At 72.4% G+C, this 57,671-nt stretch carries 37 protein-coding genes (1 of these 37 running past the window's edge); 13 read left to right on the forward strand and 24 right to left on the reverse strand.

The annotated features are described in order from the left end of the window. Positions 1–138 precede the first annotated feature (138 nt). The 5 genes from ACFZDI_RS16380 to ACFZDI_RS16400 are packed head-to-tail and all read right to left on the reverse strand — an operon-like array spanning position 139 to position 5,746. Positions 139–1,449 (reverse strand): DUF58 domain-containing protein, encoded by a 1,311-nt coding sequence (locus tag ACFZDI_RS16380; RefSeq protein ID WP_234850863.1) that lies wholly within the window; start codon positions 1,447–1,449, stop codon positions 139–141. Continuing rightward, positions 1,449–2,438, reverse strand: a complete 990-nt coding sequence (locus ACFZDI_RS16385; RefSeq protein ID WP_391252250.1) for an AAA family ATPase — start codon at positions 2,436–2,438, stop codon at positions 1,449–1,451. Before ACFZDI_RS16385 ends, ACFZDI_RS16380 begins: the two co-directional genes overlap by 1 nt. Beyond that, complete coding sequence (locus tag ACFZDI_RS16390; protein ID WP_391251177.1) at positions 2,438–3,634, reverse strand: DUF4350 domain-containing protein; 1,197 nt, start codon at positions 3,632–3,634, stop codon at positions 2,438–2,440. Before ACFZDI_RS16390 ends, ACFZDI_RS16385 begins: the two co-directional genes overlap by 1 nt. Beyond that, entirely contained in the window at positions 3,631–4,398 is a 768-nt protein-coding gene (locus ACFZDI_RS16395; protein WP_391251179.1) for a DUF4129 domain-containing protein, read from the reverse strand. The genes ACFZDI_RS16390 and ACFZDI_RS16395 overlap by 4 nt, the downstream gene beginning before the upstream one ends. Positions 4,399–4,402: 4 nt before the next feature. Further along, the gene (locus ACFZDI_RS16400) at positions 4,403–5,746 is read right to left on the reverse strand and encodes a glycerophosphoryl diester phosphodiesterase membrane domain-containing protein (protein ID WP_391251181.1); all 1,344 of its coding nucleotides are present in this window, start codon (positions 5,744–5,746) and stop codon (positions 4,403–4,405) included. A 140-nt stretch (positions 5,747–5,886) separates the two neighbouring features. Here ACFZDI_RS16400 and mtnA point away from each other — a divergent pair, with 140 nt between their 5' ends. The 7 genes from mtnA to ACFZDI_RS16435 all read left to right on the forward strand — a co-directional run bounded on the left by mtnA (position 5,887) and on the right by ACFZDI_RS16435 (position 15,347). Then, positions 5,887–7,035 carry an S-methyl-5-thioribose-1-phosphate isomerase gene (gene mtnA, locus ACFZDI_RS16405; RefSeq protein WP_234850284.1) on the forward strand — a complete coding sequence of 383 codons (1,149 nt, stop codon included), beginning with the start codon at positions 5,887–5,889 and terminating at the stop codon, positions 7,033–7,035. A 212-nt stretch (positions 7,036–7,247) separates the two neighbouring features. After that, a complete protein-coding gene (mtrA, locus tag ACFZDI_RS16410) occupies positions 7,248–7,937 on the forward strand; it encodes a two-component system response regulator MtrA (RefSeq protein WP_009188938.1) in 690 nt (229 codons plus the stop codon). Between the two features lies 1 nt (position 7,938). After that, a complete protein-coding gene (mtrB, locus tag ACFZDI_RS16415; RefSeq protein ID WP_391251184.1) occupies positions 7,939–10,227 on the forward strand; it encodes an MtrAB system histidine kinase MtrB in 2,289 nt (762 codons plus the stop codon). Further along, the gene (locus ACFZDI_RS16420; RefSeq protein WP_234850286.1) at positions 10,217–12,046 is read left to right on the forward strand and encodes an LpqB family beta-propeller domain-containing protein; all 1,830 of its coding nucleotides are present in this window, start codon (positions 10,217–10,219) and stop codon (positions 12,044–12,046) included. The genes mtrB and ACFZDI_RS16420 overlap by 11 nt, the downstream gene beginning before the upstream one ends. A gap of 418 nt (positions 12,047–12,464) precedes the next feature. Then, positions 12,465–13,388 carry a ComF family protein gene (locus ACFZDI_RS16425; RefSeq protein WP_391251186.1) on the forward strand — a complete coding sequence of 308 codons (924 nt, stop codon included), beginning with the start codon at positions 12,465–12,467 and terminating at the stop codon, positions 13,386–13,388. Between the two features lie 311 nt (positions 13,389–13,699). Beyond that, positions 13,700–14,395 (forward strand): ribosome hibernation-promoting factor, HPF/YfiA family, encoded by a 696-nt coding sequence (gene hpf / locus ACFZDI_RS16430; protein ID WP_234850288.1) that lies wholly within the window; start codon positions 13,700–13,702, stop codon positions 14,393–14,395. 205 nt (positions 14,396–14,600) lie between these two features. After that, positions 14,601–15,347 carry a response regulator gene (locus ACFZDI_RS16435; RefSeq protein WP_391251188.1) on the forward strand — a complete coding sequence of 249 codons (747 nt, stop codon included), beginning with the start codon at positions 14,601–14,603 and terminating at the stop codon, positions 15,345–15,347. An 8-nt stretch (positions 15,348–15,355) separates the two neighbouring features. On the opposite strand, the gene ACFZDI_RS16440 is transcribed toward ACFZDI_RS16435, so the two are convergent. After that, positions 15,356–16,528, reverse strand: coding sequence for a winged helix-turn-helix domain-containing protein (locus ACFZDI_RS16440; RefSeq protein ID WP_234850289.1), 1,173 nt, complete (start codon positions 16,526–16,528; stop codon positions 15,356–15,358). 67 nt (positions 16,529–16,595) lie between these two features. Beyond that, complete coding sequence (locus tag ACFZDI_RS16445; RefSeq protein ID WP_391251191.1) at positions 16,596–17,162, reverse strand: GNAT family N-acetyltransferase; 567 nt, start codon at positions 17,160–17,162, stop codon at positions 16,596–16,598. 280 nt (positions 17,163–17,442) lie between these two features. Between ACFZDI_RS16445 and secA the strand changes: the two genes are divergently transcribed. After that, on the forward strand, positions 17,443–20,289 hold the full coding sequence (secA, locus tag ACFZDI_RS16450; protein ID WP_234850291.1) for a preprotein translocase subunit SecA: 2,847 nt from the start codon (positions 17,443–17,445) through the stop codon (positions 20,287–20,289). Positions 20,290–20,484: 195 nt separating this feature from the next. Here secA and ACFZDI_RS16455 read toward each other — a convergent pair whose 3' ends face one another. Further along, entirely contained in the window at positions 20,485–21,039 is a 555-nt protein-coding gene (locus ACFZDI_RS16455; RefSeq protein WP_391251194.1) for an Rv3235 family protein, read from the reverse strand. 751 nt (positions 21,040–21,790) lie between these two features. Here ACFZDI_RS16455 and ACFZDI_RS16460 point away from each other — a divergent pair. From ACFZDI_RS16460 to ACFZDI_RS16470, 3 genes are all read left to right on the forward strand, one after another. Then, entirely contained in the window at positions 21,791–22,294 is a 504-nt protein-coding gene (locus ACFZDI_RS16460; RefSeq protein WP_234848148.1) for a DUF6912 family protein, read from the forward strand. Between the two features lie 268 nt (positions 22,295–22,562). Continuing rightward, entirely contained in the window at positions 22,563–23,228 is a 666-nt protein-coding gene (locus ACFZDI_RS16465) for an HAD family hydrolase (RefSeq protein WP_361111009.1), read from the forward strand. A 467-nt stretch (positions 23,229–23,695) separates the two neighbouring features. Beyond that, positions 23,696–28,648, forward strand: coding sequence for an NAD-glutamate dehydrogenase domain-containing protein (locus ACFZDI_RS16470; RefSeq protein WP_391251197.1), 4,953 nt, complete (start codon positions 23,696–23,698; stop codon positions 28,646–28,648). A 67-nt stretch (positions 28,649–28,715) separates the two neighbouring features. On the opposite strand, the gene ACFZDI_RS16475 is transcribed toward ACFZDI_RS16470, so the two are convergent. The 4 genes from ACFZDI_RS16475 to ACFZDI_RS16490 form a co-directional block, all read right to left on the reverse strand. After that, positions 28,716–30,365 (reverse strand): glycosyltransferase, encoded by a 1,650-nt coding sequence (locus tag ACFZDI_RS16475; protein ID WP_391251199.1) that lies wholly within the window; start codon positions 30,363–30,365, stop codon positions 28,716–28,718. Next, complete coding sequence (locus ACFZDI_RS16480) at positions 30,362–32,557, reverse strand: CDP-glycerol glycerophosphotransferase family protein (RefSeq protein WP_391251201.1); 2,196 nt, start codon at positions 32,555–32,557, stop codon at positions 30,362–30,364. The genes ACFZDI_RS16475 and ACFZDI_RS16480 overlap by 4 nt, the downstream gene beginning before the upstream one ends. Positions 32,558–32,636: 79 nt before the next feature. Continuing rightward, positions 32,637–33,467, reverse strand: a complete 831-nt coding sequence (locus ACFZDI_RS16485; RefSeq protein ID WP_234848143.1) for an ABC transporter ATP-binding protein — start codon at positions 33,465–33,467, stop codon at positions 32,637–32,639. Continuing rightward, on the reverse strand, positions 33,460–34,374 hold the full coding sequence (locus tag ACFZDI_RS16490) for an ABC transporter permease (protein WP_391251203.1): 915 nt from the start codon (positions 34,372–34,374) through the stop codon (positions 33,460–33,462). The genes ACFZDI_RS16485 and ACFZDI_RS16490 overlap by 8 nt, the downstream gene beginning before the upstream one ends. A gap of 183 nt (positions 34,375–34,557) precedes the next feature. Here ACFZDI_RS16490 and ACFZDI_RS16495 point away from each other — a divergent pair, with 183 nt between their 5' ends. Beyond that, entirely contained in the window at positions 34,558–35,184 is a 627-nt protein-coding gene (locus ACFZDI_RS16495) for a TetR/AcrR family transcriptional regulator (RefSeq protein ID WP_361110997.1), read from the forward strand. A gap of 149 nt (positions 35,185–35,333) precedes the next feature. Here ACFZDI_RS16495 and galE read toward each other — a convergent pair whose 3' ends face one another. The 3 genes from galE to ACFZDI_RS16510 form a co-directional block, all read right to left on the reverse strand. Then, positions 35,334–36,314 (reverse strand): UDP-glucose 4-epimerase GalE, encoded by a 981-nt coding sequence (gene galE / locus ACFZDI_RS16500; protein WP_391251205.1) that lies wholly within the window; start codon positions 36,312–36,314, stop codon positions 35,334–35,336. A gap of 83 nt (positions 36,315–36,397) precedes the next feature. Next, entirely contained in the window at positions 36,398–38,080 is a 1,683-nt protein-coding gene (locus ACFZDI_RS16505; RefSeq protein ID WP_391251207.1) for a glycosyltransferase, read from the reverse strand. 1,603 nt (positions 38,081–39,683) lie between these two features. Then, positions 39,684–40,232 (reverse strand): MarR family winged helix-turn-helix transcriptional regulator, encoded by a 549-nt coding sequence (locus tag ACFZDI_RS16510; protein ID WP_372486645.1) that lies wholly within the window; start codon positions 40,230–40,232, stop codon positions 39,684–39,686. A gap of 94 nt (positions 40,233–40,326) precedes the next feature. Here ACFZDI_RS16510 and ACFZDI_RS16515 point away from each other — a divergent pair, with 94 nt between their 5' ends. After that, on the forward strand, positions 40,327–40,740 hold the full coding sequence (locus ACFZDI_RS16515) for an organic hydroperoxide resistance protein (protein WP_234848137.1): 414 nt from the start codon (positions 40,327–40,329) through the stop codon (positions 40,738–40,740). On the opposite strand, the gene ACFZDI_RS16520 is transcribed toward ACFZDI_RS16515, so the two are convergent. The 9 genes from ACFZDI_RS16520 to ACFZDI_RS16560 all read right to left on the reverse strand — a co-directional run. Further along, a complete protein-coding gene (locus tag ACFZDI_RS16520) occupies positions 40,730–42,310 on the reverse strand; it encodes a hypothetical protein (RefSeq protein ID WP_391251210.1) in 1,581 nt (526 codons plus the stop codon). The two genes, ACFZDI_RS16515 and ACFZDI_RS16520, sit on opposite strands and share 11 nt — an antisense overlap. Positions 42,311–42,754: 444 nt before the next feature. Beyond that, on the reverse strand, positions 42,755–44,560 hold the full coding sequence (locus ACFZDI_RS16525; protein WP_391251212.1) for a hypothetical protein: 1,806 nt from the start codon (positions 44,558–44,560) through the stop codon (positions 42,755–42,757). Next, positions 44,557–46,797, reverse strand: coding sequence for a CDP-glycerol glycerophosphotransferase family protein (locus ACFZDI_RS16530; protein WP_391251214.1), 2,241 nt, complete (start codon positions 46,795–46,797; stop codon positions 44,557–44,559). Before ACFZDI_RS16530 ends, ACFZDI_RS16525 begins: the two co-directional genes overlap by 4 nt. 8 nt (positions 46,798–46,805) lie before the next feature. Beyond that, positions 46,806–49,004 (reverse strand): CDP-glycerol glycerophosphotransferase family protein, encoded by a 2,199-nt coding sequence (locus tag ACFZDI_RS16535; RefSeq protein WP_391251216.1) that lies wholly within the window; start codon positions 49,002–49,004, stop codon positions 46,806–46,808. A gap of 158 nt (positions 49,005–49,162) precedes the next feature. Next, entirely contained in the window at positions 49,163–51,424 is a 2,262-nt protein-coding gene (locus tag ACFZDI_RS16540; RefSeq protein WP_391251218.1) for a CDP-glycerol glycerophosphotransferase family protein, read from the reverse strand. Positions 51,425–51,566: 142 nt separating this feature from the next. After that, positions 51,567–52,427, reverse strand: a complete 861-nt coding sequence (locus ACFZDI_RS16545; RefSeq protein WP_391251219.1) for an ABC transporter permease subunit — start codon at positions 52,425–52,427, stop codon at positions 51,567–51,569. Positions 52,428–52,518: 91 nt separating this feature from the next. Further along, positions 52,519–53,865, reverse strand: coding sequence for an ABC transporter permease subunit (locus ACFZDI_RS16550; RefSeq protein WP_391251221.1), 1,347 nt, complete (start codon positions 53,863–53,865; stop codon positions 52,519–52,521). A gap of 4 nt (positions 53,866–53,869) precedes the next feature. Further along, positions 53,870–55,282: an ABC transporter substrate-binding protein gene (locus tag ACFZDI_RS16555; protein WP_234848129.1), complete on the reverse strand. Its 1,413-nt coding sequence runs from the start codon at positions 55,280–55,282 to the stop codon at positions 53,870–53,872. A 175-nt stretch (positions 55,283–55,457) separates the two neighbouring features. Then, positions 55,458–57,671, reverse strand: partial view of an FtsK/SpoIIIE domain-containing protein gene (locus ACFZDI_RS16560; protein WP_391251224.1) — the 3' portion only. The gene runs 1,929 nt beyond the window's last position; the window shows 2,214 of its 4,143 coding nt (coding positions 1,930–4,143); its start codon lies off the right edge, out of view; it ends in the stop codon at positions 55,458–55,460.

Raw genomic sequence — 57,671 nt, forward strand, 5'->3', positions numbered from 1 at the left:
TGGTACTGCAGGGGGGACCCTGTGGGAGAGTAGGACGCCGCCGAACAATTTTTGGGAAAACCCCGCATCTTCGGATGCGGGGTTTTCTGCGTTTATGGCCACCTTTTCAGAGCCCCCTCTCAAGGGGCTCGTTGATTGCTATAGGCGTCCGGCTGCCTTCAAGGCCAAGTAGGCGTCGGCCAATGCCGGCGCCAGATCGTCCGGTGTGGCGTCCACGACCGTGACGCCATGGCGGCGGAGTTGCTCTGCGGTGCGGTGACGTTCCGACTGGGCCTGCGCGGCCGCGGCAGCCTCGTAGACCGCGTCGACGTTTCCGCGGGCTTGGGCCATGTCACCGATGTGCGGGTCCGCCACCGAAGCCAACAGAACCGTGTGGCGTTGCGTGAGCTGAGAGAGGACCGGAAGCAGGCCTTCTTCGATGGGGGCCGCGTCCAGAGTCGTCAGCAGGACGATCAGTGAGCGGCGGGGAGACGTACGCAGGGCGGTGGCCGTGAGGCCCCGGGCGTTCGTTTCGACGAGCTCGGGCTCGAGCGTGGCCATCGCGTTGACCAGAGCGGGAAGGACGTCGCCTGCCGTGCGGCCCTGGACGAGGGCCCGGATTTTCCGGTCGTAGGCGAGGAGATCCACGCGGTCGCCCGCGCGGGAGGCGAGGGCTGCGAGGAGGAGGGCCGCGTCCATGGAGGCGTCGAGGCGGGGCGCGTCGCCCACGCGGCCGGCGGAGGTGCGGCCGGTGTCGAGGACCAGCAGGATGTGGCGGTCGCGCTCGGGGCGCCAGGTGCGCACGGCGACCGTGGTCTGGCGGGCTGTGGCGCGCCAGTCGATGGAGCGGGTGTCGTCGCCGGGGACGTACTCGCGCAGGCTGTCGAACTCCGTGCCCTCGCCTCGGGTGAGGACGCTGGTGCGGCCGTCCAGTTCGCGCAGGCGGGCCAGTTTCGACGGCAGGTGCTTGCGGCTGGTGAAGGGGGGCAGGACACGCACGGTCCAGGGGGCCTTGTGGGTGCCCTGGCGGGAGAAGAGGCCGAGGGGTCCGTACGAGCGGATGGTGACGCGGTCGGCCTTGCGGTCGCCCCGGCGGGTGGGGCGGAGGCGGGTCGTCACGCGGCGGCGTTCACCCGGGGGGACCGTGAGGCGGTGGCGGGAGGCCGCTGTCTCCGTGCCGGGCTGCCAGCTGCTGGGCGGCCAGGCGTCGCGCAGCCGGGCGCGGAGGGGACGGCGGGACGGGTTGGTGACGGTGAGGGTGACGTCCGCCGTGTCGCCGAGGCGGACGGAGGTGTCGCCGGAGCGGGTCAGGCCCAGTCGGCGTACGGGGGCGGCCAGGGCGAAGTCGCAGGCGCAGGCCACGGCCAGGGGGGCGTTGACCGCCAGGATGCCCGTCCAGCTGGGCTCCCAGATGCCGACGGGGAGGGAGCCCAGGGCCGCGAGCAGGGCGGCGCGTCCGGTGAGTGCCATCAGCGGGGGACGGGGACGTGGGCGAGGATCGCGTTGATGACGGAGTCGGCCGTCACGCCTTCCATCTCGGCCTCCGGGCGCAGTTGTACGCGGTGGCGCAGGGTGGGGAGGGCGAGGGCCTTCACGTCGTCGGGGATGACGTAGTCGCGGCCGGTCAGCCAGGCCCAGGCGCGGGCGGTGGCGAGGAGGGCCGTGGCGCCTCGGGGGGAGACGCCGAGGGTGAGGGACGGCGACTCGCGGGTGGCGCGGCAGATGTCGACGACGTAGGCGGTGATCTCGGGGGAGACGGTCGTCTTGGCGACTGCGGCGCGGGCTGCCTCCAGGTCGGCGGGGCCCGCTACGGGGCGTACGCCGGCGGCGTGCAGGTCGCGTGGGTTGAAGCCTTCCGCGTGGCGGGTGAGGACGTCGATCTCGTCCTGGCGGGAGGGGAGGGGGATGGTGAGTTTGAGGAGGAAGCGGTCCAGCTGGGCTTCCGGGAGGGGGTAGGTGCCCTCGTACTCGACGGGGTTCTGGGTCGCTGCGACCAGGAACGGGTCGGGGAGGGGGCGGGGGGTGCCGTCGACGGTGACCTGGCGTTCCTCCATCGCTTCGAGGAGGGACGACTGGGTCTTGGGGGGCGTGCGGTTGATCTCGTCCGCGAGGAGGAGGTTGGTGAAGACGGGGCCGGGCTGGAAGGAGAACTCGGCGCTGCGGGTGTCGTAGACCAGGGAGCCGGTCACGTCGCTCGGCATGAGGTCGGGGGTGAACTGGACGCGTTTGGTGTCGAGTTCGAGGGCGGAGGCGAGGGCGCGGACCAGGAGGGTCTTGGCGACGCCGGGGACGCCTTCGAGGAGGACGTGGCCGCGGCAGAGCAGGGCGACGACGAGACCGGTGACGGCGGGGTCCTGGCCGACCACGGCCTTGGCGATCTCGGCGCGCAGGGCCTCCAGGGCGTCTCGGGCGGTGCCCGGGTCCCCGGTCGGCCCGGCGTTGTCAGTGGTCGGGTCCATCATGGACGGCGTACCTCTCTTTCGAGGGCGTCGAGTCGGTCGGCGAGTGCGATGAGTGCTGCGTCGTCGGTGGGCGGTGGTCCGAAGAGGAGGGCGTGCAGGTCCTGGCCGTCGCCGTGGAGGTGGGCGGACAGGGCGGGGAGCAGGGCCTCGGGCGTGTGCGCCTGGGTAACGGGGACGCCGGTGAGGGGGGCGAGGCGGGTGCGGGTCGTGGAGCGAAGAGCGGTGGCCGCGCGGTCGCGGGCGTCGGTCTTGCGGTAGAGGCGGGCGCGGCCTTCTGCGGTTTCGGAGGCGCGGATCGCGACGGGGAGTTTTTCGGGCACGAGGGGGCCGAGTCGGCGTGCACGCCAGAGGGCGGCCAGGGCTGCGGCGATGAAGAGCTGCAGGGTGCCCCAGAGCCAGCCCGAGGGGAGCAGGTCGAAGAAGCTGCGTTGGTCGTCGGCGCCGGTGGCCGACGTGTCCGAAAGCGAGGGGAGGTACCAGACCAGATGGGGGCGGGAGCCGAGGAGTTGGAGGGCGAGGGAGGCGTTGCCCTGCTCGTCGAGGCGGTCGTTGAGGAGGATGTCGGGGGCGCCGAGGGCGATCGTGTCGCCGTTGCCCCTCGCGTCGGGGATGCGCAGCAGGGTGGCCAGGCGTTCGCTGGGGTAGCACGTGTCGGCGCCGAGGTGGGTGGTGCTGTAGCGGACGCCGCCCGTGTCGGCGGTGCCGGCGCGCCGGGCGGCGGGCAGGGCGCAGTCGGGGGCGAGCGTCGAGTCGAGGCTGGTGGCGGGGTCGGCGGTGACGCCGGGGGCGAGCCGTTCGATGGAGGCGCTGCCGGAGGCGACCAGGACGGTGCGGCCGTGCGACTTGGCGAACGCGGCGCGCAGCCGGGTCTGTTGACCGGGTGTCAGCAGGTCGGGGGCGGCGACCAGAAGGGTCGTGTCCGGGCCGGCCGCGGCGGTTGCTTCGTCGAGGGTGGTGGCCACGCGGGTGTCCACGCCCCGGTCGGCGAGGAGTTCGGCGATGGCGCGGCTGCCGCCCGGGTCGGCGGAGCGCGGGTCGAGTTCGCCGTGGCGGGCGTCGGAGCGGATGACGGCGATGGCGACGGCTCCCACGAGGAGCACCACGAGGGCGAGGGCGATGCCGCGCGCGCGGGTCCACACCTGGCGGGCGGTGGGCGAGGCCGAGGTGGACGTGAGGGTGGCCTCGGTGGTCATTCGGCGGCTCCCTGGCGGGTGTGGGGGGCCGTGGCGGCGCTGCTCGTGGTCAGTTGGGGTTTGGTGCGTTCCAGGTCGCGGTCGAGTTCGGCGATGCGGTGGTACGACTCTTCGGTCGCCGAGCGGCCGCCGTACGTGACGTCGTCGAAGTCGCGGGCGGCGGTGCGCAGTCGGTCGGTGTGGGCGGGCAGGGCGCGGCCGGCTTCGGCTGCGGCCTCGTCGGCGGTGCGGCCGGGGCGGATGTCGAGGAGGGCGCGTTCCTCGAGGGCGCGGACCACGGCACGCATGCGTTCCTGGACGGCTTGGCTCCAGTGGCCCTGGGCGGCGTGTGCCTCGGCGGCGGCGCGGTGGTCGGCGGCGCTGCGGGGGCGGTCGTCGAACAGGGCCGCCGACGAGGTGGGCCGGCGGCGGGGGGTGCCCAGGCGCCACCAGAGGGCGGCCAGGACGGCGACGACGGCCAGGACGACGACGAGCAGGCCGAGTGTGCCGCCGGGGGTGGCGTCCGAGGCGGCGTTGAGGAGTTTGCCGAGCCACTCCCAGAAGGCGTCGAGGGCGCGCTGGAAGAGGCTGGGGTCGTTCTCGTGGTACATCCGCTTGGACAGTTCGCGCCGGGCCGCCTCGCGCGCGGGGTCGCGCGGTGTGGTGAGGGGCGGCTCGTCCGCGGAGCGGGCCGATGACAGGAATGTGCTGTCGTGGGCGCTCAGCAGCGTCCGTATGCCGGCGCGTGGCAGCGCCGTGGTGAGAAGTTCCCCCGCCCTGCTCACCGCATCAGCTCCCCGGGGTGGCGCCGGTGGCGGTGGAGCCGTAGCCCTGGACGCCGGCGGCGCGGGCCAGTTCGAGGTCGAGGGCCTCGCGGCGGATGCGCTGGTCGATGTAGAGGAGCACGGTGACGCCCGCCGTGATGGGGAACGTGATCATGGAGCCGATCACCGATCCGATGCCGCTGACGATGAGGAACGTCCAGCCGAGGCTGCCGACACCGGTGTTGAGCCAGCCGGTGAGGCCGTCGCCGCTGAGGGCGGCGGCGAGGAGGGTGAAGGGGATGACGATGATCGAGGCGACGACGTTCGCGATGAGCGTGGCGAGCAGCTGGATGCCGAAGATCCGCCACCAGGTGCCCTGGACGAGCTTCGCGGAGCGGCTCATCGCCTTCTTGATGCCCTGCTTCTCCAGCATGAGGGCGGGAGAGGCGAGGGAGAAGCGGATCGCCAGCCACAGGGCGACGATACCGGCGCCGATGATGCCGAGGACCGTGAGGGCGATGCCGGCGCCGCTGCTCCCGGCGACGGTGACGAGGAGGCCGGGCAGGGCTCCCACGGTGACGACACCGACGGTGATGAGCAGCAACACGCAGATGAGGCCGAACAGTTTGAGGACCTGAGGGCGGGCGTCCCGCCAGGCCTCGCCGATGGTCACGGATTTGCCGAGTACGGCACGGCTGGTGACGGTGGTGAGCAGGGCGGTCGCGATGACGGTGCCGACCAGGGAGATCACGAAGACGACGGTGGAGTTGAGCAGGGCGTCGCCCATGGCGCGGCTCAGCTCGCTGACGCTGGCGCTGGGGTCGTTGAGGGCGTCGGTGCTGGCGTCGTCCAGGACCAGACCCTGGAACAGGACGACGATGACCTCGGTGAGGACGGCGACGGTCAGCGAGATGCCCAGGACCGTGCGCCAATGGGTGCGCATGGTGGAGACCGCACCGTCGAGGATCTCGCCCACGCCGAGCGGGCGGAGCGGGATGACGCCGGGCTTGGCGGCCGGCGGGGGGCCGCCCCAGCCGCTTCCCCAGCCGCCGCGGCCTGCGGGGGCACCGTAGCCGCCGTGGCCGGCAGGCCCGTATCCGCCGGGGGGCTGCTGGCCCCAGCCCGGGCCGGGGGGCGGGGGCGGGGGTGTCTGGCCGGGGGCGGTCGGGCCGCTGGGGGCGGACCACTGGGCCGGGGGCGGCTGTTCCTTGGACCACTGCGGGCCCGGGCTCTGCGGGGGCTGGGCCGGCTGGTCCGTGGGCTGGGCGGGGGCGGGGCGGTCGGTGGGCTCGGCAGGGCCGGACTGGTCCGGCTTCTGTCCGTCGGACGGGGCGGATCCGGGCGAGGCCCAGCCCGGAGTGTCGTTCATCGTCGCTCCTTCACGGTGCCCGTCCGCGGTCGCGGCGGCAGGTTGGCAGCCATCGTGCCATGGGGTGGTCTTGGAGTGACCAGCCGCGGTATGGGCTGCGTACCTTCAATTGTCCGCTCGATTGGGGGCAGACTGACGGCATGGCTGATCAGTACGCGCACAGCGGCGATGACAAGCGGCCGACCGACATCCCGGCGATCCGCTGGGAAGAGCCACCGGAGGGTCCCGTTCTGGTCCTGCTGGACCAGACGAGGCTGCCGGCCGAGGAGGTCGAACGGGTCTGTACGGATGCGTCGGCGCTGGTGGAGGCGATCCGCTCGCTGGCGGTGCGCGGGGCGCCGCTGCTCGGCATCGCGGGGGCGTACGGCGTCGCGCTCGCCGCCGCGCGGGGCTTCGACGTGGAGGAGGCGGCGGCCGCGCTGGCGGGTGCCCGGCCGACCGCGGTGAACCTGGCCGTGGGGGTCCGCCGGGCGCAGTCGGCGCATGAGACGGCGCTCGCCAAGGGGGGTGACGTCCGCCAGGCGGCCGCGGCGGCGCTGGCCGCTGCGCGGCAGCTGCACCGGGAGGACGCCGAGGCCAGTGGCCGGATGGCCGAGCACGGGGTGGCGCTGCTCGACGAGCTGCTGCCCAGTGGCGGGCATCGGATCCTCACCCATTGCAACACCGGTTCGCTGGTGTCGGGAGGGGAGGGGACGGCGTTCGCGGTGGCGCTCGCGGCGCACCGGGCGGGGCGGCTGCGGCGGTTGTGGGTGGACGAGACGCGGCCGCTGCTGCAGGGCGCTCGCCTGACGGCGTACGAGGCGGCCCGCAGCGGGATGGCGTACACGCTGCTCACCGACAACGCGGCGGGGTCGTTGTTCGCCGCGGGGGAGGTGGACGCGGTGCTGATCGGGGCGGACCGCATCACGGCGGACGGCTCGGTGGCCAACAAGGTGGGGAGCTACCCGCTGGCGGTGCTGGCGCGGTACCACCATGTGCCGTTCATCGTGGTGGCGCCGGTGACGACGGTGGACCTGGACACGCCGGACGGAGCGTCCGTCGAGGTCGAACAGCGGCCCGGGCACGAGGTGACCGAGGTGACGGCGCCGCAGGTGCCGGTGGTCGGTTCGGAGGCGGGCGGGGGCATTCCGGTGGCGCCGCTGGGGACGCAGGCGTACAACCCGGCGTTCGACGTGACTCCGCCGGAGCTGGTGACGGCGATCGTCACGGAGGAGGGCGTCGTGTCGCCGGTGACGGCCGAGGCGCTCGCGCAGGTGTGTGCGCGGTCCCGTGGGGTGACGGCGGGCTGAGCGGGGCCGTGCGGGGGTCACGGAGGGTGTGCGGGGCGTGGACGGGCTCCGGGCACCCTCTCCCCGGTTCCGGGAGCGGGAATCGGGCGGGCGGCGCCCTGGGGGTGGATCATCTACGGGCGGGCGAGGGCAGACAGTAGCGCTTGCTGCGACTATGGTCACTGGCCGGTGACCTACCTCACCACTGCCTTCGCCACTGTTATGAGAATGGGATGATGTCGTTTATGAAGGGACGAGTCCTTGTCGTCGACGACGACACCGCACTGGCCGAGATGCTCGGCATTGTGCTGCGTGGTGAGGGTTTCGAGCCGTCGTTCGTGGCTGACGGTGACAAGGCGCTGGCCGCGTTCCGTGAAGCCAAGCCCGATCTGGTGCTGCTCGATCTGATGCTGCCCGGCCGGGACGGCATCGAGGTGTGCCGTCTGATCAGGGCCGAGTCGGGCGTGCCGATCGTGATGCTGACGGCGAAGAGCGACACCGTCGACGTGGTCGTGGGCCTGGAATCGGGTGCCGACGACTACATCGTGAAGCCGTTCAAGCCGAAGGAGCTGGTGGCCCGGATCCGGGCGCGGCTCAGGAGGTCGGAGGAGCCCGCCCCGGAGCAGCTCGCCATCGGTGACCTGGTCATCGACGTGGCGGGGCACTCCGTGAAGCGGGACGGGCAGTCGATCGCGCTGACGCCGCTGGAGTTCGACCTGCTGGTCGCGCTCGCCCGCAAGCCGTGGCAGGTGTTCACGCGTGAGGTGCTGCTGGAGCAGGTCTGGGGCTACCGGCACGCGGCGGACACGCGGCTGGTCAACGTCCATGTGCAGCGGCTGCGCTCCAAGGTCGAGAAGGACCCGGAGAAGCCGGAGATCGTGGTGACCGTCCGTGGTGTCGGATACAAGGCAGGGCCGAGCTGACATGTCCGGCGACAGTGCCGCTTCGGCGCCCGGCCGGTCCGGGGCCCGCCCGGGGCGGCCTGTCGGGCGGAAGAGGTCCGGCTCCCGCTGGGGGCGGTTCCTGGAGAGCGGGCTGCTGCTCCAGGGCGGAGTGCAGGGCAGCCCGGTCATCCGCCTGTTCATGCGGTGGGTGCGCCGGCCGCTGCTGCCGGTCATGCGGCTGTGGCGGCGCAACATCCAGCTCAAGGTCGTCGCCACGACGCTGCTGATGTCGCTGGGCGTGGTGCTGCTGCTGGGCTTCGTCGTCATCGGGCAGGTGCGCAACGGCCTGCTGGACGCCAAGGTGAAGGCGTCGCAGAGCCAGGCCACGGGCGGTTTCGCGGTGGCCAAGCAGCGGGCCGACGAGGCGGCGAGCGGCACGGGCGACGACGTCGCCACGGCGGACGGCCGGCCCGCGCAGAACGTCATCCAGTGGATGAGCGACCTCGTCTCGTCCCTGTCCAGCGGTGGCCAGGGCGCCTTCGACGTGGTCACGCTCCCGGCCTCGGCCACCGACGGCACCGGCGGGCGCGGGCCGCGTGCCTCGGGTGAGGTGAACTGGAGTAAGAGCGTGCCCGCCGACCTGCGCGAGCGGATCGGCAGCAGCACGACGGCCGCGCAGAGCTACACACGCATCGTCTACAACAACCGGACCCAGGACTCCCAGCCGGGCCTCGTCATCGGCAAGCAGGTCAACGACCCCAACGGCGACCCGTACCAGCTGTACTACCTCTTCCCGCTCACCCAGGAGGAGAAGTCGCTGAGCCTGGTCAAGGGCACGCTGGCGACGGCCGGGCTGTTCGTCGTCGTGCTGCTCGGCGCCATCGCGTGGCTCGTCGTGCGGCAGGTCGTCACGCCGGTGCGGATGGCGGCGGGGATCGCCGAGCGGCTGTCGGCCGGGCGGCTCCAGGAACGTATGAAGGTCACCGGCGAGGACGACATCGCACGGCTCGGTGAGGCCTTCAACAAGATGGCGCAGAACCTCCAGTTGAAGATCAGCCAGCTGGAGGACCTGTCACGGATGCAGCGCCGGTTCGTCTCCGACGTGTCGCACGAGCTGCGGACGCCGCTGACGACCGTACGGATGGCCGCGGACGTCATCCACGAGGCGCGTGAGGACTTCGACCCGGTGACCGCGCGGTCGGCGGAGCTGCTGGCCGACCAGCTGGACCGGTTCGAGTCGCTGCTCGCGGACCTGCTGGAGATCAGCCGGTTCGACGCGGGCGCCGCGGCGCTGGAGGCGGAGCCGATAGACCTCAGGAACGTCGTGCGGCGGGTGGTCAGCGGGGCCGAGCCGCTCGCGGAGCGCAAGGGCACCCGGATCCGGGTCCTCGGCGACCAGCAGCCCGTCGTCGCCGAGGCCGATGCCCGGCGCGTGGAGCGGGTGCTGCGCAACCTCGTCGTCAACGCCGTCGAGCACGGCGAGGGCAAGGACGTCGTGGTCAGGCTGGCCGCGGCGGGCGGCGCGGTCGCCGTGGCGGTGCGGGACTACGGGGTCGGGCTCAAGCCGGGCGAGGCGACCCGGGTGTTCAGCCGCTTCTGGCGGGCGGACCCGGCACGCGCGCGTACCACCGGTGGTACGGGACTGGGGCTGTCCATCGCCCTGGAGGACGCGCGGCTGCACGGCGGCTGGCTGCAGGCGTGGGGAGAGCCGGGCGGCGGCTCCCAGTTCCGGCTGACGCTGCCCAGGACCGCCGACGAGCCGCTGCGCGGGTCCCCGATACCGCTGGAGCCCAAGGACTCCCGGCGCAACCGGGGGCTGGACGACGCCGGTCTGCCGTGCGGCGGGGACGGCGAGAAGCGGGCGACCGTTCCGGCGCAGCCGGTGAGCGGACCGGTGCCGCAGGCGGCGAAGCGGGACCCGATACCGCCGCGTGCCGCCCCGACGGCGGACCCGACGGCGTTGCCCGGCAACGGTTCGCGGGTGGTGCCCAGGCCCGCCTCGGGCACGCGACGGGCCGACGAATCGGCCGGGGCGGAGGAGCCGGGCCCCGGTGAGACGGCCGATCGGCATGAGGAGGCTCGGCGTGACGAGCGTGCCGGGGGCCGTGAGGGGACCCTGGGCGTCGAGGGCGTCGAGGGCGCCGGGGGCCGTGAGGGGACCGGGGGCCGTGAGGGGACCGTGCGTGACGAGGGTGCCGGCGGTCGGACCGGGCGGGGCCCGGTGGTGAACGGGCCGCGGGACGGGGACGACGGGCCCGCGGGCTCTGGCAGCCGTCGGAACGGGCCGGGGAACGTGGACAGGCAAGGGGAGGCATCTCGTGGGCGCTGACCGCGAGGGGCGCGGCCGGCGCAGGCCCGCGCGCGTGATGGCGTACGCCACCGGTGGCGTGCTGGTGCTGGCGGGATGTGCCTCGATGCCGGACAGCGGGGACCTGCGCGGCGTGGAGTCCACACCACGCCAGGAGACCCAGGTGCGGGTGTTCGCCGTGCCGCCGGGGGAGGACGCGCCGCCCTCGGAGATCGTGCAGGGCTTCCTCGAGGCGCTCACCAGCGACGATCCGCACTACAAGACCGCGCGCCAGTACCTGACCGGCGAGGCCGCGAAGACATGGCGGCCCGAGGCGTCCGCGACGGTGCTGACCGACGGGCCGGGCGCCAAGCCCGAGGCGGGCGGTGGCGGCGAGGACACCGGCGAGATCTCGTACATGCTGACCGGCACCAAGGTCGCCACCGTCGACGCCCAGCAGGCGTACGCACCGGCGACCGGGGCGTACGGCAGGAGCGTGCACCTGACCCAGGACGCCAAGCGGCAGTGGCGGATCGACGCGTTGCCGCAGGGCGTCGTCATGGGCGAGTCGGACTTCCAGCGCAACTACATGTCCGTCAGCAAGTACTACTTCGCTTCGAACACCGCGGCGGCCGGTGCGAAGGCCCAGCCCGGCGCGGTCGCCGACCCCGTGTACGTGCGCCGGCGCGTGGAGCCCATGACGCAGATGGTGAACTCCCTGCTCAAGGGGCCCACGCGGTGGCTCGGGCCGGTGGTCAGGTCGAGCTTCCCCACCGGTACGGCACTGGCGAAGGACGCCGACGCGCTGACACCGGACGAACGCAACCGGCTGACGGTCCCACTCAACGACAAGGCCGCCGGCATCGGCGCGAACCGATGCCGGGAGATGGCCGCCCAGATCCTGTTCACGCTGCGCAACCTCAGCCCGGCCGTGGACGAGGTGGCGCTGCGGGCCGGCGGGGCGGAGCTGTGCTCGCTCACGCAGGCGGGAGCCGACACGGCGGCGACCAGGAGCTCGGCGCGCCACCCCGACTACCTGTACTTCGTGGACGGCAAGCACCGGCTCGTCCGGATCCCCGCGGGCAGCAGCGGCACCAAGCCGGACCCGGCGCCCGGGGCGCTCGGCGACGGCGAAACGGCACTGCGGTCGGTGGCGGTCTCGCGCGACGAGCACACCGCGGCGGGCGTCGGCCTCGACGGCAAGTCGCTGTACGTGGGCTCGCTGGTCTCGGGCGGTTCGCTGGGCGACCCGGTGCTGCGCAGCCAGGGCCCGGCCGAGAAGGACCGGCTGACGACGCCCAGCTGGGACGCGGACGACAATCTGTGGGTGGCCGACCGCGATCCCGACGACCCCCGGCTGCTCCTCTTCCAGGAGGGCAAGGGCGAGCCGGTCCAGGTGCGCATGCCGCATCTGGACGGACGGATCCAGTCCGTGCGGGTCGCCGCCGACGGGGTGCGGATCGCGCTGGTCGTGGAGAAGGGCGGCAAGAAGACCCTGCTCGTCGGGCTGATCGAGCGGGACGAGAAGCCGGGTGCGGAGCCGACCGTCAGCGTCGTCGAACTGCGCTCGGCGACGCCGGAGTTGGAGGAGGTCACCACCATGTCGTGGGCCGGGGACAGCCGGCTCGTGGTGGTCGGGCGCGAGCACGGCGGGGTGGAGCAGATGCGGTACGTCCAGGTCGACGGTTCCACACCGGACGTGCCGGCCCCCGCGGCACTGACAGGAGTCAAGGAGGTCACCGCCGCCGAGGACGACCAGCTGCCGCTGGTGGCGTACTCGGTGGACGGCATCGTCCGCCTGCCGTCGGGCGAGCAGTGGCAGAAGGTGACGGAGGGCACGGCGCCGGTCTATCCGGGGTGAGGCGCGGACGCCCCGGCGGCAGGTGCGGCCGGGGGTGTGCCGGTGCGGGCGGCCGCTCCTGCGAGGTCGGGTCTCGTCGGGGGTGGCCGTTGGCGTGTCCGGGGGTGGTGATGCGCTTCGCAAGGGTGCCGTCTGAGACAGCTGAGGGCGCCGATCGGGGGCGGGGCCGCTTGTGATGCCGAGAGCTCCGTTCGTGGCGGGGGCAGCTTGTGATGCCGAGAGCTCCGTTCGTGGCCGGGGCAGCTCTTGAGGGCTCCGTTCGCGGTCGGATCGCTGGTGATCCTTGACGGCGTCGCTCGTAGTGATCCTTGACGTGTCGCTCGTATGGGTGACGCGCTGGTGGCGGGGCGGTTGGTTGTCCACAGGTGGTTGTCCACAGGGGTGGCCGGGTCCGGCCCGGGGCGGCACAGTGGTGGTCATGCGGGGGTGGTGGCAGGACCTCGGTGACCTGATGCTGCCGGGTGAGTGCGGGGGCTGCGGGGCGCCTCGTACGGTGCTGTGCGCGCGGTGCCGTGGGGTGCTGGGCGGGGGAGCGGTGCATCGGGTGCGGCCTGTGCCGGAGCCGCCCGGGCTGCCTAGGGTGCACGCGGCCGCGCGGTATGCGGACGAGGTCCGGGCGACGCTGCTGGCCCACAAGGAGCGGGGCGCCCTGGCGCTCGCGGGCCCGCTCGGGGCGGCGCTGGCGGGAGCCGTGTGCGTGGGGCTTAGGGACGCCTCGGCGTCGGCGGGGGCCGGGATGGCGTGGCCCGCGGGCGGCAGGGTCCCGGTGCTGCTCGTGCCGGTGCCGTCCGGGCGGCGGGCCGTGCGGGCCAGGGGTCATGATCCGGCGCGGCGGATCGCGCTGGCGGCGGCGGGCGAGTTGCGGCGGCGGGGACTCCCGGCCCGGGTGGCCGGCGTGCTGCGGCAGCGACGGGCCGTGGCCGACCAGGCGGGGCTCAACTCCCGTCAGCGACTGGCCAATCTCGCCGGCGCGCTGGTGGTGGCGCCCGGAGGGGCCCGGCTGCTCCGCGATGGGCCGGTCGTCCTAGTCGACGACGTGATGACCACGGGGGCGTCCCTGGCGGAGGCTACGCGAGCCGTGCGGGCGGCCTCGCACCCACCGCGGCCGTCCCCGGGCGCGACGGGGCCGATTTGGAACGATGCAGGAACTTCGGCCGTGTACGGGGGAGAGACATGGGAAAGCAGAGAGGAACAGAACGTCGGATCAAGGCGAGAGAGGACGGGCCGACGGCCCGCCCGGCAGGTGAATGCGGGTGCGGTCGACGTCGACGGAGTCGTCGACGTGGTGTGCGCGGCGGTGGTCGCGGCCTCACCGGACTCTTTCGAAATAAACCGGAACTGATTGAGATCTTGTGTCGTTGCAGGTTACGAGAGGGCCTTTTCACTTGAACGGAGGTACGTCGCAGTAGAGGGTGACGACATCCGGCCGGGCGAGATATGTTCGGTTGAGAGGGAAAGCCGCAGGCCACACCTCTTCAATCCGAATGCCGTACTGCGGGCTTTTTCTTCACTCGCAACGGTGGAGTGGAGATCTCGCTCTCGGGGGAGGAGGTGGAAGTCACCGCGAGTCCGAGGTTCCGGGACTCACCGGAGCCTGGTGCAAAAGGGAGGCGCTCCGCATCGAGGCGGAGCGATCCGGGAACGGAGTTCTGCGTGGACATCGTCGTCAAGGGCCGCAAGACCGAGGTGCCCGAGCGGTTCCGGAAGCACGTGGCCGAGAAGCTGAAGCTGGAGAAGATCCAGAAGCTCGATGGCAAGGTGATCAGCCTCGACGTCGAGGTGTCCAAGGAGCCCAACCCCCGGCAGGCCGACCGCTGTGACCGAGTGGAGATCACGCTCCGCTCCCGCGGCCCGGTGATCCGGGCGGAGGCAGCGGCGAGCGATCCGTACGCGGCGCTCGACCTGGCGGCGGAAAAGTTGGAAGCCCGGCTGCGCAGGCAGCATGACAAGCGGTACTCGCGCCGTGGCGCGCGCCGGATCCCGGCCGCCGAGGTCGCCGACCACGTTCCGGGTGTGGCGACGCTCAACGGCAACGGCCTGGTGCCGTCCTCCGAGGACGAGCCCGAGGCGGTACCAACGAAGAAGATCGGCTCGCTGGAAGTGCAGGGTGACGGTCCCATCGTCGTCCGCGAGAAGACCCACGTGGCATCCCCCATGACCCTCGACCAGGCTCTCTACGAGATGGAGCTGGTCGGGCACGACTTCTATCTGTTCGTCGACTCCGAGACCAAGGAACCGAGTGTCGTCTACCGACGACACGCCTACGACTACGGCGTGATCCACCTCAGCACGGACACGATGGTCACACAGACGCACTCCCCGGACGCGGGCGGTGCGCTCGGCGGCTGACCGTGCCGGGTGACAGCGGAACAGGTGCCCCTGGAGCGCGTGTGCGCCCCCAGGGGCACCCCCGTGCGACCACTTCGCGCCCCGCTCCGGCACCCCGGCGCCGTCCGGGCATGAAATCATGGTGGCCACGGCCCAACCGGTGGGTCGTTGCTCTGGGTTGGCGATGGCTCAGGACCTCAGGCCACAGCCTTCAGGGGGAGGAACGATGGCGGACAGCTTCGGACCGATGCATGACGAGGATGCCGACGACGGCGTCGTCGGCATGGGCCCGGACTCGGGGACTCCACGCAAGGAACCGATCAGAGTCCTCGTGGTGGACGACCACGCCTTGTTCCGCCGTGGCCTGGAGATCGTGCTCGCCGCCGAGGAGGACATCCAGGTGGTCGGGGAGGCGGGCGACGGCGCCGAGGCCGTCGAGAAGGCCGCCGACCTGCTGCCCGACATCGTCCTGATGGACGTGCGGATGCCCAAGCGGGGCGGGATCGAGGCATGCACCTCCATCAAGGAGGTGGCACCCAGCGCCAAGATCATCATGCTGACGATCAGTGACGAGGAAGCCGATCTCTACGACGCCATCAAGGCGGGCGCGACCGGCTATCTCCTCAAGGAGATCTCCACGGACGAGGTCGCCACCGCCATCCGCGCGGTGGCCGACGGACAGTCCCAGATCAGTCCGTCCATGGCGTCGAAACTCCTCACGGAGTTCAAGTCGATGATCCAGCGCACGGACGAACGGCGGTTGGTGCCCGCGCCGCGCCTGACCGACCGTGAACTGGAAGTCCTCAAACTCGTCGCCACAGGAATGAACAACCGGGACATCGCCAAGGAGTTGTTCATCTCCGAGAACACCGTGAAGAACCACGTCCGCAACATCCTGGAGAAACTGCAACTGCACTCCAGGATGGAAGCGGTGGTGTACGCGATGCGGGAGAAGATCCTGGAGATCCGCTAGTCGGGGTCTCAGCCGAGGACGCGGATGAGTTCCCGGGCGAGGGGTTCGCGCAGGTCCGGCGAGTCGACCCGTTCGACGCGGACGTCCGTGCAGTCCACCCAGGTCGCCGCCTCGGCCAGGGCCTGGGCGACGGCCGGGACCGCCTTCGGGCCGTCGAGCGTGACCTGCTTGGCCACCAGCGTGCGGCCCTCACGAGCCGGGTCCACCCGGCCGACGAGACGCCCGCCGGCCAGCACCGGCATCGCGAAGTACCCGTACACACGCTTCTGCTTGGGGACGTAGGCCTCCAGGCGGTGGGTGAAGCCGAAGATCCGCTCCGTGCGCGACCGCTCCCAGATCAGGGAGTCGAAGGGCGACAAAAGTGTGGTGCGGTGGCGGCCGCGCGGCGGCGTCTGCAGGGCCGCAGGGTCGGCCCAGGCCGGCTTGCCCCAGCCCTCGACCTGCACCGGGACCAGGCCCGAGTCGGCGATCACCGCGTCGACCTGCTCACCCTTGAGGCGGTGGTAGTCGGCGATGTCCGCGCGCGTACCGACCCCGAGGGAGCTACCCGCCAGGCCCACCAGGCGGCGCAGGCACTCGGTGTCGTCCAGCTCGTCGTGCAGCAGCTCCGGCGGGACGGCGCGCTCGGCGAGGTCGTAGACGCGCTTCCAGCCGCGGCGCTCCACGCAGACCACCTCGCCGTACATGAGGGCGCGTTCGACGGCGACCTTGGAGCCGGACCAGTCCCACCAGTCGTTCGTCTTCTTCGCGCCGCCCAACTCCGTGGCGGTGAGGGGGCCCTCGGAGCGGAGCTGCTTGACGACCTGGTCGTAGGCGCCGTCGGGCAGGTCGTGGCTCCAGTGCGGGCGGTTGCGGTAGGCGCGGCGGCGGAAGGCGAAGTGGGGCCACTCCTCGATGGGCAGGATGCACGCCGCGTGGGACCAGTACTCGAAGGCGTGCGTGTCCCGCCAGTAGGCCTCCTCCACCGTCTTGCGGCCCACCGCGCCCAGGCGGGCGTACGGCACGAGTTCATGGGAGCGGGCCAGGACGCTGATCGTGTCGAGCTGTATCGCGCCCAGGTGGCGGAGGATGCCGCGGACGCCGGAGCGCCGGTCGGGAGCGCCGAGGAAACCCTGGGCGCGGAGCGCGATCCTGCGGGCCTCGTCTGCGGAGAGTTCTGCGATGGGGCGCGGGGTGGTCATGGTCGCAGCGTAGGGCGAGGGACTGACAGTGCGGTGTGACCTGCGGGTCTGCCGGCGGCCGGGCCGGTCAGCGGGCCGGCAGGTACGGGGCCGTCGACGGCAGGCCCAGGTCCGAGGGGAGCAGGGAACCCACCCAGGTGTCCTGGCGGACTCCCTTGTTGTTGGTCGCGGAGCGCAGCGTGCCCTCGATCGTGAAGCCCGCTCGTTCCGCCACCGCGCGGGACGCGCGGTTGCCCACGGTCGCCCGCCACTCGACGCGGTCGACCGCGGCGTGTGTGAAGGCCCACCGGCAGGCCGTGAGGGCGGCCTCGGTGACGTAGCCGTTGGCGCGGTGCTGCTTCGCGGCCCAGAAGCCGATCTCCCCCATGCCCAGGGCGCGCATCGTGACGCTGAGCATGCCCGCGAGTTCTCCGGAGTGCAGGAAGACGCCGAAGGTGAACATGGAGCCGTCCGCCCAGCCGTCCGGGACGAATTGTTCCGTGAAGCTCCTGGCGTGCTCACGCAGGTAGGGGGAGGGGATCGTGGTCCAGCGCTGGATCTCGGGGTCCTGGCAGGCGTCGTACACCGCGTCGGTGTCCTGCGCGCCCACCGTGCGCAGCACCAGGCGGTCCGTGGTGAGGGTGACGGGGTCCATCGGCCGATTCTGCTCGGCGGCGGGCCACGGTGCCATCCCTTTGCGTTCGGTGAAGGAGTGATCACGCTTTGTGCAATTCGCTACGGGGGTGCGGCACTATCCGGGGGCGCCGCACGTTGTCCCCTTTGAAGCAGACGTGAATCAGATTTGAAGCAGCGGACGGTCGCCGTCGCGGCAGGCCCTCCCGGCGCGGCGGGGTCCTCGCATACGATGGCCGTTGCTCAGTAAGTCAAGTGGTAACCGACCGTCCCAGGCCCGACCGGCAAGGAGACCAACCCCCGTGTCCGTCCTCTCGAAGATCATGCGTGCAGGCGAAGGCAAGATCCTGCGCAAGCTGCACCGCATCGCGGACCAGGTCAACTCCATCGAAGAGGACTTCGTCGACCTCTCCGACGCCGAGCTGCGCGCCCTCACCGATGAGTACAAGCAGCGCTACGCCGACGGCGAGACCCTGGACGACCTGCTGCCCGAGGCGTTCGCCACCGTTCGCGAGGCCGCCAAGCGCGTCCTCGGCCAGCGTCACTACGACGTGCAGATGATGGGTGGCGCGGCCCTGCACATGGGGTACGTGGCCGAGATGAAGACCGGTGAGGGCAAGACCCTCGTCGGCACGCTGCCGGCGTACCTGAACGCGCTGTCCGGCAAGGGCGTCCACATCATCACGGTCAACGACTACCTGGCCGAGCGCGACTCCGAGATGATGGGCCGCGTCCACCGGTTCCTGGGCCTCGAGGTCGGCTGCATCCTCGCCAACATGACGCCGGCTCAGCGCCGCGAGCAGTACGCCTGCGACATCACCTACGGCACGAACAACGAGTTCGGCTTCGACTACCTGCGCGACAACATGGCGTGGTCCCAGGACGAGCTCGTCCAGCGCGGCCACAACTTCGCCATCGTCGACGAGGTCGACTCCATCCTCATCGACGAGGCCCGTACGCCGCTGATCATCTCCGGCCCGGCCGACCAGGCCACCAAGTGGTACGGGGACTTCGCCAAGCTGGTGAAGCGCCTCAAGCGCGGCGAGGCCGGCCAGCCGCTCAAGGGCATCGAGGAGACCGGCGACTACGACGTCGACGAGAAGAAGCGCACGGTCGCCATCCACGAGTCCGGCGTCGCCAAGGTCGAGGACTGGCTGGGCATCGACAACCTCTACGAGTCGGTCAACACCCCTCTGGTGGGCTACCTGAACAACGCCATCAAGGCGAAGGAGCTCTTCAAGAAGGACAAGGACTACGTCATCATCGACGACGAGGTCATGATCGTCGACGAGCACACCGGACGTATCCTCGCCGGCCGCCGTTACAACGAGGGCATGCACCAGGCCATCGAGGCCAAGGAAGCGGTGCCGATCAAGGACGAGAACCAGACGCTCGCCACGATCACGCTGCAGAACTTCTTCCGCCTCTACAAGCGCCACGACCACAACGGCAAGGAACAGCCGGGTCTGTCCGGCATGACCGGTACGGCCATGACCGAGGCCGCCGAGTTCCACCAGATCTACAAGCTCGGCGTGGTGCCGATCCCGACCAACCGGCCGATGGTCCGCAAGGACCAGTCGGACCTGATCTACCGGACCGAGGTCGCCAAGTTCGAGGCGGTCGTCGACGACATCGAGGAGAAGCACCGCAAGGGCCAGCCGATCCTCGTCGGTACGACCTCCGTCGAGAAGTCCGAGTACCTCTCGCAGCAGCTCAGCAAGCGCGGCATCCAGCACGAGGTGCTCAACGCCAAGCAGCACGACCGGGAGGCGACGATCGTCGCCCAGGCAGGCCGCAAGGGCGCCGTCACGGTGGCCACCAACATGGCCGGCCGTGGTACGGACATCAAGCTCGGCGGCAACCCCGAGGACCTCGCCGAGGCGGAGCTGCGCCAGCGCGGCCTGGACCCCGAGGAGCACATCGAGGAGTGGGCGCACGCCCTGCCCGAGGCGCTCCAGCGCGCGGAGAAGGCCGTCAAGAACGAGAAGGACGAGGTCGAGAAGCTCGGCGGGCTCTACGTGCTCGGCACCGAGCGGCACGAGTCGCGGCGCATCGACAACCAGCTGCGCGGTCGTTCCGGCCGTCAGGGCGACCCGGGCGAGTCCCGCTTCTACCTCTCCCTCGGTGACGACCTGATGCGGCTGTTCAAGGCCCAGATGGTCGAGCGCGTGATGTCCATGGCGAACGTCCCGGACGACGTGCCGATCGAGAACAAGATGGTCACCCGCGCGATCGCCTCCGCGCAGTCGCAGGTCGAGCAGCAGAACTTCGAGACGCGCAAGAACGTCCTCAAGTACGACGAGGTCCTCAACCGCCAGCGTGAGGTCATCTACGGCGAGCGCCGTCGCGTCCTGGAGGGCGAGGACCTGCACGAGCAGGTGCAGCACTTCATGGACGACACCATCGACGCGTACGTCCAGGCCGAGACCGCCGAGGGCTTCCCCGAGGACTGGGACCTCGACCGGCTGTGGGGCGCCTTCAAGCAGCTCTACCCGTGCAGCGTCACGATCGAGGAGCTGGAGGAGGCGGCCGGCGACCGGGCCGGTCTGACCGCCGAGTTCATCGGTGACTCCATCAAGGACGACATCCGCGAGCAGTACCAGGCGCGTGAGGCGCAGCTCGGCTCCGAGATCATGCGTGAGCTGGAGCGCCGGGTCGTGCTGTCGGTCCTGGACCGCAAGTGGCGCGAGCACCTCTACGAGATGGACTACCTCCAGGAGGGCATCGGCCTGCGCGCCATGGCGCAGAAGGACCCGCTGGTCGAGTACCAGCGTGAGGGCTTCGACATGTTCACCGCGATGATGGAGGGCATCAAGGAGGAGTCCGTCGGCTACCTGTTCAACCTGGAGGTCCAGGTGGAGCAGCAGGTCGAGGAGGTCCCGGTCGAGGACACCAAGCCGGTGGCGGACCTGGAGAAGCACGACGCGGTGCCGGCGCAGGCGGGTCCCCGTCCGGAGATCCGCGCGAAGGGGCTCGACGTCCCGCAGCGGCGCAACCTCCACTTCTCCGCGCCGACGGTCGACGGTGAGGGCGGCACCATCGAGGGTGACTTCACCGAGGACGGCGAGCCGGTGCGGTCCGAGGCCGACGGCCTGACGCGTGCGGAGCGGCGCAAGCAGGCGCGGGGCCGGGGTCGCCGCAAGAAGTGACGGTTGCCGCGTAGCGGCTGAAGGGGCCGGGCACCTGGGGGTGTCCGGCCCTTCGTCATGTCATGGGCGGGGCCTGGACAGTTCTCGCTCGGCCCCCGCACGGGCGCCGTGTCGACCGGCCTCGGTCGGGCCTCGAAGGGGCGTTGTCTCGAGCGGCCTCAGCCGGACCCCGGACCGGCGTGGTCTCGCCCGGTCTCAGTCGGACTCCTGGCGGGGCGGGCGGGGGCCGCCGAGTTCCACCGCCGTGCAGCGCCAGCGGAGGTCCTGGCCGAGTTCCAGGCGGAACGCCATGGCGCGCAGCCGGTCGCCGGCGCCGATGCGGGCGAACGCCTCGATGGCGCCCGGCCGGGGTTCGCACCAGCCGATGTCGCGGACGACGGGGCGGGTGCCGCGGGTGCGCAGGGGCCCGCGTTCGGCCAGCCAGGCCAGCTCGTCGTAGGCGCGGCCCCGGGTGTGGCGGAGCATCGAGTGGACGGGGCGGTGCCCGCTCAGGACGGCCACCAGGAGATCGGCGAAGACGTCGGTGGGCAGGGGCTGGGGGATCACGGCGGGGCGGGAGCCCTGGGCCGGGACGCGGGGGGTGGGTGCGGCGGTGTCGGTACGGGCCGGGGCGGGGGTCGAGTCCGTGGTCCTGCGAGGCGCTGTGCGGGCCGTGGAGGGGGTGGGTGGGCGCGTGTCCGCCGGGCGGGTACGGGACGCCCTGGCTCGAACGGAGCCCGGCGGCCGCCCGCCCGCAGCCGGAGGCCGCACGCGACCGCCGCCGGGAGAACGCGGGGGCGCGGCGGCGACTCGACGGGGTGCTGTGTCACCGCTCCGGACAGAGGTGCGGGAGGTGCGGGAGGCGCTGCTCACGACGCTGCCGGGGACGCCCGGGGAGCCGGCGGCGGCATGGACGCCGGGAGTGCCGGGGGAGCCAGGGTGCGCGCCGCCAGGTGCGTGAGAGGCGTCAGGTGCACCAAGTGCTGGCCTACCAAACGCTTCAGGTGCTCCAGTTGCACCAGGTGCCGCAGTCATGGGCGGTCGGGAACCGGCCGTGCCGGGGAGGGCGGGTGGTGCGCCGGTCGTGCCGCCGAGAGCGCCGGGGGCGACGCTCACAGACGCGGGTGGTGCTGTGGCGCCGGATGTGCGGGAGGCCGTCTTCGGGCGGGTTCTGGTCATGACCTTGTGCATGGGGCCCCGTTTCGTGGGTCCGGTGGATACCGGGGAGTAACTTCGGTCGGTGATCTTGTACGGGGTCGACGGGGGCGGCGGCAAGGAAGCGTGGTTCGGGTCGCGGGGGCCGGGATGTTCACCTATCCGGGTGGTGTCATACAGGGTGAGGCCCGTGGGTGCGCGGGTACGGCGGGTGAATTCCGGGACCGGGGTGGACGGGTCCGGGCGCACGGGGCGGGACTCGAAAGGGGACGCCCCGCACGTATCCTGAAGACCCTCCGGAGCCGTTGCCGAACACCCTCCGGAGCCGTGCCGAGCCCTCCGTCCACCACCACGAAAGCGGCCAGCCATGCGTGTCTACGTGCCCCTGACCCTCCCCGGTCTCGCCGAGGCGTACAAGACGGGTGAGCTGGGCACCGGGCCGCTCGTCGCCTACGCCGTGACGCCCGGGCTGCGCGAGTGGTACGCCTCCGACGACATCGAGGAACTGGAGTACGCCGCGCTCGGCCGGGCCGCGCTCGCCTCTCTGCGTCTGCTGGCGGCCGAGCCCGAGGCCCCGCGGCGCCGGATCGTGATCGCCGTCGACGTACCCGACCGGGCCGCGGGCGCGGACCACGACCCGGCGGAGCCGGGTGAGGTACGGCTCGCAGGTCCGGTGCCGTTGGCCAAGGCCGCGTCCGTGCACGTCGACGCCTCGGACGCGGAGGCCGACGTGACGGCCGCGGCCGAGGCGCTGCCGGCCTCGGACGGCGGGGACGACGACGCGCAGTCCGTCGTGGACGGGGCGGAGGACCACGAGCTGCTGTGGTTCGCCACGCAGGAGATCGCGAACCTGGTGGGCCGCGGAGACTGAATCCGCCGCCGGGCCGTCGCGGGGACTGAATCCTCCGCCGGGGTGCCACGGGAACTGAATCCTCCGTCGGGGTGCCACGGGGACTGAATCCTCCGTCGGGGTGCCACGGGGACTGAATCCTCCGTCGGGGTGCCACGGGAACTGAATCCTCCGCCGGGGTGCCACGGGGGCCGACTCCGGCGCCGGGCGGCGCGGGGACAACCCGTCGCGGGGGCGCGTTGAGGCGCCGTTCTCTTGATTGTCAGTGGCGGCGGGTACGTTTTCTGGCATGGGGATGAAGACGGGCGCGCACATCGTCTGGGACTGGAACGGGACGCTGTTCCACGACATCGACGCGATCATCGGAGCGACGAACGCGGCTTTCGCCGAGCTGGGCCTGGAGCCGCTGACGCTGCAGAAGTACCGGGAGCTGTACTGCGTCCCGGTGCCGAAGTTCTACGAGCGGCTCATGGGGCGGCTGCCGACCGAGACCGAGTGGGAGGCCATGGACGACGTCTTCCACCGGTACTACGCCGAGCACCGGACGTCGTGCGGGCTGACGGCGGGGGCCGCGGAGCTCCTGGCCGGCTGGCGCTCGGCGGGCCGCAGCCAGTCGATCCTGAGCATGTACGTGCACGAGGAGCTGGTCCCGCTGGTGCGCGGGTTCGGCATCGAGCCGCACTTCATACGGGTGGACGGGCGGACCGGACCGTCCGGGGGCAGCAAGGCCGAGCACATGGTGCGGCACCTGGCGTCGCTGAGCGGGGTGGCGCCGGAGCGGACGGTGGTGATCGGGGACGCCGCGGACGACGCGGTGGCCGCGCTGCACGTCGGGGCGCGGGCCGTGCTGTACACCGGCGGGTCGCACAGCAGGGTGAGTCTGGAAGCCGTCGGTGTGCCGGTCGTGGACACGCTGGAGGAAGCGGTCGCGGAGGCGGAGCGGCTCGCCGCCTGACCGTCCCCTGATCGCCACCTGGCCGAAACGCTGAGCGGCACTGTGCAGAACGTCAAACTTCCAGGGCTGGTTTTGTACACATACGGCTCATGACGGAGCCCCTGTAAGGAGCGATAGCCTTGGTGGCGTGATCAGCGCGATAGTTCGCGGGGACGAGGTCGTCCCTGCCCTGCGCCCGGAGAGCACGGACGACATCCGTGACCGGGCGGCAGTCGCTGGTCCTCGCGGGCGGGACGTGACATCGAGGACTCCCGGGACGCCGAGCACCACCAGGATTCAGGCGTCGCGGAGAGCAGCGTCACACCGGTGGCCCAGCTCAAGAATGGCTCAGACACCCCCGCTCATCTCGCCTCGCGGCATAGCGTCGGAACAGACCGGATACCCCGTGTCAGGACGTGAGGCCGTGAGCGCAGAGGCCGTACTTCCTTCTACGTCACGCAACGGCGCGCGACAGGAGCCAGAGGACAATGCAGACCAAGCTGGACGAAGCCAAGGCCGAGTTGCTCGAGAGGGCTGCCCGGGTAGCTGAGAACAGCCCGGTCGGGGGGCACCTACCGACCGGGTCGACGGGCGAGGAGACCCCGGACGCCCAGAAGGCACCGGACCGCGAGACCCTCCTCACGTTCCTCCAGCGCTACTACCTGCACACGGCCCCGGAGGACCTGACCGACCGCGACCCGGTCGACGTCTTCGGAGCCGCCGTATCGCACTACCGGCTGGCCGAGAACCGCCCCCAGGGCACCGCCAACGTCCGGGTGCACACCCCCACGGTGGAAGAGAACGGGTGGACCTGCAGCCACTCCGTGGTCGAGGTCGTCACCGACGACATGCCCTTCCTCGTCGACTCCGTCACCAACGAGCTGACCCGGCAGGGACGCGGGATCCACGTCGTCATCCACCCTCAGTTCGTCGTACGGCGCGATGTCACCGGCAAGCTCATCGAGGTGCTGTCGACCCCGGTGACCGGAGACCTTCCGCACGACGCGCACGTCGAGTCCTGGATCCACGTCGAGATCGACCGCGAGACCGACCGGGCCGATCTGAAGCAGATCACCGCCGACCTGCTGCGTGTGCTGTCCGACGCCCGCGAGGCCGTCGAGGACTGGGGCAAGATGCGGGACGCGGCGACCCGGCTGGCGGAGGGGCTGCCGGACGAGCCCATCCCCGACGACCTGCCCGGACCCCAGGTTGAGGAGGCCCGCGAGCTGCTGCGCTGGCTGGCCGACGACCACTTCACCTTCCTCGGCTACCGCGAGTACCAGCTGCGCGAGGACGACTCCCTGGCCGCCGTCCCCGGCACCGGGCTCGGCATACTGCGCGCGGACCCGCACCACGCCGCCGAGGAGAGCCACCCGGTCAGCCCGTCGTTCGAGCGGCTGCCCGCCGACGCCCGGGCCAAGGCGCGCGAGCACAAGCTGCTCGTGCTGACCAAGGCGAACAGCCGGGCGACCGTGCACCGCCCGTCGTACCTGGACTACATCGGCGTCAAGAAGTTCGACGCCGAGGGCAACGTCATCGGCGAGCGGCGGTTCCTCGGCCTGTTCTCCTCCGCCGCCTACACCGAGTCCGTGCGCCGCGTCCCGGTCATCCGGCGCAAGGTCGAGGAGGTCCTGCAGCAGGCCGGGTTCTCGCCCAACAGCCACGACGGGCGTGACCTGCTGCAGATCCTGGAGACGTACCCGCGCGACGAGCTGTTCCAGACCCCGGCCGACGAGCTGCGCGCCATCGTCACCTCCGTGCTGTACCTCCAGGAGCGCCGCCGTCTGCGGCTCTACCTGCGTCAGGACGAGTACGGTCGCTACTACAGCGCCCTCGTCTACCTCCCGCGCGACCGCTACACCACGGCCGTCCGCCTGCGGATCATCGAGATCCTCAAGGAGGAGCTCGGCGGCATCAGCGTCGACTTCACCGCCTGGAACACCGAGTCGATCCTGTCCCGGCTGCACTTCGTGGTCCGGGTCCCGCAGGGCACCGAGTTGTCGGAGCTGTCCGACTCCGACAAGGAGCGCATCGAGGCCCGGCTGGTGGAGGCCGCCCGCTCCTGGGAGGACGCCTTCGCCGAGGCCCTCAACGCCGAGCTCGGCGAGGAGCATGCGGCCGAGGCGATGCGCCGGTACGCGCACGCCTTCCCCGAGGGCTACAAGGCCGACCACAACCCGCGTGCCGCGGTCGCCGACCTCGTCCACCTCGAGCAGCTGAACGCCGAGGCGGACAAGGACTTCGCGCTCAGCCTGTACGAGCCGGTGGGCGCCGCCCCCGAGGAGCGCCGCTTCAAGATCTACCGCACGGGCGACGCCATCTCCCTGTCGGCCGTGCTGCCGGTCCTCAACCGGCTCGGCGTCGAGGTCGTCGACGAGCGGCCGTACGAGCTGCGCTGCTCGGACCGCAGTGTGGCCTGGATCTACGACTTCGGTCTGCGCATGCCCCGCGCCAACGGCGGCGCGGACTACTTCGGCGACGACGCCCGCGAGCGCTTCCAGGACGCCTTCGCCGCCACCTGGACCGGCAAGGCCGAGAACGACGGCTTCAACGCGCTGGTGCTGAGCGCCGGGCTGACCTGGCGCCAGGCGATGGTGCTGCGGGCGTACGCGAAGTACCTGCGCCAGGCGGCGTCGACGTTCAGCCAGGACTACATGGAGGACACCCTCCGCAACAACGTCCACACCACGCGCCTGCTGGTCTCGCTGTTCGAGGCGCGGATGTCGCCGGACCGGCAGCGCGCGGGCCACGAGATCGTGGACGCGCTGCTGGAGGAGGTCGACGCGGCCCTCGACCAGGTGGCCTCGCTCGACGAGGACCGGATCCTCCGGTCCTTCCTGACGGTCATCAAGGCGACGCTGCGGACCAACTTCTTCCAGGAGGCCGCGGCCGGCAAGCCGCACGACTACGTCTCCATGAAGTTCGACCCGCAGGCCATCCCCGACCTGCCGGCGCCCCGCCCGGCGTTCGAGATCTGGGTGTACTCGCCGCGCGTCGAGGGCGTGCACCTGCGTTTCGGCAAGGTCGCGCGCGGTGGTCTGCGCTGGTCCGACCGGCGTGAGGACTTCCGCACGGAGATCCTCGGCCTGGTCAAGGCGCAGATGGTGAAGAACACCGTCATCGTGCCGGTCGGCGCCAAGGGCGGCTTCGTCGCCAAGCAGCTGCCGGACCCGTCCGTGGACCGGGACGCGTGGATGGCCGAGGGCATCGCCAGCTACAAGACGTTCATCTCCGCGCTGCTGGACATCACCGACAACATGGTCGCGGGCGAGGTCGTGCCCCCGGCGGACGTCGTCCGGCACGACGAGGACGACACCTACCTGGTCGTCGCCGCCGACAAGGGCACCGCGACCTTCTCCGACATCGCCAACGGGGTCGCCGAGAAGTACAACTTCTGGCTCGGTGACGCCTTCGCCTCCGGCGGCTCCGCCGGCTACGACCACAAGGGCATGGGCATCACCGCCCGAGGCGCCTGGGAGTCCGTCAAGCGGCACTTCCGCGACATGGGCGTGGACACCCAGACCGAGGACTTCACGGTCGTCGGCATCGGCGACATGTCCGGTGACGTGTTCGGCAACGGCATGCTGCTCTCCGAGCACATCCGCCTGGTCGCGGCCTTCGACCACCGGCACATCTTCATCGACCCGAACCCGGACGCCGCCACCTCCTACGCCGAGCGCCGCCGCCTGTTCGAGCTGCCCCGCTCCAGCTGGGAGGACTACAACACCGAGCTGCTGTCGGCCGGCGGCGGCATCTTCCCGCGCACGGCCAAGGCGATCCCCGTCAACGCGCACATCCGTGAGGCCCTCGGTATCGAGGCCAAGGTCACCAAGCTGACCCCGGCCGACCTGATGAAGGCGATCCTCCACGCGCCGGTGGACCTGCTGTGGAACGGCGGCATCGGCACGTACGTCAAGTCCTCCGCCGAGTCCAACGCGGACGTCGGCGACAAGGCCAACGACCCCATCCGGGTCGACGGCAAGGACCTGCGCGTCGCGGTCGTCGGCGAGGGCGGCAACCTCGGGCTGACCCAGCTCGGCCGGATCGAGTTCGCACTGCAGGGCGGCCGGATCAACACCGACGCCATCGACAACAGCGCGGGCGTGGACACCTCCGACCACGAGGTGAACATCAAGATCCTGCTCAACGGCCTGGTCAGGGACGGCGACATGACCGTCAAGCAGCGCAACAAGCTGCTCGCCGAGATGACCGACGAGGTCGGCCGCCTGGTGCTGCGCAACAACTACGCGCAGAACACGGCGATCGCCAACGCCCTCGCCCAGTCCAGCGCCATGCTCCACGCCCAGCAGCGCTTCATGAAGCACCTGGTCAGGGAGGGACACCTCGACCGGGCGCTGGAGTTCCTGCCCACTGACCGGCAGATCCGCGAGCGGCTCGCCCAGGGCCAGGGCCTGACCGGTCCGGAGACGGCCGTCCTGCTGGCGTACACGAAGATCACGGTCGCCGAGGAGCTGCTGCACACGTCGCTGCCGGACGACCCGTACCTGAGCACCCTGCTGCACGCCTACTTCCCGAAGGAGCTGCGCGAGCAGTACCCCGAGCACCTCGTCTGCCACCCGCTGCGCCGTGAGATCACCACGACCGTGCTGGTCAACGACACGGTGAACACCGGCGGTACGACGTATCTGCACCGGCTGCGCGAGGAGACGGGCGCGTCGCTGGAGGAGATCGTGCGGGCGCAGACCGCGGCCCGGGCGATCTTCCGCCAGTCCCCGGTGTGGGACGGCGTCGAGGCGCTCGACAACAAGGTCGAGGCCGAGGTCCAGACCCGCATCCGGCTGCATGCGCGCCGCCTGGTGGAGCGCGGCACGCGCTGGCTGCTCAACAACCGGCCGCAGCCGCTGGAGCTCGCCGGGACGGTCGACTTCTTCGCCGACCGGGTCGAACAGGTCTGGGGGCAGCTGCCGAAGCTGCTGCGCGGCGCCGACCTGGAGTGGTACCAGAAGATCTACGACGAGCTGACCGGCGCGGACGTCCCGGAGGACCTCGCCACCCGGGTGGCGGGCTTCTCCTCGGCCTTCCCGACGCTCGACATCGTCTCGATCGCCGACCGCATGGGCCGGGAGCCGGTGGACGTCGCCGAGGTCTACTACGACCTCGCCGACCGGCTGCGCATCACCCAGCTCATGGACCGCATCATCGAGCTGCCCCGCGCCGACCGCTGGCAGTCCATGGCCCGCGCGGCGATCCGCGAGGACCTGTACGCGGCGCACGCGGCGCTGACCGCCGACGTCCTGGCGGTCGGCAACGGCACCTCGACGCCCGAGCAGCGCTACAAGGCGTGGGAGCAGAAGAACGCGGCGATCCTCGGCCGCGCCCGCACCACCCTGGAGGAGATCCAGGGGTCCGACGCGTTCGACCTCGCCAACCTGTCGGTGGCGATGCGCACGATGAGGACGCTGCTGCGCACGCATTCGTAGCGCGTACGGCGTGACAGGCGCCCCGGGCCGGTTCCGGCCGGGGGCGCCTCACCGTTCCCGCGGCGCCTCACTGTTTCAGTGCGCTTGCCACCAGCCTCGCCGCCCGTTTCACCTTCGGTCGGGCCACTCTGTGTACCGTCGGGCGGATCAGGCGGGCCGTCACTCCCGTCGGCTCCCAGCGGACCTGGAGGCGGCCCGGGCCGTGGCCTTCCGGTTCCACCGTCAGGTGGTGGGACGGGATGCGGGTCGTCAGGGTCGGGAAGGTCAGGGGGGCCAGCAGCAGGCCCGTGTGGGACAGGCCCTGGTGGTGGAGACGGAGCAGCGGGTGGCGGATTCCCGCGAATCCGTGGAGGGGGAGTTCGGCCGCTGCGAGGTCCAGGTGGGCGTGGCCCTCGAAGAGGCCGGGGCGGACGGGGGAGAGCCGGAAGTGGACGTGGAGGCGGCGGCCTCCCGGCGAGATGAGCAGCGTCGCGCGCTGAGGGCCGACGGGGAGGCGCAGCGCCGGGTCGTAGGTGCGGATCGTGAGGTCGATCGAGGCGCCCGGCCCGCGGGTGATCTCCTGGATCTCGTGCCGGAACTGCGCACCCGGGAAGGGGCGCGTCTCCAACTCCAGGTCGGAGACGTCCAGTTCGCGGCGGGACCACTCCGACTCGGGGACCCGGTCACCCCAGTAGGTGCGGCCCGTCGCGTCGGAGGTCACGCGCCGCGGGCCCACCGTGTGGCCCAGACCCCGGGCGGCCAGGCGGGCCTCCGCCAGCCGGCGGTCCCGGATCAGCTGGATGACGACGCGTTCGATGCGCGGGAGGCGGGCGAACGCGCCCGGCGTGAGTGTGTCGAGGTAGGGGGTGACGAGGTCCGCGAAGGACGTCAGCCAGGCGTCGTCCCGGTAGGGCAGGTCACCGGCGTACATCCGGAAGTCGTGCTTGAGGAACTTGTGGTCCTTGTCCTCGCGCAGCGACTCGTGCCCGCTCTCGGCGAGGAACGCGTCGATGAGGTGCTGGACGTGGATCCGGTCCCGGACGTTGGCGAGCTTGTGCCGCTGGTTCGATATGGAGGCCGCCTCGGAGGTCGCGAAGGGCGCCACGTACCAGCGGTAGACCGGTTCCGGGACGATCGTGAAGCTCTTGGCCAGGCAGTACGCCTGTGCCGAGAACAGCTGGTCCTCGTAGTGGATGCCCTCGGGGAAGCGCAGCTGGTGCCGGTCGAGGAAGGCGCGGGCGTACATCTTGCTGGTGGCCAGGTGCTCGAAGAACAGCCGCGGGTCGGCCTCGATGCCGTCGAGGGTGCGGTGCTCGGCGACCAGGTGCGGCATCCACGTCGAACGGCGGCCGTTGTCCACCCGGATCCGCTGCACCGCGCCCATCGCGAAGTCGATCTCGCGTGCGCGGTGCGCGGCGAGCAGCAGTTCCACGGCACGGGCGGGGAGTTCGTCGTCGCTGTCGAGGAACATCAGGAACGGCGCCCGCGCGATTTGAAGGGCGTGGTTGCGCGGGGCGCTGCAGCCGCCGCTGTTGCGCTCCAGGCGGAGGTGCCGGACCCGGGGGTCCCGGGCCGCCAGCCGCTGGGCCACGGCCGGTGTCTCGTCCGTGGAGTGGTCGTCGCTGATGATGATCTCGAGGTTGGCGTGCGTCTGTCGGCGGACCGACTCGACGGCGCGGGTGAGGCGTTCGGCGTCGTTGTAGACGATGACCGTCACGGTGACGTCGGGGGTGCTCATGCGGTCACCTCCTGCGGGGTCGGGGCCGGGGTGCGCTCCTCGATCGGCAGCACGGGCGGCAGGTCACGTTCCTCCTGGCCGAGGAAGACCCGGCGGACGACGCGTTCGGCGGCGCGTCCGTCGTCGTACTCGCAGAACCGGCGCCGGAAGACGGCGCGGGTCTTGGCCGCGCTCTCGTCGCGCCAGGCCTCGGTGGTGAGGATCTCCGTCAGTTCCTGCTGGGTGCGGGCGACCGGACCCGGGGCCTCCGCCATGAGGTCGAAGTAGACGCCGCGGGTGGTGCGGTACGTCTCCCAGTCGTCGGCGTGGATCACGATCGGCCGGTCGAGGTTGGCGTAGTCGAACATGATCGAGGAGTAGTCCGTGACCAGGGCGTCCGCCGCCAGGCACAGTTCCTCGACCGGGTCGTAGGAGGAGACGTCGATGATCCGGCCCGTGCGGCGCAGGTTGGTCAGCGGGGAGGCGGCGCCACCGTAGAAGTAGTGGCCGCGCACCAGCAGGACCGTGTCGTCGCCCAGGCGGTCGGCGAGGGCGGCCAGGTCCAGGCGCGGGGTCCAGCCGGCCTCGTAGTCGCGGTGGGTGGGCGCGTACAGGACGGCACGGCGCCCCGGGGCGATGCCGAGGCGGTCGCGGACCGCGCGGATGACGTCGGCGCCGGCCGTGTAGAAGACGTCGTTGCGCGGATAGCCGTGGTCCAGGGAGACGTAACGCGACGGGTAGGCGCGCTCCCACATACGGGTGGTGTGGCTGTTGGCGGAGACGCTGTAGTCCCACTTGTCGATGCGTTCCAGCAACGCCCGGAAGTCCAGGCCCTGCGCGGCGGCCGGGAACGCCATCTGGTCGAGGCCCATGCGCTTCAGGGGCGTGCCGTGGTGGGTCTGGACGTGGATCGCGTCGGGGCGTTTGACCACGGCGTTGGGGAAGTTGACGTTGTTGACCAGGTACTTGGCGGTCGCCAGCACCTCCCAGTAGCGGCGGCTGCCGGGCACCACGTGGTCGGTGCCGGGCGGCAGGAGGGCCGCGTTCTCCTCGGTGACCACCCACACCGCGTGGATCTGGGGGGCGAGTTCGGCGAGCTTGGCGGCGATGGCGGCGGGGTTGCAGGCGACGCCGCGGTTCCAGTACGCCGCGAACACCGCCAGGTGCGGGTTGACGGGACGGCCGAGCGCTCTGCGGTACTGGTGGTCGCGGAGCTTGGCCCCGGCCTGGCGCTTCCGGGCCCGTACGACCGACCGGGCGCCGCGGCGGGTGCGGTTGACGGCCTGGAAGGCCCGGTACTTCGCGTAGGCGCCCTCCTCCAGCAGGGAGCGGCGGACGCCTTCGAGTCCCGCCGGGCGGCGGTGGTCCTCGGGGCGGCGGCGCACGGCGGCCAGGGACGCCCGGCGGAAGAACTCCCGCGCGACCTCCTGAGGCATGCCGCCGCGCGCGAAGGTGCGCAGGCAGTCGCGGACCATGAGGTCGTAGAGCACGGTGTGCGCGGCGCGCCGGTCACGGGTGAGGTCGAGGAGCGACTCGTAGCGCTCGACGAGGGCGTACCGCTGCTCGGGTGTCACCGGGGGCAGGCTCGCGGGGCGCAGCCGCCGGTCCTCGTAGGCGACGTGCGGCAGGCAGGCGACGCGGCCGGCGAGCAGCAGGACGGCCAGGGCGGCGTACGGCTCGTCGTCGGTGCTGATCCGTGACTCGTGCGCCCGCCAGAAGTCGGCGCGCAGGACCCGGGTGCCGAGCAGCGGGGTGAGCCGCAGCAGGGGCGCGCAGTCGTCGAGCAGGACGTCGGCGCGGCCCGCCCGGGCCAGGAGCGGGCCGTCCGGGGAGGGCATGCCGGAGGTGTGCCAGGTGCTGCGGACGTGGTCGAGCACGAGGACGTCGACCTCGTCGGGGAGCTCGGCCACCCGCTCGGCGACCGTGCGCGGGGTGCCGGCGGGCAGGCCGTCCTTGGCGTGGACGAAGTGCAGCCAGCGGCCGGAGGCCCGGGCCGCGCCCGCCGCCCTGGCCGCCGCGTCGGCGGTGCCGTCCGGCAGCGGCACGACCTGGACGTCCGGGGTGTGCCGCTCGGCCGTCTCCCGCGCCCAGTCGCCCACCGCGGCCACGATCACCTCGGCGTCCGCGAGGGGGTGGGCGACGAGGGAGTCGAGGAGTTCCGTCAGATGGTCCTGGACGTTCGGCCCGTGGACGATCACACTCAGCTCGGCCATCCCTGGGACCCCCTCTCGCAGCTGCACCGTATGCGGTCATGCTGCCATCAATGGGACGAAAGGGCCGATCGGGTGGGCCTCACGAGGGAACGGCGGCCTTCGGCTTGGGCTTGGGCTTCGGGGCCTTCTCCCCGGTGAACGCCTCGTACTCCTTGAGGACGTCATCCGTCGGCCCGTCCATGCGCAGCTCCCCGCGCTCCAGCCACAGCACCCGGTCGCAGGTGTCGCGGATCGACTTGTTGTTGTGGCTGACCAGGAACACCGTGCCCGCGTGCTTGCGCAGCTCGCGGATGCGCTCCTCGGACCGCTTCTGAAAGGAGCGGTCGCCGGTGGCCAGCGCCTCGTCGATCAGCAGCACGTCGTGGTCCTTGGCGGCGGCGATGGAGAACCGCAGCCGGGCGGCCATGCCGGAGGAGTACGTGCGCATCGGCAGCGTGATGAAGTCGCCCTTGTCGTTGATGCCCGAGAAGTCGACGATCTCCTGGTAGCGGTCCTTGACCTGCTCGCGGGACATGCCCATGGCCAGGCCGCCGAGGTGCACGTTGCGCTCGCCGGTGAGGTCGTTCATCAGGGCGGCGTTGACGCCGAGCAGGGAGGGCTGGCCGTCGGTGTAGATGCGGCCGTTCTCCACGGGGAGGAGTCCGGCGACGGCCTTCAGCAGGGTCGACTTGCCGGAGCCGTTGGTGCCGATCAGGCCGATCGCCTCGCCCCGGTAGGCGACGAAGGACACGTTCTTCACCGCGTGCACCCGGCGCACGCCCGACGCCTTCTCGGTCTGCTTGCGGCGCACGATGCGGTTGAGGGCGGCGGTCGCGGAGCCGCGTCCGGCGCCGGTGCCGTTGACGCGGTAGACGATGTCGACACCGTCGGCGACGACGGTGGGGATCTTCTCGTTCGGGTGCTCAGCCACGGCCGTAGGTCTCCTCAGCCTTCCAGAAGTAGATGAAGCCGCCGACACCGGCGAGCAGCGCCCAGCCGGCCGCGATCGCCCAGACGTGCGCGGGCAGCTGGCTCGCGTGGAAGCTGTCGATCAGGGCGAAGCGCATCAGGTCGATGTAGATCGCGGCCGGGTTGGCCGCCAGCGCCACCTTGGCCAGATGCGGCAGGTGGTTGTTCCGGGCCAGCTGGTCGAGGCTCCACATGACGCCCGAGACGTACATCCAGGTGCGCAGGACGAACGGCATCAGCTGGGCGATGTCCGGGGTCTTGGCGCCCCACCTGGCCATGATCATCGACACGCCGGCGTTGAAGGTGAACTGCAACACCAGGGCCGGGAGCGCCAGCAGCCAGGAGGCGGAGACCGGCACGCCGAAGCAGAGCAGGATGACGACCAGCGCGCCCATCGAGAACAGCAGCTGCTGGAGCTGCTGGAGGCAGAAGGAGATCGGCAGCGCGGCGCGCGGGAAGTGCAGGGCCCGCACCAGGCCGAGGTTGCCGGAGATCGCGCGGGTGCCCGCCATGATCGAGCTCTGCGTGAACGTCCAGATGAACACGCCCGTCACCAGGAACGGGACGTAGTCCGGGACGCCGTGCTTGGTGCCCAGCAGCACGCCGAAGATGAAGTAGTAGACCGCCGCGTTCAGCAGTGGCGTCATCACCTGCCAGACCTGGCCGAGCTTGGCCTGGCTGTACTGGGCGGTGAGCTTGGCGGTGGCGAACGCGGTGATGAAGTGGCGGCGGGCCCACAGCTGGCGGACGTACTCGGGCAGGGAGGGCCGCGCGCCGCTGACCGAGAGGCCGTGGCGGGCGGCGAGGGCCGCGAGGTCGTGGTCGGCCGGGGTCGGGGGCTGGGGCGGTGCGTGGAGGACCGTACTCACATCCGCTGCTTTCGCTCGGGGGTGGGCGTGTGGCCTGGGGCCCATGAGGTCCGGAGGAGAGGGCTCTTACCGGGCTCTTCACGAACTCTTACGTCGGGACGGGACCGTATCGTCGCAACGGGAGCGTACGACGGGCGTACGTCGGAACGCAACCGTTTCGTCGTGACGCCCTATGCTGTCGGCATGACGACGAAGCCCGACGAGCCCCAGCAGCCGCCGCGCCGCCGGGCCCCCGCGGGGGCCGCCGTACTGCGGGAAGACGTGACCGAAGCGATCCGGGCGGCCGTCTTCGAGGAGCTCGCGGCCGTCGGCTACGCGCGGATGTCCATCGAGGGGATCGCGCGCCGGGCGGGCGTCGGGAAGACGGCGGTGTACCGCCGGTGGCGCTCGAAGCTGCACCTGGTGCTCGACATCGTCTCGGCACTCGCCGTGCAGGGCCTGCCCGCGCCGGACACCGGCTCCCTGGAGGGCGACCTGCGGCTTCTCTACGAGGTGACGTCCCGCGCCCTGCGCCACCCGGTCGCCTCGCAGATCATCCCCGACCTCCAGGCGGAGGCCGCCCGCAACCCGGAGATCGCCGAGGCCATGCAGAAGGCCCTGCGGGAGGGCCAGGACGGGGTCGCCACCGGCATCGTCACGGCGGCGGTACGCCGGGGCGAGCTCCGCGAGGGCATCGACCACGACCTGGCCCTCGACCTGATCTCGGGCCCGCTGTACTGGCGCTCGGTGGTGATCCGCAACCCGAAACTGCCCAAGGGCTACCTGGGCGCACTGGCCCGGGCCACGTCGGAGGGGCTGAAGGCGTTGTAGGGAAGGCGAGGCGGTGGCCCAGGGGTGCGCCCCGCGTGAGTGCGCCCCGGCTTGTGCGGCGGGGCTCGTCCGAGCCTGTGGCGAGCTTGTCCGGGGCTCGTACGGACCCTCTTGAGGGCTGTCCGGGGCTCGCGCGCGGCTCGGGCCGGTCAGGTCCGGACCGCCTCCGGGTGCAGGCGTACCCAGCCCTCCCATGCGGACGTGATCATGTCCTGTACGTCCAGGCGGGCCTTCCAGCCCAGCTCCGCGGCCGCGCGGTCGGCGGAGGCGACGACGCGGGCCGGGTCGCCGGGGCGGCGGGGGACGACCGCCGGAGGCCGGTCGTGGCCGGTGACCGCGTTGATGCGGTCGATCATCTCCCGGACGGAGACGCCCTCACCGCGGCCGATGTTGAGCGTCAGGTCGCGGCCGGGGGAGGAGCGCAGCACCCGGGCCGCCGCGACGTGCGCCTCGGCCAGGTCCACCACGTGGATGTAGTCGCGCACGCAGGTGCCGTCCGGGGTCGGGTAGTCGTCACCGAACACGCGCGGCGGCGCGTCCTCCGTGAGCTTCTCGAACACCATCGGCACGAGGTTGAAGACGCCGGTGTCCGCGAGCTCCGGGTCCGCCGCGCCCGCCACGTTGAAGTAGCGCAGGGACGCCGTCGCCAGCCCCGTCGCCCGGCCGGTCGCCCGCACCAGCCACTCACCGGCCAGCTTGGTCTCGCCGTACGGCGACAAAGGCGCGCACGGCGTCTCCTCGCTGACCAGGTCCACGTCCGGCATGCCGTACACCGCCGCCGAGGAGGAGAAGACGAACGCCGGCACCTGTGTCGCCGTCACGGCGTCCAGCAGGACCCGCAGGCCCTCGACGTTCTCCCGGTAGTAGTGCAGCGGCCGCTCGACGGACTCGCCCACCTGCTTCTTCGCCGCGAGGTGGACGACGCCGGTGACCGCGTGGTCCGCGAGGGTGCGGGCCAGCCGCTCGGCGTCCAGGGTCGAGCCCACCACCAGCGGCACCCCGTCGGGCACGCGCTCGGCGACGCCGGTCGAGAGGTCGTCGTAGACCACCGCGCGCTCGCCCGCCGCGGTCATCGCCCGTACGACGTGCGCACCGATGTAGCCGGCGCCGCCGGTGATCAACCAGGTCATGTGCGGCCGTCCCCTCGTCAGTTGGCCCGTGGTGGTGGTCTGCGCGCTGAACCGTCGCGGTCGTCGTCACTGTCGTCGTGCCTTCAGTGAAGCAGGCGGCGCAGTCGTGCGCGTACCACCGACAGCACACCGCGCACGCCAGGGGCGACCCGCAGCGCCAGCGCGCCGGAGTGGGTGGTGTACGGCTGGACGAGAACCACGCCCTGCCGGGCGCTCGGGACGGCGCTGCGGCGCAGCAGTCCGGCGCCCCGAAGGGCGTGCGCCGTGACGTCGCGGCTCGCGCCGTCCTGGAAGCGGAGGCGCAGGCTCAGGTCCCAGGTGCCCGTGCCGGACGCGGCCAGGGCGGGGAGGTCGACGGCCGTCTCCGCCGACCAGGTGCAGGCGTCCCCGGGAGTGTCGGAGCCCGTGGCGCACGGCACGAGCGCCGCGGTCGCACCGCGCACCGCCACGTCCCGGTCGTCCCGGTGCCGCCACTCCACGTCCACCGCCTCCGGCCCCGCCTGCGCCACCCGCCCGTACAGCTCGTGCAGGCGCAGCCGCAGCCGGGTGCCCCGCACGCCCGGACGCAGCTCCGCGTCGACGGCGAGGGGCAGTGCGCGCACGGGCCTGGTCCGCAGGGACTCCAGGGAGACCTGCGGCAGGCCGTCCGACCAGACGGGCGTGCCGTCGGCGGTGCGGGCGTACGGCGGGCACAGCCGGGCCGGGCGGGCCGCGAGCTCCCGCAGCCGGGGCAGGTCGCACGGCTCCGGGGAGGCCAGGACGACCTGCCCGACCAGCCGGCCGGGGGCAGAGGGGTTGCGGGCCCAGTCGTCGGCGTCGTACTCCGCGAGGTGCGCCCGCGTGAGCTCCCACCACGTGCGTTGGTAGGCGGCGTTGCGCAGCCCCAGTTCGCGCACGTACATCCGCAGGTCGTGGTCGAGGAACTTGGCGCGCACGGCCCGCGCGAGTTCCTTCTGCCCGGCGCCCAGCAGCACCTCGTACGCCTGTCGGCACGCCTCCGTGCGGGCCCGCCAGTTCTCGACGCCGGCCCGGTCCAGGGAGATCGACAGCCGCCCGGCGGACCGGCGCACGTGCCAGAGGTAGACCCGGTCCGGGACCAGGGCGATGCGCGGGCCCGCCGCCAGCACGCGCGCGGTGAACACGACGTCCTCGTACGGGAAGCGGCCCTCGGGGAAGCGGATGCCGTGCGCGCGCAGGAAGTCGGTGCGGTAGAGCTTGTTGACGCAGAGGGTGTCGTGGACCAGGCGCGGTCGCTGCGCGGGGTGCGGGACCACGGCGTGCAGCGCGTAGAGGCGCTCCTGCCAGGCCACTTCGCGCCCCGAGGGCAGCTCCCGGCGTACGCACAGACCGCCCGCGACCTCGGCGTTCGCGCCCTCGGCCGCTCGCAGCAGCGCCTCGGCCGCGCCGGGCGGCAGGATGTCGTCGCTGTCCAGGAACATCACGTACGGCGAGGTCACGGCATTGAGCCCGGTATTGCGCGGGGTGCCGCAGCCGCCGCTGTTGACCCGGCGGCGGATCACCTTCAGGCGGGGCTCCGAGGCGGCGAGCCGTTCGAGCAGGGCGGCGCTGCCGTCCTTCGAGCAGTCGTCGACGGCCACCACCTCGCGCACGGCCGGACCCTGCGCGAGTGCCGAGCGCACGGCGTCCGTCACATGCGCGGCGTCGTCGTAGCCGATCACCACGACGGCCACCCTGGAACCCGGCTCCCGGACGGCCCTCTCAGTCTCGCTTCCGGTCCCGCTCTCGGTCTCGCTCTCGGCATTCATCACAGCGGATCGTAAGCCGGGCGAATGACATGAAAGTGATAACACACCACCAAAACCGGGCGAAGTATCTGGTCCAGCACAGAATCGAGGCCGTGAAGAGCGGACAGTCGAGGGGGAGCGGCGGCCGGTTCGCCCCGGGGGTGGTGCCCGTGGCGGTTCCCATGGCGGTGATGCTCGCCGTCGGGCTGTGGGGTCTGGACCGCGGCGGGATGTGGGGGGACGAGAGCGTCACCTTCCAGGTCGCGCAGCGCACGGTGCCGCAGATCTGGCGGCTGCTGCACGACGTGGACGCGGTGCACGGCCTGTACTACCTGTTCATGCACGCCGTCCTCGCCGTCCGTCCGGACGAGGTCGTGCTGCGCCTGCCGTCGGTGTGCGCGGCGACGGCGACGGCCGGCCTGGTCGGGGCCCTGGGCGTCCGGCTGGCCGGGCCCCGGGCCGGCCTGTGTGCCGGCGTCCTCTACGCGATCACCCCGATGACCGGCCACTACGCCCAGGAGGGACGGTCGTACGCGCTGGTCGCAGCGGGTGTGGCGGGGGCGACGCTGCTGCTCCTGAGGGCCGTCGACGGGGCGGGCGCCCGGGTCTGGTGGGTGTACGGGACGGTCGTCGCCCTGACCTGTGCACTGCACGAGCTGGCGGTGCCGGTGCTGGGCGCGCACGCGCTGACGCTGGCGCTGCTGCGGGTGCCGAGGAGGGTGTGGTCCGGCTGGGTGCGGGCGGCGGGCGCGGTGGTGCTGCTTCTGCTGCCGCTGGTGTGGGTGTCGCAGGGGCAGGCCGGGCAGGTGGCGTGGCTGGTGGCGCCGGGGTGGGACCGGGTCGAGCGGCTCGCCCGGAACCTCACCCCCGGGCCGGCGGGGCCGGTGTTCTGGGGATCGCTGCTGCTGATGGCCGTGGGGCTGCGGGAGCGGCGCACGGCCGCGGTCGCCCTGCCGCTGCTGCTCGTGCCACCGGGGATCCTGATGACGGTGTCGCAGGTCCGGCCGCTCTACCACGACCGGTACGTGCTCTACGCGCTGGCGGGCGCGTCCCTGCTGGTCGCGGCGGGGGTGGCACGGGTCGCCGGAGCACTGGGGCGGGTGCGGTTCGACGGACGGCGCATGCGGGTCCGGGCCCGGCACGTGCACGCCCTGGTGGGCCTCACCGGTGTCCTCGCCCTCACCGCCACCTTCCTGGCCCAGCTGCCCGTGCTCCGCCAGGACCGGTCGGCCGCCCACCGCCCGGACAACCTCGCCGTGGTCTCCGCGCTCGCCCTCCGTCAGATGCACCCCGGTGACCCGGTGCTGTTCGTGCCGTCGGTGGGCAGGCTCGCCGCGCTGGCCTACCCGAAGGGGTTCCAGCGGGCGCGGGACATCGCGCTGCGGGGTTCCGTGCCCCGCTCCGGGACGCTGTGGGGCCGCGAGGCGACCCCAGATGAGCTGCGGCGGCGACTCGCCTCGGTGGACCGCGTCTGGGTCGTCGCCGAGGCGCACGCGCTGGACCCGCGGCGGCCTCCGTCCGACCCGGTGGAGCAGACCAAGCTCGCCGTCCTGGCCGAAGAGTTCACCGTCCGCGAGGAACACGTCCGGCGGGAACGCGTCCGGGACGACGTAGTGCTGCGCCTCTACATCCGGCGCAGGCCCGGGGACGCGCCGGACGGCTGCTCGGCGGCGGACGGGCCGTCCTGCCCTTCCGCGAGTGCCGCGGCCGCGTCCAGAGCCGTGGTGAGCTCGTCTAGGCGGGCGCGCAGCATGCGGATCTCCTCGGCGCCGAAGCCGGTCGAGGACGCGATGCGGCGCGGCACCTGAAGCGCCCGCGCGCGCAGCGCGACACCCTCCTCGGTCAGCCGCACCTCCACCGACCGCTCGTCGCGGGCGCTGCGCTCCCGCCGCACCAGACCGGCCGCCTCCAGCCGCTTGAGCAGCGGCGACAGTGTGCCGGAGTCGAGACGCAGGTGCTCGCCGAGCTTCTTCACGGGCAGCTCGTCGTGCTCCCACAGCACCAGCATCACCAGGTACTGCGGGTAGGTGAGGCCGAGGTCCTTGAGGATCCCGCGGTAGACGCCGTTGAAGGCGCGGGAGGCCGCGTGCAGGGAGAAGCAGATCTGCTGGTCCAGGCGGAGCCAGTCGTCGTCCGGCGTGTTCATGTGCCCAGGATAGCTCGCGCCCGCCATTCAATTGCACACAACTTAATTGTGTGCTCTAATTCTGGGGGTCGGGCGGCCCGTAGCGGGCCGCCGAAACGTGACGTGAGAGGGAAGGTTTTCCATGGACGCGCTCTACACCGCTGTCGCCACCGCCACCCACGGCCGCGAGGGCCGCGCCGTCAGCTCCGACGGCGTGCTGGACCTCGCCCTGGGCACGCCGCAGGCACTGGGCGGCAACGGCCAGGGCACCAACCCCGAGCAGCTCTTCGCCGCCGGTTACGCCGCGTGCTTCGGCAGCGCCCTCGGCCTGGTCGGCCGCGGTGCCAAGGTCGACGTCAGCGACGCCGCCGTGACCGCCGAGGTCTCCATAGGCAAGCAGGGCGAGGGCTTCGGCCTCGCCGTCACCCTCCGCGTGGAGCTCCCCGACAGCGTGGACGAGGCGACCGGCCGCAAGCTGGTCGAGCAGGCCCACCAGGTCTGCCCGTACTCCAACGCCACCCGCGGCAACATCGAGGTCGACCTCGTCATCGAGTAACCACCCGCGCGCCACCCCCGACCCGCGCCAGCACCTCCCCCGTCCGTTCGCTCCACGCCACCACCACGGCCTCCTCGGGCACCGGGTGCCAGCGCGTCAGCAGCAGCCAGCGCACGTGGTAGCGGCGGACCACGGCGGACCGCTCGGCGCGGGTCGAACCGGGGGCCAGATAGGCCCGGACGTCGGCCGCACGGCGCTCCCGCTCCCGCTCGTCCAGGGCGGGATCGGGCCAGATGGGCGCGGCGAGGTTCGGCCCGTAGCCGGCGATCGCGTGACTGGCGAAGTACCCGTCGGTGATCACCACGTCGCCGGGCCCGATGTGCCGGGCCGCCCAGTCGTACGACGGCCAGCGCGTCGGCTGTGCGAACCCCACCGGGTCCACCGAGCGCGGCACCACCGCCCCGGCGTGCACGGTGACGAACCCGACGCACACCCCGGCCGCCGCGGCCCCGCCCAGCACCCGCCGGGCCCGTCGCCAGGGCCGGGGCGCCGCCAGTTCCACCGCCAGGGCGAACTGCAGCGGCACCAGCACGGCCCACAGGGCCCGGGCGTACGTGTAGTGCCCGCTCGCCCAGCCGTACGCCACCAGCAGGCACTCCAGCAGGAACATCCACACCAGCGGATCACGCGCCGACCTGCGGGCCCGCACCCACAGCGCGGGCAGCCCGAGCAGCGCGAGCCAGGAGTTGGCGGGCATCCCCGCGTAGAGCCGGCGGTGCATCGCGTCCATGCCGGTGTCGCCCACCAGCGTCAGCACGTCGTAGTACGGCCAGGTCAGGGCCACGGCCGCGCAGACCGCCCCCGCGAGCGCCCAGCGCGCCACGACCGGGCGGCGCCACCCGCGCTGCCGGGACGCCACGACCCCGACCGCCCCGGTGAGCGCCGAAGCCGCCGTGACGGGGTGGGTGAGCAGGATCAGCCCGTACAGCAGGCCGATGCCGGCGTACCCCCACCAGCCGCCGAGCCCGCTCGGGCCGACGAACCGCACGACGGGGGCGTCGTCCCCCGCGCGCCGGCCCGTCCAGGCCCACGCCCAGAACGTCAGGCCGATGGCGAGCGCGGACGGGTAGCCCAGGTTCGTCGTCATCGACATCAGCCCGAGGTAGCCGCTCCACAGGATCCGCGCGCTGCCCCACAGCAGCGTCATGAACAGCAGCGCCCACACCGGCGCCCAGGGACGCGGGGTGAGGGTCCTGACGAAGCGGCCGAGCCCCGTCAGCAGCACCACCAGGTGCACCGGTCCGGCGAGCTTCACGACCTCCCACCCGGACAGCCCCGTCAACCGCGCCAGCAGGCCCTGCGCCACGGCGTACGGGCCGTAGTACGGGCTGCCCTCACCCGGCAGGTCCGCCATGGTGTGGGCCGGGTGCAGCAGGTCGGCCTTGAGGCGCTCGACGACCGCCGCGTGCTGCCCGGCGTCGCAGCACAGCGGCACCCGCCAGTACGCCAGCGTCATCACCAGCCAGAACAGGGCGCCGTAGAACTGGTACGGGGTGAGCCGTCCGGCACGGCCGCCGCGCAGCGCCGTCGCGCCGCGCACGGCCCGCCGGACGAGGGCCGGGGCGCTCACCGGAGGGCGGAAGGGGTCTGGGGCATGCGCCGAATGTTCCCGCCCCTACGCCTGCCCTGACCCCGCATCACTTCATCGGGTGAGGCCGCTACCCCCACCTGCCGACCGTCACGCGCACAGCGCCCACCGGGCACGCCGTGGGCCGGTGCGGCTGAAGTGGGACTGCCGGCCCGCTGACCCATCTGCCGACCGTCACGCGCACAGCGCCCACCGGGCACGCCGTGGGCCGGTGCGGCAAGTCGGACTGACGGCCCGCTACCCCCACCTGCCGACCGTCACGCGCACAGCGCCCACCGGGCAGGCCGTGGGCCGGTGCGGCTGTAGTGGGACTGACGGTCCGCTACCCCCATCTGCCGACCGTCACGCGCACAGCGCCCACCGGGCACGCCGTCGGCCGGTGCGGCTGAGGTGGGACCGATGGCCGCTGACCCCACCCGCCGACCGTCACTCGCACAGGGCCCGCTGCGCCGCCACCGGCCAGCGTGCGAAGCGGAACTGGGTCCGCTCGACCGACCCGGTGAGGTTGCGCCAGAACCGCTCGGCGGTGAGCGGGGCGCGCACCGACTCGCGCAGCTCGGCCAGTTCGCCGCAGCCCAGCGCCGCCCGGGCCGCCTCGACCGCCTCCCGCGGTGCCCCGGCCCGCAGCAGGTCCCGCTGCGGCGGGTGCTCCGCCGCCCACTCGGCGAAGATCCAGTAGTTGCGCAGGAACTTCTCGTGCCCGGGCCAGCTCCACCGCTCCAGCGCCAGATGCGCCCCGATCGGACTGGCCAGCCCCCACGCGTCGTTGACGTAGGCGTCCAGCGGCGCCGCCGCTCCCGTCACTCCGAGATGACGGCCCACGATCACCACCCGGTACGGGGCGTCCGCCCGCATCGGCGTGGCGTGCAGCCGCCGCCCGGCGTCGAAGTAGAGCAGCGTCGGCCCGTCCGCACGCTCCGCCCGGGCCAGCATGGCGCGCCCCTCGGGCAGGGCGGGCCAGTTGGCGACCCACGTGCCGGTGCGCACCGGGTTGTGGTCGCCGAGACCCTCCACGTCGGAACTGCGCACGTTGAACGACCCGGGCGTGCTGCGCACGTCGAACGGCGCCCGCAGCGGGCTGACCGCCGCGCACAGCCACACCACCAGCAGCGCCCCCGCCACGCCGGTGACCTTGGTCGCGGGCACGACCAGCACCGGCAGGAGCAGCAGGAGCAGCGCCGGCAGGATCATGCGGGCGTGCATGTAGTCACCGCCGACGCGCGCCACGTACCCGGCCAGCAGCAGGCCCGCCGCGAGCGGCGCCAGCAGCACCGCGAGCGAGGCCCGCCCCTCGACGCGGCCGCGCTGCTCCCGGCGGGCGCGCCGCACCAGCAGGACGGCCAGCGCCCCGAGCACCGGCACGACCGGCCACAGCCAGTACGGCCCGAGCGTCTCCTGCACGTACCCCGCGCCCCTGCCCCAGTCGCTGGCGCTCGCCTCCTTGGCGATGGCCGGCAGCGGCACCAGGATCCCGTAGTACCCCGCCCGGAACACCTCGTACGCCAGCGGCACCGCGCCCGCCGAGGCCAGCGCCGCCGCCGTGCCCCGCCGGGAGGGACGCAGCACCCACCACTGCGCCGCCAGGAAGCACACCGTGACCACCGCCAGATCGGGCCGCACCAGCGCGCCCAGCCCGAACACGAAGGCCGCCGCGTACGTCTCACGGCCCTCCTGGCCACGCCGGGTCCGCACCAGCAGCCACCACGACAGGCCGGTCCAGAACGCGCCGAGGCCGCTCTCCAGACCCGACGTCATGTACGACCAGAACGGCGGCACGGCCAGCAGCACGAACACCCCGGCCGGCAGCAGCAGCCCGGAGCTCCGGTGCAGCCGGCACGTGGCGAGCAGGGCGAACGCGAACCCGGCGGTGCTCAGCAGCAGCCCCAGCCCGACCGCGAGGAACGCCGGGTCCTCGCCGGTGACCCAGGTGGCGAGCGCGAGCAGCCACTGCCACAGGGTGCCCGTCGAACTCTCCGCCCGCTCCCCGACGTTGAACACCGGCCCGTGGCCCGCCAGGATCTGCCGGACCGGCCGCAGGTAGATGAGCCCGTCGTCGCAGATCCAGCGGCGCCGGTAGCCCAGCACGAACAGGGCCACGGTGGGCACGCCGACCAGGGCCGCGTGCCACCACCGCACCGGCCGCAGCCGCTCGGCGACGGCGCGGGGCCGGGCCGAGGCGGCCCGCTGACCGGGCAGGGAGGGAACGGCCTCGGGGGTCGCGGGAGTTCTCATCTGTCGATCAGCGCCTCGGGCCGGATGCGGACACCCTCGGTCCGGCGGGCCGCGGGGAGCAGCGCCCCGCCCCGCTCGCCGAGCATCACCAGCCGGACGACCCGCTCGGCGGCCCGCCCGTCCTCGAACTCGCAGTACCGCTCACGGAAACCGGAGCGCAGCCGCGCCGCCTCCGCGTCCCGCCAGGTGCCGGACGTGAACAGCCAGGTCAGCTCCCGGTAGGAGCGCGACACATGGCCCGGCGCGTCGGCCGTGATGTCGAAGTAGGCGCCCCGGCTGGCCGCGAACGCGCCCCAGTCGTCGGCGTGCACCACGATCGGCCGGTCCAGCAGGGCGTAGTCGAACATCAGGGCGGAGTAGTCGGTGACCAGCACGTCGGAGGCGAGCATCACGTCCTCGACGTGCGGCTCGTCCGTCGCGTCCAGCAGCACGCCCCGCCGGTGCAGGTCGGACAGGCCCAGGCCGCGCGCGATGCCCCCTGCCAGCGACGGGTGCAGCCGGACCACCAGCGTGTGCCCGGGGCCCAGGTCCTCGGCGAAGCGGGCGAGGTCGAACCGGTCGACATGGCCGCCCCGCCGGTAGTCGCGGCGGGTCGGCGCGTACAGCACGACGGTGTCACCGGCCGGGACGCCGAGCCGCTCGCGCACCGCGCGGCCCCGCTCCTCACCGGCGCCGACCAGCACGTCGTTGCGCGGGCTGCCGGTGCGCAGCGACGTGAAGCGGCACGGGTACGCCCGCTCCCACGCCCGCTCCGCGTGCAGCCCCGCGACCAGGCTGTAGTCCCAGCGGTCGGCGCGGCGCAGCATCTGCGGCACGTCGAAGCCGTGCCGGGCGCCCGGCTTGGTCAGCAGGTCGGCACCCATGTACTTGAGCGGGGTGCCCTGGTGGGTGTGGATGTGCACGCTGCCGGGCCGCTTGGCCAGGGTGCCGGGCCAGTTGACGTTGTTCACCCAGTACGTGGCCCGGGCCATGACCTCGTGATAGCGCCGCGAGCCCGGCGTCACATGGTCGATGCCGGGCGGCAGCGTGTCCACCGCGTCCTCCCGGACCACCCACACGCCCCGGATGTGCGGGGCGATCTCGCGCGCCTTCGCGTGGATCGCGGCCGGATCACCGCTCACGCCCCGGTGGTGGGTCGCCGAGTAGACGGCCAGGTGCGGATCGAGGGGGCGCTTCGACTGCGTCGCGTACCAGGCGCGCCGGGCCGTCTCCGACGCCTTTGCCGCCACCTTCCGCTGCCCGCCCAGGGTGGCGGCGCGCAGCTCCCGCAGCCCGCGCGCCGCCGCGTACGAGGCGTAGGGCGCCGAGGCCAGCAGCCGCATCTCCACCCCGCGCCAGCCGTCCGGCAGCGGAAAGCCGCCCTCGGGGAGGTGACGGCGGTGGAAGGAGCGGATCTCGCGGTAGAAGTCGCCCCGGTCGGCGGGCCGCACCCGGTCCTCGCGGGCCAGCACGAACAGCATGTGGTCCAGGGCGCGTTCCAGTAGCAGCGGCCGCGCCCAGTCGAGGTCGGGGCGCTGCTCCAGGAACGCGAACAGGCCCTCGTACTGCCCGAAGATGTCGAAGTGCCGGCGCCCGGGCGTTTTCGTGATCGCGCCCTGGCGGCGCTGCCGGTACTCCACACCGATCCGGTCCAGGCAGGCGATGCGCTCGGCCAGCACCATCGACCGGTAGGTGACCGGCGCGTCCTCGTACAGCCCCGCCGCGTACTGAAGCCCGTGCTCCTGGAGGAAGGAGCGCCGGTAGGCCTTGTTCCAGGCGACCAGGAACAGGTTCAGGTACTGCGGGCTCCGCCGGATGTCGAAGGTCTCCAGGCCCGCCGCGGCCAGCAGGTCAGCCGCCTCGCTGCGCCCGCCCCGGCCCCACCAGTGGGTGCGCACGTGGTCGAAGACCAGGATGTCCGGGTCGCCGGTCGCCGCCAGCCGGGCGGCGACGGCGGCCAGCAGGCCCGGCGTGTAGTGGTCGTCGCTGTCCAGGAACAGCACGTAGTCGCCGGCCGCCTGCGCGAGACCGGCGTTGCGGGCCCGGCCGAGGCCCACGTTCTCGGGCAGGTGCAGCACCCGCACCCGGTCGTCGCGGGCCGCGTACTCGTCGAGGATGGCGCCGCTGCCGTCGGGCGAGCGGTCGTCCACGGCGATCACCTCGAAGTCGCCGTGGGACTGGCCGAGCACCGAGTCGAGACACTCGCGCAGGAAGCCCTGCACCTTGTAGACGGGGACGATGATGCTGAAGCGGGGCACGTCTTCGGTCAGCTCCTTGTGAGGGTGGCGGCGGGGGCCGGGACGCGCTCCGCGAGCGGCACCACGTGCGGGATCGACTCGGGCGGCTCCCCCAGCAGCACCCGGCGCACCACACGTTCCGCGGCCCGCCCGTCGTCGAACTGGCAGAAGCGCTCCCGGAACGCGGCCCGCAGCGACGCGGCGGTCCCGTCCGCCCAGGAGCCGTCGCGGAAGACGGCCGCCAGTTCCTCGGACGTGCGGGCGACCCGGCCCGGCGGGAGCTCCATCAGGTCGAAGTAGACGCCCCGGGTCTCCCGGTAGACGTCCCAGTCGTCGGCGTACACGACGATCGGCCGGTCCAGGTTGGCGTAGTCGAACATGATCGACGAGTAGTCCGTGATCAGCGCGTCGGCGGCCAGGCACACGTCCTCCGACGAGCGGTGCCCGGTGACGTCGATGATCCGCCCGCCGCCCCTGCTCGCCCCCTGGTCGTAGAAGTAGTGGGCGCGCAGCAGCACCACGTAGTCGTCGCCGATCGCCTCGCAGAACTCCGCCAGGTCCAGGCCCGTCTCGAAGCCGGTGGCGTAGTCGCGGTGCGTGGGCGCGTAGAGCAGGGCCTTCTTGCCGTCGGGGACGCCCAGTTCCTTGCGGATCCGGGCCACGTCCTCGGCGGACGCCGTGCAGTAGACGTCGTTGCGCGGATAGCCGTACTCGAGGGTCTCGTGCGCGCTGGGGAACGCCCGTTCCCACATCTCGGTGGAGTGCCGGTTGGAGGTGAGGTTGTAGTCCCAGCGGTCCACCCGGGCCAGCAGCCTGGCGAAGCTGCCGGTCGCCGCCGCGACCACGGGGTACGTCGCCTGGTCGGCGCCCATCGTCTTCAGCGGCGTGCCGTGCTGGGTCTGCAGGTGCACGCTGCCGGGCCGCTTGACGACGGCGTCGGCGAAGTTGGCGTTGTTGACGAGGTACTTGGCGCGGGCCAGCACCTCCCAGTACTTCCGGCTGCCGATGACCGCGTACTCCACGTCCGGCGGCACGCTGCCCACCGCGTCCGGCTCCACGAGGAACACCGCGCGCAGGTGCGGCGCCAGTTCACGGGCCTTGGCGTGGATCGCGGCCGGGTTGCAGGCGTAGCCGCGGCCCCAGTAGGCGCAGTACACGACGAGGTTCTCGTCGAGCGGCAGGCGCAGGCCCACCGCGTACCGCAGCCGGGTGCGCAGCCCCCGCGGGCGGGGGAGCAGCGCGGCGGCCCGCGACGCCGTCCGGTTGGCGGCGCGCAGGGCATGGAACGCCGGGTACGACCCGGAGGCGAGCAGCCGGTGCTGGACGCCGAGGCTGCCGCCGGGCGCCCGGTACCCGGCGGGCCGGTGCCGCCGGTAGAGCGCGCTCGCCCGCCGGAAGAAGGCCCGGCGTCCGGACGTCAGCCGCCGGGGATGGGCGGCCGTCTTCAGCACGACCGCGAAGAGCTGCTCGAACAGCGGCTTCAGCCGGTCGGCCGCCAGCTCCTGCTCCGCGGCCTCTGCCAGCACCCGTTCGCACTGGTCGAGCAGCTCGGTGTGGTGCTCGCCGGGCAGCCCCAGCCGGTTGCCCTGCCGGCGCAGCAGGTGCCGGACGACGACCGCGCGCAGCGCCGCCACCCGCTCCGCCCGCAGGGCGACCAGTCCGCCGAACCCGATGTCGGTGTAGTGCTCCCCGGGGAAGGCGAGGTTGTGCTCGGTGAGGAAGGCCCGCCGGTAGAGCGCGCTCCACGCGGGGAGCGCCACACCCGTCAGCCGCGGAACCCGGCCCGGGGGGAACGCCCCGTCCGGTGTCCTGGCCAGCAGCGGGGCGGCCGGGTTGGTCGGCTCGCCCTCCCACCAGGGGGTGCGCTCGTGCTCGAAGTACAGGACGTCCACGTCGCCCGTCTCGCCCAGCCGGGCGTCCAGCGCCGCCAGCGACCCCGGAACCAGGACGTCGTCGCCGTCGAGGAACAGCACATGGCTGCCGGCCGCCGCCTCCAGCCCGGTGTTGCGCGCCCCGGCCAGACCGGCCGACGGCGGCGAGTGCACCGGCGTCACCCGGCAGTCCCGCTCGGCGTACCCGGCGACGACGTCCGCCGCCGGCGCGTCGGGCGCGTCGCATACCGGGATCAGCTCGAAGTCGCCGAACGACTGGGCGAGGACCGAGTCCAGCGCCAGGGACAGCCGGCCCGCGACCCCATGGGACGGGACGACGATGCTGAAGCGGGGCATTCTGCTCTTTCTGTCAGGAGACGGGTCTGCCGGAGCCGGCAGTTCTCAAGCGGCGCGCGGGCGTCCCGGTCGCCCGGACGGACGCCACGAGGGCGGCCTGCTGGGCGTCGGCCGCGACGGGCTGGAGGGCATGCGGACTCCCGGAGTGCGAACCGTGGTCAGAGGCGGTCGGTGACGACGTGCGGACCGGCCGGCAACGGCACCGTGGTGAGCGGCTCACGCGTCAGCGAGGCCGCCGCCGACGGCACCGGGCGGCGCTCGCCGAGCGGCACGACCGGCGGCAGTTCCGACTCCCCGAGGACGACCCGGCGCACCACGCGCTCGGCGGCCCGGCCGTCGTCGTAGGTGCAGAACCGCTCGCGGAACGCTGCCCGCAGCTGGGCCGAGCGGGAGCCGCGCCAGTGGCCGGTGGCGAAGATGTCGATCAGCTCGTCCTCACCGCGGGCGACCGCGCCCGGCGGGAAGGCACACAGGTCGAAGTAGGTGCCCCGGGCCGCGTCGTACGCCTCCCAGTCGTCGGCGTGGACCACGATCGGCCGGTCCAGGTTGGCGTAGTCGAACATCAGCGACGAGTAGTCCGTGACCAGGGCGTCCGACGCCAGGCAGAGCGACTCCACGCTCGGGTGGCCGGAGACGTCGACGACCCGGCCGCAGGTGGTGGTCAGCGGGGCGTCGTAGGCGTGGTGGGCGCGGGCCAGGACGACGAAGCGCGGGCCGAGGCGGCGCACGATCCGCTGGAGGTCCAGGGCGTGGCGCTGGGAGCGGCGGTAGTCGCGGTGGGTCGGCGCGTACAGGATCGCCACCGCGCCCCGGGGGATGCCGAGCGAGGCGCGCAGCCGGGCCACGTCCGCCGTCGTCGCCGTCCGGAAGACGTCGTTGCGGGGGTAGCCGTACTCCAGCGTGGTGTAGCGGCCGGGGTGGACACGCTCGTGGGTCAGGGTGGTGTGGCGGTTGGCGGACAGCACGTAGTCCCAGCGGTCGACGTCCTTCAGCAGCCGCGCGAAGTCCCGGCCGCGGGCCGCCGCGGGGCGCTCCTGGAGGTCGAGGCCGATGTGCCCGAGCGGGGTGCCGTGCCCGGTCTGGATCAGGACCTGGCCCCGGCGCTTGGCCAGCCGGTCGTCGAAGCCGGTATTGCTGACCAGGTAGCGGGAGCGGGCGAGCGCCGTCCAGTAGGCGGCCGTCCCGGGGACGATGCGGCGCGGGCCGGGCGGGATCGTGTGGTGGTGCTCGCGGCGGGCGATCCACGCCGTGCGGATGTGCGGCGCGAGGTCGCGGAACGCCGTCTCCAGCGCGCCGGGGTTGCAGCCGTGGCCGCGGCCGTCGTAGGCGGCGAAGGCGGCGCGGTCGGCGCACAGCGGCAGGCAGCGCTGCACCCGGTAGTGGGTCCTGAGGGCGGCCGACCGCAGGCCCCGCAGCAGTGTCCCGCCGGTCCGGGCGGTGGTGCGGTGCAGCGCCGACACCAGCTGGAGGGTGCGGTAGGTGCGGTGCAGGCCGAAGCGGATGAGGACGTGGTGGATCCGGCAGCGCAGGGGGCCGGGGGCCCCGGGGGTGCGGTAGCGCCGGTAGTGGGCGCGGGCCCGGCGCAGGAAGTCGGCGCGCGAACCCCGGGGCAGCCGGTCCCGCCGGGAGTACACGATCGCCAGGTGGTGCACCATGCGGCGGAACAACACCGGCCTCCACCGGGCCAGTTCGGGACGCTCGTCGAGAAACGCGAAGACCCGGTCGTACTGCTCGAAGACGTCGAAGTGCCGCTCGCTGGTGGTGCGCAGGATGCTGCCCTGCCGCCGCTGCCGGTAGTGCACGCAGACCCGGTCGAGGGTCGCGATCGACTCGGCGGTCATCAGCACCGGGTACGTCCACGGCGTGTCCTCGTAGACGCCGGGCGGGAAGACGAAGCCCCCCTCCTCCACGAACTCCCTACGGTAGGCCTTGTTCCAGGCGACCATCAGCAACCGCAGCAGCCCCGGCCGGTCCTCCAGGCGGAACGGCGCCGGGCCCTGCTCGGTGAGCTGCGGGGCCGCCTGGTTGCGGATCGCCTCCCCGGTCCAGTAGGTGCGCGCGTAGTCGAAGACCAGCACGTCCGGCTCGCCCGTCTCCTTCAGCCGGTCGGTGATCGAGCGCAGCGCGTCGGGCGTGAGGGTGTCGTCGCTGTCGAGGAACAGCAGGTAGTCGCCGCTCGCGTGCGCCACGCCGGCGTTTCTCGCGCGGCCCAGGCCGACGTTCTCCGGCAGGTGGACGGGGCGGACGCGCGCGTCGCGGGCGGCGAACTCGTCGATGATCGCACCGCACGCGTCCGGCGAGCAGTCGTCCACGACGATCAGTTCCAGATCGGGACAGGACTGGGAGAGGACCGATTCGAGGCACTCGTGCAGGTACGCCTGAACCTGGTACGCGGGGACAATGACACTGAACCTGGGCAAGAGGCCATCCATCGGTCGGCGCGGGCGTTCGGCCCGGGAACGGCCGATGGGCCGACTTGGTTACGGTTGCTGCGGCATACGGGGGAATGCGCAAGGGGCGAGCCGTCCCCGGCCCGCCCCTCCAACTGCCTTGCGCTGCCGGCTACTTGACCGCCCCGGCCATCACGCCGGACACGAACTGCCGCTGGAACGCGAAGAAGACGGCCAGCGGGACCACCATCGAGATGAACGCGCCGGGTGCCAGCACGTCGATGTTGTTGCCGAACTGCCGTACCTGCGTCTGGAGCGCGACCGTGATGGGCTGGCTCCCGGAGTCCGAGAAGATCAGCGCGACCAGCAGGTCGTTCCACACCCACAGGAACTGGAAGATGCCGAGGGCCGCGATCGCCGGGGCGCCGAGCGGCATCACGACACGGAAGAACAGGCGCAGTTCACCCGCCCCGTCCAGGCGCGCCGCCTCCAGCAGTTCCCTCGGGATCTCCGCGAAGAAGTTCCGCAGCAGGAACACCGCGAACGGCAGGCCGAAGCCGACGTGGAAGAGCACCACGCCGAGCACCGAGCCGAAGATGCCGATCTTGCCGAAGAGTTCGGCGATCGGGATCAGCGCCACCTGCACGGGCACGACCAGCAGGCCGACCACGCCGAGGAACCACCAGTCCCTCCCGGGGAACTCCATCCAGGCGAAGGCGTAGCCCGCGAGCGAGCCGATGACCACGACCAGCAGTGTCGCCGGTACGGTGATCCACACCGTGTTCAGCAGGGAGCTGGTGATGTCCTCGTTCTCCAGCAGCTTCGAGTAGTTGTCGAAGGTGATCTGGGAGGGCTCGGTGAACACCTTCCACCAGCCGCTCGCCGCGATGTCCTCCTGCGCGCGGAGGCTGGACAGCAGCAGCCCGATGGTCGGCACCAGCCAGAACAGTCCGACGACGATGAGGAACACCCGCAGCAGCCCGCCGCTCACCCCTTCCGTGAGCCGCGATCCCAGCGACCGCCCGGACTTCATCGCCGCACCTCCCGCCGCAGCCGACGCACGTTTCTGTGCTTTCCCGGGGGACGACCCCCGGACCCCAGGCAGGGGGAGGACCGGGCCGTCTTCATCGCCTGACCTCCCGCCGCAGCCGACGCACGTTGAACCACATCACCGGGACCACGAGGAGCAGCAGGAACACCGAGATGGCGCTGGCGATGCCCGGCTGGTCCTCGGAGAAGCCCTTGCGGTACAGCTCCAGGGCGAGGACGTTCGCGTCGTCCTGGGACGATCCCGGAGCGATGATGAAGACCAGGTCGAAGATCTTCAGCACATTGATCATCAAGGTGACGGCGACGACCGCGAGGACCGGCGCCAGCAACGGCACCGTGACGCGTCGGAACACCTGCCACTCGCTCGCGCCGTCGACCCGGGCCGCCTCCAGCAGCTCCCGGGGCACGCTCGCGAGCCCGGCCGCGATCAGCACCATCGCGAAGCCCGCCCACATCCAGATGTACGAGCCGATGATGGCCGGGGTGACCAGGGACGGGCCGAGCCAGTCCAGGCCGTTGTACGGCTCCTTGAAATTGCTCGCCGGGAGCCGGAGCTGGGACCCGTCGGCCGAGGCGGGCAGGGTGAAGGTGCCGTCGCCCGCGGCCGTCGTCGACGCCACGACCTTGCCGTCCTTGACGGCCTCGATCCGCATGCCGGCGTAGCCCAGCTCGGACGGATCGACACGGTTGAGCGTGCCGACGCCCTGGCCGCGCGTGAAGTCCTGCCAGGTCGTGCCCGTGACCTTGTCCGGTTCGGGCTTCGGCGCCACCGCGGCCTTCACGCCGTCGGGCATCTGATCGGGCGCCACCCCCACCAGCGGCAGCAGGACCGCCTCGCCGGTGCGGACCGGCGAGGTGGTGATGAACGCGCCCCCGCCGGCCGGCTTCAGCGGCGAGTCGCGGCCCGGGTGGGCCTTCGGGAACGCCGAGGCCTGGGCGAACGTGTCGTGCACGCCCACCCACACCGCGTTCGCGACGCCCTTGTCCGGGTCCTGGTCGTACACCAGGCGGAAGATGATGCCCGCCGCCAGCATCGAGATCGCCATCGGCATGAAGACGACCAGCTTGAACGCCGTGCCCCAGCGCACCCGTTCGGTCAGCACCGCGAAGATCAGGCCGAGCGCCGTCGCGATCGTCGGCGCGAACACCACCCAGATGATGTTGTTCTTCAGCGCGGTGCGGATGCCCTCGTCGGTGAAGAGGGCCTTGTAGTTGTCTATTCCGGCGAAGCCGTCACCGGACTGGTCGTAGAAGCTGCGTACGACCGAGTACCCGATCGGGTACACCACGAGCGCGCCGAGCAGGACGAGCGCGGGCAGCAGGAACAGCGCCGCGACGGTCCTGCGGGTACCGGTCACACTCTTGCGCGGCTTGGGAGCGGCAGGGGGCGTGGCGCCCCCTGCCGCCGGAACCGACGACATGACGTCAGTTCCCGTAGGCCGCGGCCGCTTCGGCCTCCAGCTTCGCCTGCGTCCCCGCGACGTCCTTCGGGTTCTTCAGGAAGTCCTGGAGGATCTTCCACTCGCCCTTGCCGGGCGTACCGCCGAAGGCCTGCGGGGCCTGGTCGGACATGTCGAAGCGGAAGTCGTCACCGGCGTCGATGAGCGCCTTGGCGATCTTCTGCTGCACCGCGTTCGGGTAGTCGGAGTTCGGCACGTTCTTGTTGGGGGAGAGGTAGCCGCCCAGCTTGGCCTGGATCGACGCCGCGTCCGGGGAGGCGAGCCAGGTGGCCAGGGCCTGCGACCCCTTCGAGTCCTCCAGGATCACGGCCGCGTCGCCGCCCGAGACCACCGGGCCCTGGTCACCCACGGCCGGGAACGGGAACACCTTCGCGTCCGTCCCGATCTTCATGCCCGACGGGATGTTGACCTGCGCGAAGTCACCCGCCGCGACCATGGCCGCCTTGGGCTGGTCCCCGCCGGTGAAGACCTGCGTGACGGAGGCCGGGAAGTCGGTCTGCAACGCCCCGTTCGCCCCGCCGGCGATCCAGTCGGGCTTGCCCCAGACCTGCGCGAGGGTGGTCAGGGCGTCCTTCACGGACGGATCCGTCCACTTGATCTCGTGCTTGGCCAGCTGGTCGTACTTCTCGGGGCCGGCCTGGGAGAGGTAGACGTTCTCGAACCAGTCGGTCAGCGTCCAGCCCTCGGCCGCACCGATGGAGAACGGGGTGACGCCGGAGTCGAAGACCGTCTGCGCGGTGTTGAGCAGATCCGGCCAGGTCTCGGGCTCACTGGCCCCGGCGTTCTCGAAGACCTGGTTGTTGTACCAGATCAGGGACTTGTTGGCGGCCTTGTAGTAGACGCCGTACGGCTTGCCGTTCACCTTGCCGATGTCCTGCCAGCCCTGCGAGTAGTTCTCGCCGAGCTCCTTCACGGCGTCGGATCCCAGCTGTTTGGCCCAGCCCTTGTCGACGGCCTGCTTGATGGCGCCGGGCTGCGGCAGCATCACGATGTCCGGCGGCTGCCCGCCGGCCACCTTCGAACCGATGAAGTTGATGATCGGGTCCTGTGCGGGCACGAACGTGACCTTGGCGCCCGTGCGCTTCTCGAACTCCTGCAGGACCTTCTTGAAGTTGGCCTGTTCCGTGCCCGTCCACACGGCGGCGATCTCCAGGCTCGTCCCGTCGAGCTTGGGAAGGGTGACGTTGTTCGCTGATGTGGTGGTGTCGCCCGTGCTTCCACTGCTGTCGTTGTCGCTGCTTCCGCAGGCGGAGAGCGAGAGCGCGAGGGCTCCCGCCGCGACGGCGGCCGCGGCCTTGACGGCTCTGCGGCTCTGGGGGGTCGCCGTGTCCCGCTCGGGCGACCAGCGTGTCCGGATGGTGCTGCTCGTCATGCGCATGACTGCCCCGTTCTTCGTTCCTCGTCGAACGTCGAGCGCGCTCCCGTGCGATCTGGTCTACGCCCGGGTGTGCGGGGGCGGCAAGATGGCGTCGGCTGTCAAGCGGGGGATCGTGACTCCCTCGTGACCAGGGACGCGGCCCCATGACGCGGGAGGAGCCGAAGACCCTCCCCGCTCACAGGAGCGACGGCACCTTCGCAGCCGAGACTTCCCGTGCCGCCCTTTCCAGCGCGCTGGCCAACAGTGCCAGGTCGGTAGGGCCGTTTCCGAGCTCCCGCACCGGACGCCGGGCCGGAGGGTCACCCATGCGGTGCCATTCCAGGGGTACGACCGTGGGACGCAGCGTCGCCGTCCGGGGAATCCGGCCGGTGACCCGGCCGCCCTGGAACGGGGTGACCCGTCCGTCCGCCCCGGTCAGCCGCCCCCGGCCGGGTGCGGGCTCCTCCGGGCCCGGGGCCGGCGCGTCCAGCGCCACACGCAGGGTGGCCCGGCGCGCCGGTTCCGTCTCCGCCGTACGGGCGCACGGGCCGGTGGCCGCGACCAGATGCACACCGAGCCGCTCGCCCTCCCGGGCCACGGCCTCCAGCGCGCGCAGCACCGAACCGGCCGCGGGCCGCCCGGTCGAGCCGAGCGCCGGGGAGACCAGCGCGTCCAGGTCGTCCACGACCACGACGAGCCGGGGCAGCGGCGGTGCGGCCGCCTCCGTCTGCCGCCGGGCCGCGCCGGGCCGCAGCCGCATGGTGGAACTCGACGGGGATTCGAGGTCGCCGGAGCCCGCGGCGGCCGTCGCCTCGGTCCGGGCGCCGCCCCGGGCCGTCGCCGTGCGCTGCGCGACCATACGGCCCGACAGCGCGCGGCCGGTGTGCCACTCGGCGAAGTCGGACCGCCCGAGCAGCTCGGCGCGCCGCTTCAGCTCGGCGCTCAGGGACTGCGCGAACTCCCGCATCCGGACCGGGTCGTGCGCCATGAGGAGGGTGGTGACGTGCGGGACGTCCGTGCACACCCGCAGTCCCTCCCCCTGGCTGCCGCCCGCACCCGGGCCGCCCCGGCCGTCGACCAGCACGATGCCGAGGCGGTCCGGCCGCTCGGCGGCGGCCAGGGACGCGACGACGGACCTCAGCAGCTCCGTACGGCCGCTGCCCGGCGGGCCCTCGATCAGCAGGTGCGGCCCCTGGACCGCGAGGTCCACGCCGACCGGGCCGCGCGGCCCGGCGCCCAGCACCGCGCGCACACGCCCGCCCAGCGCCTCGGCGTCGTCGGCCGCGTCCGCCCAGCGCGCCATCAGCGACGCCGGGGTGGCGCGGGCCAGCCCCAGTTCGTCCAGCAGCCGGGCCGCCTGCGGCAGCGGCGCGGAGACCCGCGGCTGACGCCCACCGGCCGGGCCGTCCGTCCGCAGCGGCGCCAGCGCCCGCGCGAACCGCTCCGCCCAGGCCGCGGAGACAGCGTCGACGGTGGCGACGGTGCCGTGCCCGACGGGTCCGGCCGACGCGCCGTCACCACCGGTCCGGGCCACCCGCACCAGCCGCAGGGCCGTCGCCACGTCCCCGCTGAGCAGCGCGACCGCGCCGCACTGCCGGAAGGTCGGCGCCACCGAACAGGCCGCCTCGTAGGTGTCCGTCACCGGCGAGGCCGGGGAGGCGGCGGCCGTCTCGGCCAGACAGACGAGATGGATCCCGGCCCGGGGGCCCTCCAGCGCCAGCCGCCCGAGGGCTCCGCGCAGGTCGGCACCGCCGGGATCGCCGTCGACGACCACGACGGTGTACGGGCCCGGGAAACCGCCCGCCGGGTCGGTGCCGGCGTCGTCGTCCAGGGCCCAGGAGGGGCGGCGGGGGGCCGGGACCGTGTGACTCCGGCCCTGGGGCGGGGCGCCGGCCGGCTGTGAGCCGCCGCTCGCCGGGGCGCTCGCCAGCGGACCGCCGGCCCCTGCGTCGGCCAGCTGGTCCTCCAGACGGCGGGTCAGCTCGTCGACACGGGCGGCGGCCTGCTCCCGGTCGTGCGCCAGGAGCAGGCGGCAGTCCTGCCCGTGGCCCGGGCGCACGTGTGGCAGCCAGCCCAGCCAGGACCACTCGGCGGTGCGCTCCTCCAGAGGGCGGGAGCGGTCCGCGGCGATCAGGACGATCTCCAGCATGTCGGGGGAGTGCAGGGCGGTGAGCTGGGCCAGGACGGCACGGGTCAGGCCGGTCAGCCGCGCCCGCGGCCCGGCCAGTCCCAGGGCGCCGACCTCGCGCAGTCCGGCCGTCACGGGGACGGCGGGCAGCAGGCCCGAGCCGTCCGGTGCCGCCCGGTCTGCCGTACCGAGGCGTATGGCGAGCGCCTCCGGGTGGCCGGGGCCGCGCTCCCACAGCCGGGGGCCGGGCCCCAGGGCCGTGAGCAGCAGCGTGGCCGGGTC

Origin of the sequence: Streptomyces sp. NPDC007907, from assembly GCF_042959365.1 — a bacterium.
GTDB lineage: Bacteria > Actinomycetota > Actinomycetes > Streptomycetales > Streptomycetaceae > Streptomyces > Streptomyces indiaensis.

Coding starts and splice junctions, on each gene's coding strand:
- ACFZDI_RS16380 (WP_234850863.1), bottom strand. CDS start 1,449: ATGGCACTCACCGGACGCGCCGCCCTGCTCGCGGCCCTGGGCTCCCTC.
- ACFZDI_RS16385 (WP_391252250.1), bottom strand. CDS start 2,438: ATGGACCCGACCACTGACAACGCCGGGCCGACCGGGGACCCGGGCACC.
- ACFZDI_RS16390 (WP_391251177.1), bottom strand. CDS start 3,634: ATGACCACCGAGGCCACCCTCACGTCCACCTCGGCCTCGCCCACCGCC.
- ACFZDI_RS16400 (WP_391251181.1), bottom strand. CDS start 5,746: ATGAACGACACTCCGGGCTGGGCCTCGCCCGGATCCGCCCCGTCCGAC.
- mtnA (WP_234850284.1), top strand. CDS start 5,887: ATGGCTGATCAGTACGCGCACAGCGGCGATGACAAGCGGCCGACCGAC.
- mtrA (WP_009188938.1), top strand. CDS start 7,248: ATGATGTCGTTTATGAAGGGACGAGTCCTTGTCGTCGACGACGACACC.
- mtrB (WP_391251184.1), top strand. CDS start 7,939: ATGTCCGGCGACAGTGCCGCTTCGGCGCCCGGCCGGTCCGGGGCCCGC.
- ACFZDI_RS16425 (WP_391251186.1), top strand. CDS start 12,465: ATGCGGGGGTGGTGGCAGGACCTCGGTGACCTGATGCTGCCGGGTGAG.
- ACFZDI_RS16435 (WP_391251188.1), top strand. CDS start 14,601: ATGGCGGACAGCTTCGGACCGATGCATGACGAGGATGCCGACGACGGC.
- ACFZDI_RS16440 (WP_234850289.1), bottom strand. CDS start 16,528: ATGACCACCCCGCGCCCCATCGCAGAACTCTCCGCAGACGAGGCCCGC.
- ACFZDI_RS16445 (WP_391251191.1), bottom strand. CDS start 17,162: ATGGACCCCGTCACCCTCACCACGGACCGCCTGGTGCTGCGCACGGTG.
- ACFZDI_RS16460 (WP_234848148.1), top strand. CDS start 21,791: ATGCGTGTCTACGTGCCCCTGACCCTCCCCGGTCTCGCCGAGGCGTAC.
- ACFZDI_RS16465 (WP_361111009.1), top strand. CDS start 22,563: ATGGGGATGAAGACGGGCGCGCACATCGTCTGGGACTGGAACGGGACG.
- ACFZDI_RS16470 (WP_391251197.1), top strand. CDS start 23,696: ATGCAGACCAAGCTGGACGAAGCCAAGGCCGAGTTGCTCGAGAGGGCT.
- ACFZDI_RS16475 (WP_391251199.1), bottom strand. CDS start 30,365: ATGAGCACCCCCGACGTCACCGTGACGGTCATCGTCTACAACGACGCC.
- ACFZDI_RS16480 (WP_391251201.1), bottom strand. CDS start 32,557: ATGGCCGAGCTGAGTGTGATCGTCCACGGGCCGAACGTCCAGGACCAT.
- ACFZDI_RS16495 (WP_361110997.1), top strand. CDS start 34,558: ATGACGACGAAGCCCGACGAGCCCCAGCAGCCGCCGCGCCGCCGGGCC.
- galE (WP_391251205.1), bottom strand. CDS start 36,314: ATGACCTGGTTGATCACCGGCGGCGCCGGCTACATCGGTGCGCACGTC.
- ACFZDI_RS16505 (WP_391251207.1), bottom strand. CDS start 38,080: ATGAATGCCGAGAGCGAGACCGAGAGCGGGACCGGAAGCGAGACTGAG.
- ACFZDI_RS16510 (WP_372486645.1), bottom strand. CDS start 40,232: ATGGCGGGCGCGAGCTATCCTGGGCACATGAACACGCCGGACGACGAC.
- ACFZDI_RS16515 (WP_234848137.1), top strand. CDS start 40,327: ATGGACGCGCTCTACACCGCTGTCGCCACCGCCACCCACGGCCGCGAG.
- ACFZDI_RS16525 (WP_391251212.1), bottom strand. CDS start 44,560: ATGAGAACTCCCGCGACCCCCGAGGCCGTTCCCTCCCTGCCCGGTCAG.
- ACFZDI_RS16535 (WP_391251216.1), bottom strand. CDS start 49,004: ATGCCCCGCTTCAGCATCGTCGTCCCGTCCCATGGGGTCGCGGGCCGG.
- ACFZDI_RS16545 (WP_391251219.1), bottom strand. CDS start 52,427: ATGAAGTCCGGGCGGTCGCTGGGATCGCGGCTCACGGAAGGGGTGAGC.
- ACFZDI_RS16550 (WP_391251221.1), bottom strand. CDS start 53,865: ATGTCGTCGGTTCCGGCGGCAGGGGGCGCCACGCCCCCTGCCGCTCCC.
- ACFZDI_RS16555 (WP_234848129.1), bottom strand. CDS start 55,282: ATGCGCATGACGAGCAGCACCATCCGGACACGCTGGTCGCCCGAGCGG.